Origin of the sequence: Undibacterium paludis (assembly GCF_022568815.1) — a bacterium.
Taxonomy (GTDB): domain Bacteria; phylum Pseudomonadota; class Gammaproteobacteria; order Burkholderiales; family Burkholderiaceae_D; genus Undibacterium.
The window spans coordinates 1-57,671 of record NZ_JAKZHX010000003.1; the positions used below are offsets into that span (position 1 = coordinate 1).

Sequence of the window (57,671 nt, forward strand, 5' to 3'; positions counted from 1 at the left end):
CTCAGCCTATTTTTTGCAATTTAAGCATCAGACCATCGATAAGAATTAGAAGCCAAAAAAGAAAAAAGCCCTTGAAAATCAAGGGCTTTTTCGTATTCTTTGGCGGAAGCTGTGAGATTCGAACTCACGAAGGCTTTAACACCTCGCCAGTTTTCAAGACTGGTGCATTCAACCGCTCTGCCAAGCTTCCGAGCTCATCAGTATAACCTTTATGCGAGTATTGGGCAAGGATCAATCCTTAAAAAGAAAGCCTTTATTCAACAAGACCAGCAATTGCTCAGCGCTGACCGGTCTGGAATACAGGTATCCCTGTACTTCGTCGCAGTCTGCCCTGATCAGGAAATCAAGCTGCTTCCGGGTTTCTACGCCTTCTGCGATGACCTTGTGATTCAGTTGCTTGGCCATCAAAATAATCGCGCCAGCGATGGCGCAATCATTTTTATCGGCAGGTATCCCCTGAATAAAGGAGCGGTCGATTTTCAGTGTCTTGATAGGGAAACGCTTCAGGTAGGACAGACTGGAATAGCCTGTCCCAAAGTCATCAAGCGCCAGGACCACGCCCTGGGCGGTGATTTGCTCCATGATGGCGATCACGCTCTCTGCGCTGTGCATGAGCATGCTTTCGGTAATTTCGAGCTCCAGCCATTCTGGTGATATCTGGTGGCGTTGCAGTGCTTCTTTGACGCGTACTGGCAGGTTGTTGGTGAATTCCCTGGCGCTGACATTGACAGCAATACGGAATGGCATCACGCCATTGTCCTGCCATTGCCGGGCCTGGGCACAGGCAGTATCCAGGACCCAGGCGTCGATCTGTAATATCAGACCGGTTTCTTCGGCGACCGGGATGAATTCTGCGGGTGAAATAAGGCCTTTATCAGGGCGTTGCCAGCGCACCAGCGCTTCTGCTCCTATGATCTTGCCGCTCTTGATGTCAACCTTAGGTTGATACTGCAGATAAAATTCGTGGTTCTCCAATGCCTTGCGCATGCTTGATTCGAGGTACAACCTGCCGGCCATGCTCTGGTTCATGCTGTCGCTATAGAACATGAAGCTACCCGAGGCGTTGCCTGCGCCACGCTTGGCCTTGTACATGGCTATATCGGCTTTTTGCAGCAGGGCATTGGCTTCGCTGCCATCTTGTGGAAAGACACTAATACCTATGCTGGCACCGACACGTAATTCATGCCCGGCAACCATAAAGGCGTCATTCAGGGCATGCAGCAGTTTTTGCACCACCATGCTTGCCTGGAAGTGCTGGTTGATATCAAGCAAGGCAATCGCGAATTCATCACTGCCAAGACGGGCGACAATATCGTTCTCACGCAGGGTCAACTGGAAACGTGCAGCAACCTGGCGCAGCAGTTCATTACCTATATCGTGTCCCAGGGTATCGTTGATGAGCTTGAAGCGGTTCAGGTCGATAAAGATGATGGCGGCGCTGGAACTGTTTCTTTGCGATTGCAACAGGGCATTATCAACCAGTTGCCGGAACAGGCTACGATTCGGCAGATTGGTCAGGGCGTCATAATACGCCAGGTGATTGATTTTTTGTTCTGCGTCTTTACGGGCGGTGATATCGCTCAGATAGCCAATGATGCCTATAGCCATCCCACTTGCGTCACATAATGGTGACAGATTAAGACTGGCCCAAAACACTTCACCCGATTTTTTCTTGCGGCGCACTTCCATTTCACGGCCGCCGTGTTCAAGAAAACTGTCATAGAGAAGTTCACCATCGCTATCCTGCTCTTCATAAAGGAAGAGGATATTCTTGCCTATGACTTCTTCGGCGGTATAACCAAACAATTTTTGTGCGCCACGATTCCAGCTGATGATGAAACCAGCCAAGTCCATGGTGATGACAGATTCATGTATGTGCTCAATGATCTGTGTCTGCTGCCACTGTTCCTGCGTGCTTGCCTGCTGTTCCTGATCAAGTCGTGCGCGGGTGGAAAACAATTGCGCAGTCAGGCTGGCAAGCAGGTTCAGCTTAGCAATATCGGCTTCATTGATGCGCCCTTTTTTTCCAGACAAGGCGTAATAAGTCTCCGGAGCAACCACGAAATGTACATGGTCAGCAGTACCCTGTTCTTCTGGTTTGCCCCGTCTGAATGCAACATTGGCATCACGAAAGACATCCCTGACGATGCGGTTCAGGGCAGCATCAAGTTCTGCTCCCTTCAGGCATAGGACGGCTTCTCCCAGACTAGCACCGACTTCGAGATACTCAATCGCTGGCGGCATGCTCATGCTTACATGTCCTGGCAGATTTGATTTACCCAGGCGTAGGCAGTGATCATACAGTCGTAGTAATCGTCAGTTGATAATCCAAGTCTGGATATCAGTTCGGCGTGGTGGAGTGTATATGCCCTGTCTGCCCTTTCTGCCAGATCAAGAGACTTGCCGAGCGGGCCAGTCTTGTTTAACAGTGCATCCAGAACTTCTACATTCAGGTTCAGGGGCTGCAAGACTTCGATCAAGGGATTGCCGAATAATTTATCAAGCAGGGAAAACATGCCAACCATGAAGGCACAATCAAGCTGGTCTTTATTGCCGCCCTGCTTCTGGCAGATTGTCTCCATCAAGCTGGCACGGAAAGCGGCGCGCGGCATCAATGGATTCAAACTGCCGGCATGCTCCTGCTGACGCGCATACAACAATAATTGCAGCCATCTTTGCAATTGCCTGCGTCCCAGCAAATTGATTGCCTGACCAAAGCTTGACACACGCACTGTCTGTGCAAAAGCAGCGGAACTGACGAGCTTGAACAACATGAAAGAGAGCGTAGCGTCCTGCTTAAACAATTCTTCGAGCTCTCGCGATTCGGCATCGCGCGCCACCAGCCCTAATAGTTTCAACAAGCGTGTTCTGGCACTGGCATCTGCTGACTTGCCATTGACTGGTGGATTGAAAGCATAGTCACCAGAAAACCATTTGAATCCGGCTTCATTCGCCTGTTCCTGAGCATGTGCTGTCGACAGGTTTTGTGCAAGACTGTTACCGCCATGCAGACGTGAGAGCCAGGGTTTGATTGAGGCAGGAATGCCTTTGCCGCAATCGACAGCAATTTTCTTGACACCATCCCAGGTTGAATTGCCACCATGAAATTCGTCAATCATGAAATGCACGCCCAGCGAACTGAAATGCTTGAGACGGAGTTGCGATTCCTGGTCTTGTGTCTTTGCTTCTGGCACGCACAGAACCAAGCGTGTAAGCGGCAACCGGGTATCAATATCAGCAGGAATTAATGCAATGTCAGAAACCCGGACCAATAATGTCAGGCCAGACAACCTGGAGAAAACTTCTTTTTCGTTCAGAAACTGTAGTATAGCAATGACCTCACTGACTGGCTGATCGCCAAAATCAGCTTGCAGGGCAAGCACTTGCTGTTTGCTGTTCATCACTGGCAAAAACGTGCCAATTCCTCTGGTCTGAGTCATAGGGTGCAGACATCAATTGTTACAAAAAAATGCTACAAATATTAATTTGAGATTTGACCAATTGCAACAACATTTAATGCAACACTTTAGATTCTGTAATATTTCGCTCTAAAAACGAACCGATACCATGTAAATATATGAAACAGCTATAAAAATTCAATTCGTTTTTTGAAGAACGCTGACAAACCAGAATCGAGGGCAAAGTAATTTCCCCTTGTTGCGCGCCAGACCAAAGCAACTAAGGAGTCTACAAAACTGATCTATTCAGCCTTTAAAAAAATCTGTTGCAAATCGTTCAAAAACCGCTTGCCTAAAGAAGTAGGTGTGATTAGTTCATGATCACGGTACAGCAGACCTTTTTGCTCTGCTTCGCGCAATTCTTTTTCTATTGTATTGAGCAACAAGCCGGTGCGCTCCTGGAAGAGAGCGACCTTGAATCCCTGTTGCAAGCGTAGCGAATTCAACATGAATTCAAAGCCCATGTCTGCGGCTTCTATTTCATAAGATTCCTGTACAGCGTTGCCTTGTGCAACAGCTTCCATATACGTCTGCGGTTGCTTGTAACGCGCCTGGCGGATAACCCGGTGAGGAAAGGAAATTTTCGAATGTGCACCCGCACCTATGCCAAGGTAATCGCCAAAATTCCAGTAATTGAGATTGTGACGCGATTCACGCTTTACCTGCGCATAAGCTGACACTTCATAGTTGCCATAACCTGCTGCCGCCATCTTTCCATGGATGAGGTCTTGCATTTCTGCACTGAGGTCATCATCAGGTATGACAGGCGGGTATTTGGCAAAGTAAGTGTTCGGCTCCAGTGTGAGGTGATACAGCGACAGATGTGGTGGCGCCAGCGCAATTGCTGTTTCCACGTCTTGCCTGACTTCATCCAGAGTTTGCCCTGGCAAGGCAAACATCAGGTCCAGATTGAAATTATCAAAATTTGTCTGCGCAATTTCTACCGCGCGCCTGGCTTCGTCGCCATCATGGATACGACCCAAAGCGGATAAATGCCGGGAATTGAAACTTTGTATTCCCACAGACAAACGGTTGATACCGCTTTGACGGTATGAACGAAACTTTTCTGCCTCAAAGGTACCGGGATTGGCCTCCATGGTAATTTCGGCAGCACCATCAAGTGGCAGCAAGGTACGTACGTCCGACAACAGGCGATCAAGACCGGCAGCCGACATCAAACTGGGCGTGCCACCACCGATAAAAATGGTGTAAATCTTGCGCCCCCAGATCAGGGGTAAGGCTGCTTCCAGATCTGCGCGCAAGGCATTCAGGTAGCCTGTCTCATCGAAGCTGCCACGCACCTCATGCGAATTGAAATCACAGTAGGGGCATTTCCTGACACACCATGGGAAGTGTACATACAGTGACAAAGGCGGCAACTGCGTTAAATTCAGACTACCCGCTGCCAGATATTGACTGGTTACATCCTGCGGGACATCAGACAAGTCCCGCTTTACAGGTGCAGTTGCTTTGATTGCCGTAACCGGCTTGATCGGTATCATCTGAGCTTTTCGACCAGGGCACGCAAAGCCTGCCCACGATGCGACAATAGATTTTTCTCTGCAGCAGACAGTTCTGCCACGGTTTTATTCAGTGCTGGCAAGTAAAAATGCGGGTCGTACCCGAAACCATTTTCGCCTCGTGGTTCGACAATCAACTCCCCTGACCAGACACCGTCTGCAATGACGGGCTGCGGATCAGTTTCTGACCGCACATAGACCAGCACACAGTAATAATAGGCTGACTTGTCTGAACTGCCAGCCAAATCTGCAATCAATTTCTGGTTGTTGCGCAGATCAGACTTGGGCTCACCTGCATAGCGGGCCGAATAGACGCCTGGCGCGCCCTGCAAGGCATTGACGCAGATGCCGGAATCATCTGCCAGTGCAGGCAGTCCGGTCAGGCGTGCAGCGTGACGTGCCTTGGTCAGCGCATTTTCTATGAAGCTGGGATAAGGCTCTTCAGCTTCAGACACCTGGAATTCAGACTGCGCCCTCAGGTCTATGCCCAAAGGCGACAATATCTGATAAAACTCTTTGAGCTTACCCTGGTTATTGGAAGCCAGAACGATCTTGCGATTCAAGGTATTGCCTTCCATCAATTCACCTGCAAACCCAGTACTTCTTTCTGCAGGGCAATCAGATCAGTAATACCTTCTTGCGCCAGATCAAGCATGGCGTTCATGGTGCTACGATCAAATGCTTCTCCTTCTGCCGTGCCCTGCACTTCAACAAATTCACCGTTTTCCGTCATGACGACATTCATGTCGGTATCGCATTGAGAATCTTCAAGATAATCGAGGTCGAGCACAGGATGGGTCTGGTATACACCAACGGAGATCGCCGCAACAAAGTGTTTGACCGGGACAGAAGCAATGACACCGCGTTCAACCAAAGCTGAAAATGCATCATAGGCGGCCACCATGGCGCCGGTGATAGAAGCAGTACGTGTACCGCCATCGGCCTGAATCACATCACAATCAATGTGCAGGGTGCGCTCGCCAAAAGCGTCCAGATCAAAAGCTGAACGCAGGGAGCGGCCGATAAGCCGCTGGATTTCCTGTGTGCGACCAGACTGTTTGCCTTTGGCGGCTTCCCTATCCATACGGCTATGCGTAGAACGTGGCAGCATCCCATATTCCGCTGTCATCCAGCCCTGCCCCTTACCCTTTAAAAAACCCGGCACTTTGTCTTCTATACTGGCAGTGCAGATCACTTTGGTATCACCAAACTCTATCATGACCGAGCCTTCTGCATGCTTGGTAAAATGACGACTGATGACAACCGGACGCAATGCGTCCGGCGCACGCCCGCTAGGGCGGAATGTGTTTGACATGATGTTTAGTTCTTGGAAGTAATGCGAGATGATTTATGTATTGCATTGCGTATTTCCGCAATAGCTTTTTCAATTTCGGCGTCGTTAAAAACATCGCCATCCGTGGTTTCCATCTCGGCGTCTACGGGGGCCTGAATGGTTGTCGTCACAGAGCCTATGGGCAAAGTGTTGGTGGAGATGATGGTGGAATTGTCCATACGGTCATCGCCTTCCCACATCATGGCCAGCGCTGTGACATTGTCACTTTGCTTGCCAGCGATATCAACAGCTGAACGTATCAGTTCAGGCACAGCGCGTACAATGGTGTGGTCATGCAGACGCTGAGCCAGCATATGGTCAGGCAGGACTGACCACAAACCATCAGAGCACAGCAAAATCAAATCACCAGGTTGCAATACTGCTCGCCTGGACAATTCGACGATAGGTGCATTAGGCGCACCAAGGCAATTGAACAACTTGTTGCGGTCAGGGTGGCTATGCCTTTCTGCCGGATCAACTTTACCCTGGGCAATCAATGTTTCCAGACGGGAATGGTCCTTGGTGCGCAATAAAATCTGCCCCTGACGTATCCAGTACAAGCGGGAATCGCCACAATGTGCCCAGTAGGCATAGCCGTTCTGTATCAGGCAGGCCACAATGGTCGTACGCGGTGTTTCATGCAGATTATTGATCGCACGGTAACGATGAATTTCTTGATGGGCAGCCAGAAAGCTGTCTTCCATAAAACGCTCGGGCCGCCCTATCATGGGATGGGCCTGCTGCTGGAAGAGGTTGCCTATGGTTTGCATGGCAATGGCTGCTGCCATTTCGCCCATGATATGACCACCCATGCCATCCGCCAGCAAAAGCAATATCGAATCGCGGGTAAAGCTGTACCCCATTCGATCCTGGTTGACCTTGCGGCCACCAATATGACTTTCTTGATAAACGGAAAAACGCATGAGATATGATTAAAACCAAATAATTCTGTTAATAGGAGCTGACCAGGGGCAAGCCTTTACCTGCCCAGCCAACCTCAAAAGTTTGCATTCAATGCAAGGTGCTTTCCTGTATGGTTGTATGGTCGCTTTCCACTTTCTTTCTTTTTCTGCCAAACAGGGTTGTGATCTTCAGGTTCAGTTTTTCCATGAAGGTCAACTCCCTCTGTGGCTGAGCCTGGATTGCCAGTGCTTTCTGCAAGGCGAATACGCTTTGCGGACGTTCCAGCGGGTCCAACTGCAAACACCAGCGCACGACTTCGATCAATTCAGATGAGTACAAACCTTCCAGTTTGCGATAATGCCCCTCCATCTTATCACCAGTCTTGCGTTGGTCCGACGGTTGTGGAGGCGCACCGACCATACAGGCAAAAATGGAAGCGCCAATACTGTATATATCAGTCCAGGGGCCAAGATTACCATTTTTCTGGTACAGCTCAGGCGCCGCGAATCCGGGTGTATACATAGGATAGAGCTTGGGGATATCCGTTTTCAAGGTCTGACGGGCAGCACCAAAATCCAGCAAAATCGGCGTACCATCCAGGCGCAGGTAGATATTGGCTGGCTTTAAATCAAGGTGCAGCAGCTTGTTCGTATGCACTTCACGCAAGCCATTCATGACCTGATTGAACATACGGCGAATAAAACGCTCGGACACCAGCGGCTTTTCCCCTTTGTCACGACGACGCAGGATGTGTTCCTGCAGTGAACGCCCCGATTCATAAGCCATGACCATGTATACGGTCTCATTGGCGCGGAAAAAATTGATAACGCTCACCACGTTCGGATGGGAAATACGTGCCAGCGCCCGGCCCTCTTCAAAGAAGCATTTCAATCCTATGCGATAAATCGGCAAATTTTCATTGGAAATCGCTGGTACCAGCTCGCCCTGCTGTCGTAAAGCCAGAGAGCTGGGCAGATATTCTTTAATTGCAACAGCGTTGCCATCTTCATCAGAAGCCAGGTACACAATACTGAAGCCACCGGACGCAATTTTCTTTACAATGCGGTATCCGGCAATTTCAAGTCCATCTGGCAGAGGTGCGTTATTTTGTGCGGCCATCAATCATCCAATTCACTATACAAAACGGATTGTGTTGATTATTGCGGTATTTGTAAAGAATATCCTAGTGTCTATTGCGCAATTTTGCCAAACTAACCAACAGTTCACTCCTTTTTGAGGAAATACCTTGAGCATTTTTAGCATGACTGGTTATGCGACCAGCACCAACGAAACCGATGCCGGCACCATCACAATCGAAATTAAAAGCGTCAATTCACGCTTCCTGGACCTGCAATTTCGCATCAATGATGAATTTCGTGCGGTTGAATCACAGTTTCGTGAGGCGCTGACGCGCAGGCTTGCACGCGGCAAAGTTGAATGCCGCTTCAGTTTTGGCAAAAAACTGACAGAGAGCCACAATAAAAGCCTTAATACCAGCATTCTTGAGCAGCTGGCCGGCTTTCAATCGAGCCTGAAACAGCAATTCCCTGAGGCTGTACCTTTTAGTGTCAATGAAATCCTGCGTTGGCCAGGCGTCATAGAAGAAAGCGAAATCAATGCAGAATCACTGCAAAACGCTATCAATGACACAATCAACCGCACCCTTGATGCTTTTGTCGTCAGCCGTGAACGTGAAGGCGCGGCACTGGAGCAGGTATTATTGAGCCGCATTGCGGCCATGGAAGAAATTGTCACCAGGATCACGCCGCTGATGCCGATGGTTGTTCAACAGTTCCAGCAAAAAGCGACAACCAGATTGGAAGAAGCACTGGGCCTGGCGCTGCAATCGAGCGGCAGCAATGCCGGCCAGACTATCACCAGAGAAGAGGCGCTTGATCGCATCCGTCAGGAAGTCACCGTCTATGGCATACGTGTGGATGTAGCAGAAGAACTGGCGCGCCTGTCCGCCCACCTCAGCGAAACCCGGCATATCCTGAAAAAAGGCGGCCAGGTCGGCAAGCGCCTCGATTTCATGATGCAGGAACTGAATCGTGAAGCCAATACCCTGGGTTCCAAAGCTGCTTCGAAAGAACTGTCAGATGCATCAATGGAATTGAAGCTGCTGATAGAACAAATGCGCGAGCAGGTACAAAATCTGGAATAAACCAGATAAAGCAACAAGGCTTGCCATGCTGAAGCTACTGCATTGCAAGCCTGGTATGCGCGTCCAAATCGCACACGTTCAACTCACTCTCAGATCCATTTCATCTTTCAAGAAGTATTAGCGACTTGCTGCAGCCAGAATGACGTCGGCGACTTGTTTGGGTTGCGACAACATGGGCACATGGCTGCTTGGCAATGTCGTCGTCGTGGCGTTGATTTTTTTGGCAAAATCACGTTGCAGCCCCGGATCTATCATGCGATCCTTGCTGGCAACGATATAGTAGTTAGGTTTGTTTTTCCACGCTGCATAACTGACTGCCTCACCAAAGACCTTGGCTGGCAGAGCCCCTTGAGTTGCCGACATGATTTTGGTCGTTTTTGCCGGCAAGTCCTGAGCAAAGTTAATTGCCAGTGACTCTTCAGACAAGCTGAGATAACCTGCCGCATCCGGCTTCAATGATGCAATGCCAGGCGGAACCGGATAATCCATGCCCAAACCACCCAAAGACTCTCCTTCGGAAGGTGCAAAAGCAGCCACATAGACCAGAGCCTTGATCTTGTCACTGCTGCCCGCCTGGGTAATCACTGCTCCACCCCATGAGTGCCCGACCAGCACAACCTTGCCCGTTTGCGCATCAATAACGCGCTGTGCAGCGGCGACATCATCAGCCAGTGAGGACAAGGGGTTTTGTACAGCGACAACTTTCAAGCCCTTGGCTTGCAGCAGCGGGACAACTTTCTCCCAACTGGAACCATCGGCAAAAGCCCCATGGACCAATACTACTGTGGTGTCACTGACTGCTGTTGTTTCTGCCAGGGCCGGCAAGGCGGGCAAACTTAAGGCTGTAGAAATCAGAAGAACTTGCTTGAATGAATTTTTCATATTACACCCGGTAAATTAAATTTCAATAAGTAATAATTAAGTAATATTTAGCACACCAATTAAATACCTGGCATTTCGTTATCAGGATATTTGACAGCCGGCGAAATATAGCACGCAAATTTATTTTACACAAATAATTAATACACTAATTATCTAGCTACTCAAACTACCCATATATCAAAACAATCACTCACCCAAGTTCTTATTCAACAAATCAAGCCCTATACTCAATTGTTCCGCATCCGCCAGGCTAATGCCGCAAGCCAGGGCAATGCATTGACTGATACGAACACCATCAGCGCGCAAATCCTTCCCTGCCTGGGTCAAACTCAGGACGCGATTTCGCTCATCGGCGGGATCACGCGCCCGGATCACATAGCCCCCCGCCTCGAGACGTTTGACAAGTGGAGTAATGGAACCCGGATCCTGCTGCAGACGTTCTGCCACATCCTTGATGCCTAGCCCCTCCTCTTCCCACAGCACAACCATCACAAGATATTGCGGATAAGTCAGTTTCAACTCAGTCAGCAAAGGCTTATACAACTGCGTCATCTTCAGCGAAGTCGAGTACAGTTTGAAGCACAGGTGTTGTGCCAGCAAGGGTGGATGTAAATCAGTCGTCATGTGCAATACGGTGGATACGAATCCTGGCAGCTTAGCGCAGAAGACTATACAAGTGCAAATCTATGCCCCTCCCTCTTAAAGACATGCGAGAATCCCGGTCACTTGGTAGAATAGGTCATGCATGGAAGCTTCAGGCATCAGAGGTAAACGTACGGCAATTTCATGCAATAGCCAAAAAGCTTGCGCAAAATTTCCATGATCCTTGAATTAGCAGACGCATTTGCTTATACTCCCGCCACTATTTTCTCAGGGAAATGATTTAAAGTGATAACGGCGCGCATGAATATAGCCTGCACAAACCCAATCAGGAGTTTGGCTGCGCGACTTGCACTCTTTTATTGACAACCCTGATCAACCGCAACGGAGGACAGACCCATGCAAGCCAAAAATTCGACTGCCGGCAGTCTCTTCGTCGTCGCAGCCCCCTCTGGTGCAGGTAAATCGACACTGGTGAATGCCTTGCTGTCCCAGGAACCTGCGATCAAGCTGTCAATTTCGTACACAACGCGCCCTCCCCGCCCCGGCGAGCAGGATGGCCGTGAATATCATTTTACGACTACAGAAGATTTTCTCAAGCGCAAGGCGCAGGGGGAGTTTCTTGAGTCGGCTGAAGTACATGGCAACTACTACGGCACATCGCGTCTTGTCATTGAAGATCAGATGCGTTCAGGCACAGACGTCTTGCTGGAAATTGACTGGCAGGGTGCACAACAGGTCAGAAAACAATTCCCGGGGGCCGTTGGCATTTTCATCCTGCCACCTTCGATCCCGGCACTGGAAGAGCGCCTGAAAAAACGGGGCCAGGATGAACCGCATGTCATCACCAAGCGTATTTTGGCTGCCGGCGGTGAAATGGCGCACTCCCCGGAGTTCGAATATGTTATTATTAATCAAGACTTTGCAACAGCCTTGTCAGAATTGAATGCAATCGTGAAAGCCACGCGCTGCCGATTTGCACAACAGGCAACACGCCACTACGAGCTGTTTGCCCAACTTGGCATCCATGCCAATCTGAGTTGATTCGCAAACCCATCGAGTAAGACATTAAGCACAATTAAGTAATTTAGGAAAAAATATGGCACGTATTACCATTGAAGACGCATTGAAACAAATCCCTAACCGCTTCCAGTTGACACTGTGCGCAACTTATCGTGCACGTCAGTTGCTGCAAGGCCATACACCCAAGGTTGATTCCAAAGACAAACCTACCGTGATCGCCCTGCGTGAAATCGCTGAAGGCAAAGTCGGCATAGAAATGTTGAAAAAGGTTCCGGTTTAAACAACTGCGCGCCTGCACTTCAGCCGCTCCACCTTTAAAAGCCAGTTTATCCGGCCGGGACATCACAGAATGAACCTCAATGACAGTCATTCATCTCTGGACAACCAACCGGCCGAGGCAGCCGCAGTTGTGGCTGCGCTTGCAACCAAGCGCAGCACCAATGGCAGGCACACATCCCCACTTGACGACATTGATGCCGTGCGCGCTTCATCGACCAACACTGGCGTTGCCTCAATCACCGCATTAACCAACCGCATCAGCGAATACATGTCCGCCAGCGAATTGAAGCTGGTCAAGGAAGCCTATCGTTTTTCTGATGAGATGCACCTGGGCCAGGTACGCAAGTCTGGCGAGCCCTATATCTCCCACCCCATCGCTGTCGCAGAAATCTGCGCAGAATGGAAGCTTGATGTACAAGCCATCATGGCAGCACTCCTGCATGACGTCATGGAAGACCAGGACGTCAAAAAAGATGAGTTAATTGAACGCTTTGGCGCACCTGTGGCGACACTGGTCGATGGTCTTTCCAAACTGGAAAAGATCGAATTCCAGAGTCAGATAGAAGCCCAGGCCGAAAACTTCCGCAAAATGCTGCTGGCCATGGCGCGCGATGTGCGTGTGATCCTGGTCAAACTGGCAGATCGTCTGCACAATATGCGTACCCTCGGTGTCATGTCTGCTGAAAAGAAGCGTCGTATTTCGCGCGAGACCATGGATGTGTACGTACCCATAGCCCACAGGCTGGGGCTCAATAATATCTATCGCGAACTACAGGACCTGGCTTTTTCACATCTTTACCCCATGCGCTACCGCACCTTGTCCAAGGCGGTCAAGGCTGCGCGCGGCAACCGCCGTGAAGTGGTTAACAAAATCATGGAAGCAGTCAAGACTGCCTTGATCGAAGCCGGCCTGAAAGCAGAAGTCTATGGCCGTGAAAAGACCTTGTACGGTATTTATCGCAAGATGCATGACAAGCACCTGAGTTTTTCGCAGGTGCTGGACGTGTATGGCTTCCGCATTGTTGTCAGTGATTTGCGTGACAGTTATTATGCTCTTGGCAGCCTGCATGGCCTGTACAAGCCTATGCCAGGCAAGTTCAAGGACTATATTGCCATTCCCAAGACCAATGGCTACCAGTCTTTGCACACCACCCTGATTGGCCCCTATGGCACACCCGTTGAATTCCAGATACGTACACGTGACATGCACCACGTTGCAGAATCCGGTGTTGCCGCCCACTGGCTATACAAGAATGAAGAAGGCAGCCTGACCGATTTGCAGCAACGCACCCACGCCTGGCTGCAATCCCTGCTGGATATTCAAAAGCAGACTGGTGACTCGGCTGAATTCCTTGAGCATGTCAAAATCGACCTGTTCCCTGATTCTGTCTATGTCTTCACCCCAAAATCCAAAATTATTGCCCTGCCACGCGGAGCAACAGCTTTGGACTTTGCCTACACCATTCATACAGATATCGGTGACCAGGCGATTGCCACCCGCATCAATCATGAACCGGTGCCACTGCGCTCTGAACTGAAGAATGGCGATATCGTTGAAATCATCACCTCACCCAATTCACGCCCGACCCCGAATTGGCTGACCTATGTACGCACAGGCAAGGCAAGATCAGCGATCCGCCATTATCTGCGCACGATCAACCTCAACGAATCGACAGAACTGGGCAAGCAATTGCTGGCGCAGGCGCTAGTCGCCGTCAACCTCAATCCGGATTTGCCAGAAAGTCTGATCGATAAACTGCTCAATGAATCCAGCGCCAAGTCCATGGAAGAAATCCATACCGACATAGGCATAGGCAAGCGCATGGCTGCTTTGGTGGCAAGACACATACTCGACCTGGTCGAAGATGATTCGCCTTCCATCCCGTTCCAGCAGTATGGTGACAAGGTTTCGACCAAACGCGACCCTGTCATCATCTATGGTAGTGAAGGTCTGTCCGTGCAATTGGCACCATGTTGCCTGCCCATACCAGGTGATGGCATCGTCGGACAGCTTAAACGTGACCAGGGTCTGGTCGTCCATACCGATGATTGCGAGCATGCAAAACGCCTGCACATCAAAGAACCAGACCGCTGGATAGATGTTAACTGGGGCGAGGACCTGAACCGTCGCTTTGATTGCCGCATTGCGGTAACTGTCACCAATGAACGTGGTGCCCTCGCCCGTATCGCTGCCGAAATTGGCGAGTCAGATGCCAATATCAGCCATGTCAACATGGAGGACGGCGACGCCAATGACATGACCAATATTCATTTTACGATACAGATTGAAGATCGTACCCACCTGGCCAGGATCATGCGCAACATCAAGCACCTGGCCGGCGTGTCACGCATCATCAGGGAACATGGCTGAACGCCACGCGCATTCATCCTCAATGCATCTGCTTGTGCAGCTTGCGCAATCCCCACCAAACCACACCGGCAATTACCGGCAACAACAAACCGGCAGCCATGTCCGGATTGATGGGCAAGCCCAGCGATTTCAATCCTTTTGCGCCGTAATAGACCAGGCCCGTCATGTAATAACTAATGGCAACTACTGACAAGCCTTCGACTGCCTGCTGCAAACGCAGTTGTTGTGCTGCACGTGCATTCATGCTTTGTAATATTTTGCGGTTCTGCTGCTCTTGCACGATGCCTACGCGTGTACGCAACAAATCATTGGTATTGGCAATACGTTCGGCCAAAGTCTCCTGGCGGCGAACAATAGCTTCGCAGGTATTCATGGCTGGCGCCAAGCGCCTGTCCATGAATTCCTGCACCGTTGGCACCCCTTCTATGCGGAATTCACGTAACTCACCTATACGTGACTGCACGAGTTTGTAGTACGCTTTCGATGCGGCAAAACGGTAACTATTTTCCAGCGTCAGCTTTTCCGTGCGGACGGCCAGGTCAATAATATGGCGCAAGAGATTTTGCTCAGCCTCGGTGGAACTCATCTCACCACTGACACTGCTGGCCATGGTCAGGGCAGAAGTCAGGGTAACCAGCTCATTTTCAATGGCGCTCAGTATCGGAGATGCCTTTTGCGCATATGGCAAACCCAGCAATGCCATCATTCTGTAGGTCTCAATTTCGAGCAGGCGCTGCACGGTACGGCCAGCTTGTTGATCAATAAAGCCATTATCACTGACGATGAAACGACTGAAACCATCCGCCTGTATCAGAAAATCGGTCCAGACCGTCCCCCTGCTCAAAACTTCACTACCGACCACAACACCACCCTCAAAGATTTGCCTGACTGGAACAGAAGGCTTGAGCACCTGATCGGCAGGCAGTAAGGCAACATGGGTCGCCACCATGACCTTATCTTGCAATTCAAACAACCATTGCTGAGGTAAATGGCGAATGGGGGCTGACGCAAAAATCTGCGCTAGTTCCAATTCCTGCCCGCCCCCGCCTTCATGTTCAGGGGCATTCTCGACAAAGGTATAAGTAGCGAATTCAGTGTGACATTCCCATTTCATGCGAAAACGACCAAAATCATGGAAAAAATACTTGGCGTCTCCGGCTGGTGCTGCCACCGCAAAGTGACGGCAAAAGTCTCCCAGTATCACTTGCTGAGTCAATAAATTGTCACCACCAAGGTGCGCATCGTTCCTGGCGAAGATGGCAAAATGAGTCAATGTTTCTGGTGCATGCAAACGTAATGATGGTCGCGAATGCACTTCTGCCGCCAGTGGCACGCGTAAGGGATGGTTGAGTTTGGAATAAGCAATAGACATATTTCTACAGGTAATTAAAAATCTTATTCAGGATAATTAACCTCGAGTATGGTCAACTCCTCTATTCCGCCAGGGGTGCGCAGGGTCACAGTATCATCCACCCTGGCCTTGATGAGCGCCCGCGCAACAGGCGATATCCAGCTGATCTTGCCTTGCAAGGGGTCGAATTCGTCTACACCAACTATGGTGACAGTCACTTCTTCACCATGCTGGTTTTCATAGGTGACAGTAGCGCCAAAAAAAACCTGGTCTGATCCATGGTGAATACGCGGGTCAAACACTTCGGCAATATCAAGACGTTTCGTCAGGAAGCGTATGCGCCTGTCGATCTCCCTCAGACGGCGCTTGCCATAGATATAGTCGCCATTTTCAGAGCGGTCACCATTCGATGCCGCCCAATGCACAATATTGACGACTTCGGGCCTTTCCACATCCATCAGATGGAGAAACTCGGTCTTCATACGATGATGCCCCTCAGGCGTCATATAATTTTTGACGCCGGCAGGTATGGGTGGCGCACCGAATCCTTCGTCGTCATCCGCATCTGATTCTTTGATAAATGCTTTGCTCATCTGGACATTGTAACGGACTTGGCTAAATTAATTTTCTTTGTGGCACCGAAAGCCTACACATCCCTTATAAAATAGGCAGATATTTTGTCCGCCACAAGCCCGGGTAATGGATTTATTTCCATCAGCAAGCGGGGCGGTGGCTTGAACTGGAAATGGATTTTGCATGACAGAAAAAGCAGCAATCAATGTACTTGTCGTCGATGATCACGCTGTGGTCAGAGAAGGAGTCAAGAGCATTATCTCAAACACAACGGATATTGCCGTCATTGCCGAAGCAGAAACCGGGCTGGAAGCGATACGCCTCAGCCGCCAATTCGATTTTGAGGTCATGCTGCTTGATATTGCCCTGCCAGATAAAAATGGCATAGACGTATTGAAACAGATCAAATCAGAAAAACCAGGCATCGCCGTCCTCATGTTTTCCATCCACAGGGAAGACCAGTATGCAATACGGGCATTGAAAGCCGGCGCCTCTGGATTTCTAAACAAGCAATGCCACAGCAGCAAAATCCTCGAAGCGATACGACAGGTCGCACGCGGCATGAAATACATCAGTACAGAACTGGCGCAAGAGCTGGCCAACAATCTCAATCAGGACAATGAAGACGCACCACATAAGTCATTGTCCGACCGCGAATTTCAGACCATGACCCTGATCGCATCAGGAAAATCCGTCAGTGATATTGCGAAAGAATTGTCACTTTCTGTAAAAACGATTAGCGAATATCGCTCGCGAATTCTTTTGAAGATGAAATTGCGGCACAATGCTGAATTAACGCACTATGCCATCAAAAATCAACTCGTAGACTAAATAGCAATATCCGAAGCATACCCGTTTTATCAGCTGCATTCTTGTTCGTAAAGCCATTGGCAAAGCAATATGTCAAAAACTCCAAATAATCCGCAATTCAAAAGCCCCACGGATATTGCGCGCGAGACGTTCAGACAATTGGCGATACAAAGAATTGCGCCAACACCGGATGCATATCGCAAGCTTTACAATGACATCTCCGGTGTCATAGAGCCGCCAGTTGAAGCAGTACCAGAAAAACTGCCAGAAATTTCTGAGGCAGAAAGTCTGTTGGCCAGCTTTGCGATCGGCCTGCAAACCAGTACGGGTGAATATGCGAGCTTTGGCCAGCGCTTCAGTCGCGCCGTCAAAACCGGTAACTGGCAGGATTACAGCAAAGGCCTGACACAACTGACCGAGCGCATTCTGGCTGCACCTGCTACGCCAGCCAACAATATCAGCCTGGTTGATCCTGCCCCTCCGCCAGCTCCGGTTAAAAACATTTCACTGGTCGACGATGGCCCAGTAGAAGATCCACGCTTGCGCATATTGAAGGACTTGCTGTACAGGACCTTGTCACTGGCGCTGACTTCACTGTTAAAACCAAGCCCCAACCTGGCCAATGAATCGGAAGAACTTGGCAATGCAGTAAAAACTGCCGGGAATGAGGCAGAACTCAATCAAATTGCGAGCCGGCTCAAACAATTATGCTTCCAGATTGAATTGCAAAGCGGAGACAGTGCAGAACAACATGAGTTGCTGTTACGCCTGTTCGATTTATTGCTGACCAATATCCATGACCTGCTCGATAACGACAACTGGTTGCGCGGTCAGATTGAGGTCGTACAGAACCTGATAGCTGGCCCCATAGATCATCGCGCACTGCAGGAGGCGACTCGCAGCCTGAAAGATGTGATCTACAAGCAGGGTGTACTAAAAAACAGCATTGCCGAGTCAAAAACTTCTGTCAAGAACATGATGACAGCGTTTATTGACAGGCTCAATGCAATGGCTGACAGTACCGGCGCCTATCAACATAAAATGGGAACTTACTCCAGGCAGTTGAGTTCGGCCAAGAACGTTGCAGAAGTCAGTGACCTGATAGCCACCATACTCAGTGAGACCAAAGAAGTGCAGTCTGAAACCCTGCGCTCACGCGACATGATTGTGGCGGCACAAAAAGAAGTCAGCGAAGCAGAAGCGCGCATCAAGGAACTTGAGAACAAACTTGCTCACATGAGCGAACTGGTCAGGGAAGATCAACTGACAGGCAGCCTGAACCGGCGCGGCATGGATGACGTCTTTGACCGCGAGGCAGACCGTGCAGACCGGCGCAAGACCCCGCTCTGCGTCGCCCTGCTTGATCTCGACAATTTCAAGAAACTCAACGATACCCATGGCCACGCCGCCGGTGACGAAGCGCTGGTACATCTGGTGCGCATAGTCAAGCAAACTCTCAGATCCATTGACGTGGTAGCGCGTTATGGCGGGGAAGAATTCGTCATCATCATGCCAGAAACCCAGCTGGAAGAAGCAGCGCAGGCAATGATGCGCGTACAGCGGGAGCTAACCAAACATTTTTTCACGGCAAATGACCAGCGACTTTTCATCACGTTCAGTGCAGGCGTCGCCCTGCGCAATCCGGGTGAACCGCAAGAGGCCACCTTGAAACGCGCTGACCGAGCCATGTATGAAGCCAAACAGTCTGGCAAAAACCGGGTGATCAAGGCCAGCTGAGTTCCTGCACCGGCACTGTCATTGTCGACATTTCAGCATGATGAAAAAACAGGCCATGAACTGCAAACAAAAGCAGCCATGACCTGTAATAATTTCTGGCAACCTGCAGAACAGGCAAGAGTACCTATCACTCTTTTGGAACACCTACTGAAGTGAAGATTTGCTGTTCTCAGGAAATACGCTTGAGGAAGCCATCAGGCGCAACGGTAATCTGCAGTTTGTTATCCATACTCTTGTCGATGACAAATTCAGGATGGGTCTTCAGATATTCATGTACGGCAGTTTTTGGGCTATTACCAGGCTGCCATGGGCGATTGTCAAACACATCTGCGGGTACATCCTCGACAAATGTATCGAATACCACACAATAACTGCCCTGTGTGACCAGAGGTGCATATGCCTGCAATTCAGCCAGCACATGTTCATGTGTATGATTTGAATCCAGGAAAACCAGGACTTTCTGTTTGCCAGCAGCAATCGCTTTTACCTGATCCACGATATCGCTTGCGACACTGGAACCTTCCAGCATCTGGATACGCCTGGACATGGGATGCTGCAAAATAGCGTCTTTATTGTGCTGTCTGATATCAATATCAATACCGACAACCTTTGCATTAGGATTGCCACCGCAGGCCGCGTTCAACTCCAGCAAGGACGCTGAATAAATGATGGAGCCGCCATGAGCAATGCCGGTTTCTATGATCAGGTCAGGTTGCACGGTCCAGATCAACTCCTGCATTGCCACCATATCAATCGGGTTTTGTATGATGGGACGACCCAGCCAGGAGAAATTGTAAACATACTGCTTACGCATACTCTGCTCAAGCCAGTCGCGGGACTGCTTCTGAAAGTCGAGGTCCTGCCCCAATTGCTCTATGCGTGCATCGCGCTCAATTTCAAATTGTTTAATCGGGTTCATGGTGTTTTTTATAATGGTTAAAAAGAGCCTGCAATTCGTTCGTCAGTTCAAATTCAGCCGGGCCAAACTGTGCTTCAAGTTTATTTGTACGTATAGGTGGAAAACTCAGGTTCGGCGCGCCGTTTTCAAATTCGCAGCGAACACCCATTTGTTCCAGTTGCAGTGCAAGACTGGCATGCGTAGTATTGCTGCCACGGGCTAAATTGTATATGCCAATCTCGCCCTTGGTGGCAATCAAGGGTAAAAATCGTACGACATCAGCAATCGATACATAGTCCTTTTGTGACTCCGGGGCACTTCGGAATACAACTTGCCCGCATTTTGCAGCATCACTGAGCACTTCAGACAAAAAATTCTGTTCGGGCATGTCCATACCAAAGACATTTGAAAGCCTGACGACGCGCGTGTTACGACCACCATGCAAACAAAGGCTTTCGCCCATGAGCTTGGAAAGATTATACAAATCCCCTGCTGCATGGGCCTGAACAGATAAGACCGCAGCCTCATCCGTATCGCTGGCACCGGCATAAACACGTGTGCTCGATAAATAGGTCAGCGTATCAAATTGACCATGCTGCAATATCTTTGCCAGCAGGCTGACATGGGCATCCACAGTCGCATATGGTCGCTGGCGAAAATCAGCGGTCAGCCCGGCACAGTAAAACACATGCCCAAGATGCTCTGTCGTCAGCCGAACATCATCTTTTTCAGGCACATGACTGGTCCAGCCAGCAGATTGCAGATAGGTATGCAAATGACGGCCAATAAACCCTTTGCCACCGATAAGGGTTGCATGACAATGCTGGCTCATTGCCGCATCCCAATCTGTTTGATGGGGTTGCCAACATTGATGGAGTAAGCCGCGATTTCACTGCGAACAATAGAGCCTGCACCGATCACACAACCGCGACGCAAGATGGCGCCATCAAGTATGATGCAATTGGCGCCTATCCAGACATCGTCTTCAATAATGATGCCACCTTTGCCAGGCAAAAACCCTTGCTGATTGATACGCTTGTTTTTATCCTGATAGGCATGATTGACCGGGGCAAAAGTGCAATTCGCAGCAATTGCCACGTCGTTTCCGATCACGATGCCATTGCCTGTATATAAGACGCATCCTGAATTGATCACGGTACGCTCACCAATAACAAGATCCGCTACGCCGCCCGCAGGTTTGACTTTGACGAAGCTGTCTATACTGGAAAAAGCGCCGATGATGATACGGGTTCCCCTGACCGAATCTTCGATGTCTGCCAGTTTGGAAATCCGTGCATCGGGATGAATTTCTATCATCGCTACTCCCGCTCCAGCACGCTCAATTGAGGGATGGCAACAACAAAGCGCCCTCCCCATGTTTTGACAGTATCCAGGTCCTGCATGATTTCAGCCTGCAAATTCCATGGCAAGATAAGTATGTAGTCCGGTTTGTCTTCAAGCAGATGACTCAAGCTCACAATAGGTATGCGGCTACCCGGCATAAATTTGCCTTGCTTGTGGGGATTGATGTCAACGACATAAGGCAGAAGATCAGGCCGCACACCGGAAAAATTCAGCAAGGTGTTCCCTTTTGCTGCAGCGCCGTAAGCGGCAACACGCTTGTTATTGCGCTTTGCTTCCAGCAAAAACTCCAATAAAGCAAACTTCGCCTGCTCAGCCCTGATCTGTGCCTCGCTATAAAAATCGAGGGTCTTGATACCGGCAGCCAGCTCCCTTTGCAGCAATTCGGCAACACGACTATTTTCCTCCCGGTACTGTACATCGCTTCTTTGCGCCAGTACACGCAAGCTGCCGCCATGTGTAGGCCATTCCTGTACGTCGAAAACGTGCAGTCCATTTTTGGCAAACACGGCTTTCACTGCGTGCAGGGACAGATAAGAATAATGTTCATGGTAGGCAGTATCAAACTGGTTCAACTGCACCATGTTCAACAAATGCGGAAATTCAAAACTCGCCACGCCTTGCTCCGTCAGCAACAGGCTGAATCCAGCAACAAAGTCATTGATATCTGGGACATGCGCCAACACATTGTTGGCCACAGACATATCTATACGCTTACCTTGAGCCAGCAATTCCCTGGCCAGCTCGGTGCCGAAGAAGCGTTCGACGATCTCTATGCCTTTTTCCCTGGCTGCGGTCGCAGTACTGGTTGTCGGCTCGACACCAAAACAAGGGATGCCGGCTTGCTGAACATACTGCAGCAAATAACCGTCATTGGCGGCAACTTCCATTACCAGATTTTGTGGCCCCAGGTTAAGTTGCTCCTGCATCGTCTCAACAAAATTTTTGGCATGCAGGAGCCAGCTTGATGAACATGAGCTGAAATAAGCATACTCAGCATCAAACAAATTCTCCCGCCCGGTGAAATCCAGGGTCTGCACCAGCCAGCATGCATCGCATACCATCAATTTCAGTGGCAGCCAGACTTCTGCCTGACTCAAAGCCTCAGGCTTCAAATAGGCGTTCGATGGTGGCGCCGAAGCCAGATCGAGAAAGGTGTGCTTCAATTCCTGCCCGCAATGCCGACACTTCATACAATAATTCCTTGAAATTCTGGACTTAACATAGTCCGGTTCCTATCTTTATCTGATATTTCCGTCACCGTCAGCGGCCATTTGATGGATAAACGGGCATCAAATGGGTTAAGCCCCAACTCGCTGGCCGGTGCATATGACTTGTTATGACAATATAGCATTTCCACATTGTCTGTCATGGTTTGAAAACCATGGGCGAAACCTGGGGGAATGAGAAAGGAACGCTGATTTTCTTGCGATAACAGCACTGCATGCCAGGTCAAAAAAGTGGGTGAAGCTGCCCGCAAGTCCACTGCAACGTCCCACACCTCTCCTTTCAGGCAACTGATCAGCTTCATTTCTGCATTCGGCGACAACTGCAGATGCATGCCGCGAACCGTCCCTTTCGTTGCGGTAAAGGTGTGATTAATCTGTGCAATCGCATCTTGCCACCCTATTTCCGCCAGATCTGCGGCACAAAACATGCGCTGAAAATAGCCGCGGTTATCACCAACAGGCTTCCTTTGCAATAAATGCAAATCAGGAATTGGCGTTTCTATCAACTCAAAACGCCCGGACTTGGAGGCAGTCATCAGGCTGCCTCATTTAAAAAAGCGGCAATATCGCCGTCACAAAGAGCAGCAGCTCCGGCTCCTCCCTGATAGTCGCGATACCAGTGCATGCTGTGCGCAATTGCTGTCTGCAAGTCCCAGCGAGGCCTGATGTTCAGGGCTTGCCTCAATTTGCTTGCATCCAGTGCCAATAACCCGGCTTCGTGCGGACCTGACACTTCCGTGGCGAATTCTGTGTTACCACTGCCATAGGCCGCCTGCGCCAACTGCACCACCTGTCTGACCGTGGCCGTATCGTCAGGGCCAATATTCCAGGCAAGGCTGGTTTGTGGCTGCTCCCATGCATATTGAGCCAGGCACAGATAAGCGGACAGCGGTTCGAGTACATGTTGCCATGGGCGCACCGACTCAGGCCTGCGTATCTGCAATACCTGCTGATGTTGCCAGGCGCGTATTGCATCCGGTAACAGGCGGTCTTCTGACCAGTCACCGCCACCGATGACATTACCTGCCCTGGCGGCCAGTACTGCCGTACCCTGCGCTTCCAGAAAGGCAGCACGATAACTAGAAATGACGAGTTCTGCCGCCGCCTTGCTGGCGCTGTAGGGGTCGTGTCCACCCAGCTCTGCGGTTTCCGGATACGGGGTTGTCTGTTCAAGATTGCGATAAACCTTGTCCGTGGTCACAATCAATGCGACCTTCACTGTCTCTTGTCCGCGCAAGGCTTCCAGCAGGTTGGCCGTACCCATAATATTGCTGGCAAAAGTAGTCAGGGGTTCACGATAGCTGGCACGTACCAGCGCCTGCGCCGCCAGGTGGAAAACCACCTCAGGCCGACAGGTATCAACAACACCCCTGAGTGTCGGATAATCACGTATATCGCCAATGCGACTATCAATTCTCCTGCCAATATCAAGCGCTTCAAATAAACTGGGCCGAGTTGACGGCTCCAGGGACAGGCCATGCACTTGAGCCCCCATATTGCTGAGCCAATGTGCCAGCCAGGCACCTTTGAAACCGGTATGCCCGGTCAGCAAAACACGTCGCCCGCGCCAGAAGTCGGCGTCGACCACATGCGGCCCAGATGCCTTGCTCACCAAACCCGCCACGGCGCACTCCCGGATTGCCACAAATCTTCCAGCAAATTCTTTTCACGCAAGGTGTCCATGGGTTGCCAGAAACCTGAATGTTCAAATGCCATCAATTCATTGCTTGCGGCGATTTCTGCCAGAGGCGCTGCCTCCCAGCTTGTACTGTCACCTTCAATATAATCAATTACCTTGGGGGACAATACAAAATAACCACCATTGATCCAGCCGCCATCGCCACGCGGTTTTTCGATAAATCCCGACACTTGGTTACCATTGCGTTCCAGCGCGCCATAGCGACCAGGTGGCAAGACTGCCGTCACTGTCGCCAATTTTCCATGTTGCTTGTGAAATGCGATGGAAGCAGCGATATCAAGATCGGCTACTCCGTCACCATAGGTGAAGCAGAATGCCTCTTCCCCCTGCAAGTAACGGGCAACGCGCTTCAGACGCCCGCCTGTCATGGTGTCTTCCCCCGTATCAACCAAAGTCACCTTCCAGGGTTCTGCATGATGCTCGTGCACTTCCATGCTGTTATTTTTCATATCAAAAGTCACATCCGACATGTGCAGAAAATAATTGGCAAAATATTCCTTGATCAAGTATCCCTTATAGCCGCAGCAAATCACAAATTCGTTGACGCCATGTGCGGAATACGACTTCATGATATGCCAGAGTATGGGATGCCCACCTATCTCTATCATAGGTTTGGGTTTCAGATGGGTTTCCTCAGAAATTCGGGTTCCCAGGCCACCCGCTAAGATAACTGCCTTCACTCTTCTGGCCTTTCACAATAAATTTGCCACATTTGGCGATATGCTTTTTCCACTGAACGGGCAAATGCCGGTTCATTCATCAGTAATGATTGCTCCATCTCCTGACGCAAGCCGGTACGCAAGCTGCGCAGTTGATCAAGGTCGTGCGCCAGGATAATGGCCTTTTCAGCATACTCCTGTTCGGTATAAGCCTGCCACTCTTCATGTCCTATGGCATGCAAGATGCTGGCGCCGATTCGTCCCACTGAAGGCCGGTCTGCCAATGAGATAAACGGAATACCCATATATAAAGATTCAAGCAAGGTCGTACCCGAATTATGCGGGAAGCAATCAAGACCGATGTCTATATGCTTGAGCACTTCCCAGGAAGGGGAACTGAACCCTATATGCAGGCGTGACCTGTCTATGCCATAACGCATGAAACGCGAGGCCATTTCTTCCTGCACTTGCGGATCTTTAAAGTCCCCGCTATTAATAATCAATTGCGAATTCGGCATGGCATCAAGTATGGTGGCCCACACACGCACCACTCTATGATTAATCCTGGTCGACCGTGACAAGCTGCCAAAAGTAATCACACCAGTCTGCTCAAAAGGCGGCGGCGTCAATTCTGCCCTGCGCGTATCAGGTCGATATACATAAGCCGGGCCATCAAGACACCAGACCGTCTCGGAAAACAAATGCGCGCAATCATCGGTGATGGTTGGCTTATCAGTCAAGTAATAATCTATCGCACTCAGGCCCGTCGTATAGCCATATTCCAGCCAATGCAGAGAAACAGGTGCAGGTTTGCGCGCGAATACTGGCAGGCGATTACCATTGGTGTGCCCGGCCACATCAACGAGGATATCAATGCCATCGGCACGTATTCTGTCGGCCAGCATATCATCAGTCATGTCCCTGGTCGGCACCCAGTGATCTATCTGCTTTTTATAATAGTGGGTAATTTCATCTTCAAAAGGCGGATTTGCATAGGCATACACTTCAACCTGCTGTTTATCATGCCCTTCTATCAGGGGCAGGAGAAAATATTTGCATACATGGTTATAAAAAGCCTGGGTAACATAGCCCACTTTCAGGCGCTTGCCTGGCAAACGTTCATTGTCAAATTTTTTCCAGCTTGCCTTCAAAGGTTGGGCAAAACGCACATCAAATTCATGGTAAGCGTTATAGATCACCTCTGGCGTCAAGTCCGGATGATAATTCAGGCAAAACAACAGATTCGTATAAATCTTGCGGTTGAATGAAGACTGTCCGTCCGTCTTGAACGAAAGCGCCTTGATGTAGGCCTCAATTGCTGCATCGAGATGATTGGCTTCGCGCAAGGTATCGCCGTATGCACCCCAGATTTCCGGGATATTCTCGGTCAGGCTCAGGGCATGCTGTCCGCACTCAATGGACTCCTGCACCTGACCATTCTGGCGCAAAGCATCAATCAGGTTGGGATAAACCTGGACCAGATCCGGCTGCAAACGCAAGGCATGGCGATATTGCTCTATGGCGAGAGCGTACATGCTGCTCTCACGATAAGCCAGACCGAGGTTATTATACAAATATGGCAAGTCTGGATTGATGCTGACTGCCTTGGAAATCTTTTCTATGGCCTCTTCAGTCCGGCCGATGTACCGCAAGGCATTACCAAGATTGTTCAGGGCAACCACCATGTCGGGCTGGATAGCCAGCGCCTTTTCCAGATAGACGACTGCTTCTGCACAACGCTCCAGTGAAATCAGGACATTTCCCATATTGGTCAGAATATGCGGATTATTTGGCAATAGTTCCAGCGCTCTGGTTAATACCAAATGTGCTTCGGGGAATTTACCCTGTTCTATTCGTGCAACCCCAATGTAGTCCCACACCACCCCGTCACGCGGCAGGTATTTTGACAACCAGAGAGCGGACTCTTCCAGTTGCAAATACTGCCTGGCCTGCAAGTATTTATTAAAAATACCGAACGCAATCTTGCGATTGTCAGGGAAGTGCGGCATGACTTGAAACGCCAGCTTCAGGTAAGCGATTGCTTCATCATATTCATTGAGATCACCAGAGATTCTGGCAAGCGCATAGAGCGCGTCCGGATGACGGGGAAAATGTCTGATGATATTGAGGCAGACCTGTTTTGCCTGCGGCAGGGCCCTATCGTCGAAGTATTTATTAACTTCACGCATTGCTTTTCGAGCATCAAAACCAGATTTTGTCATAACCAGCACCTTGGAAAAGTTTAGCGTTTGTATTTTATGCAATTATTATTTTTACCTGATTTGACAGGCAAACCAGCCAAAGTGAGTAAAACAGCATGCTCAAACCGAAAAATACCAGAAAGATTCAGGCTTCGCCTTATTTTATAGCTAAGGATTTTGTTTCCATGTGTTAAATAAAGAGTGAAAACTAAATCAAATTAGACCCTAAAGTATTTTAAAAAAGCGTCGACAAGCGGAAACACTTTAAAAACTTGAGCAAAAAAAAGAACATTTATTTTCAGAAACACGCTAAAACTTTTTTTTTGTCGTCCGATACTCTCTTCAACGGCGGTCCACTAGTCAGCACGAAAGACCAAAGTTTCAGGCTACTACGCCAAAATTGAATAACTTAGGTAAGGAGAATCACCATGGCTGTCATTAATACCAATATTGCTTCGCTGAATGCGCAACGCAATTTGAGCACATCTCAATCCGCTCTGAATACGTCCCTCCAACGTTTGTCTTCCGGCTTGCGTATCAATAGCGCCAAAGACGATGCTGCTGGCCTGGCGATTTCCGAACGTCTGTCTTCCCAAATCGGTGGTTTGAATCAAGCTACCCGTAATGCTAACGATGGTATCTCCCTGGCGCAAACCGCTGAGGGCGCGCTGCAACAGATCGGTGCCAACTTGCAACGTATCCGCGACCTGGCCGTACAATCCGCCAACGGCTCCAACAGCGTCTCTGACCGCGCAGCTCTGAACAACGAAGCAAGCCAACTGATCTCTGAGATCAACCGCGTTGCCAGCAACACCAACTTCAACGGCGTGAACCTGCTCGACGGCAGCTTCACAGCGCAAACCTTCCAGGTTGGCGCCAACGGCACAGCAAACGACCAGATCAGCATCGCTTCCATCTCCAGCGCAAAATCGAGCGCCCTGGGTGTTGGTGCATCTTCCAGCTACGCAACTACTGTAGCCGGTGCCGGCGCAGTCACCACAACAGCCCTGGCTGCAGGCGACCTGTCCATTAACGGCTTCCAGGTTGGTGCTTCCGCCTCTGACGGTGTTTCCTTCTCCAACGCAACAGGCAGCGGCATCGCCAAAGCAGCAGCCATCAATGCAATCAGCGGCAGCACAGGCGTTACAGCAACTGTAGGCTCCACTACTATTGCAGGTACAGCCAGCACTTCTGCAACTGCGATTGCCTCTGGTGACATCACTATTAACGGTGTGAATCTGGGTGCCTTGAGCGCTTCGACTTCCGGTGCACAACGTGGCGCTCAAGTTGCTGCTGCCGTTAATGCAATCAGCACACAAACAGGTGTTACTGCTACATTCAACACCACAACTGGCGCAGTTGCACTGGCTGCAGCTGATGGCCGCAACATCACTATTACAGCCAGCACTAATGCTGCTGCTGCTGCTGCCAACACAGGTATCACCGTATCGGCAACAGGTGCAACCGATGTCAGCACATCGACACTGTCCCTGACTTCGACCAGCTCTGCAGGTATCACCTTGGCTAACGGTACTGGTACCGGTCTGACAGCAGCCAACCTGACCGGTGGTTTCACTTCTGCTACGGTAACAGTCGGCGCTGGTGTTTCTTCTCTGAACCTGGGTACTGCTGCCGGGGCCACTGCCGCGCTGACGACCATTGATGCGGCGCTGCAATCGATCAACAGTTCCCGCGCTTCTCTGGGTGCGTATCAAAACCGCTTCTCCTCCGCAATTGAAAGTTTGCAGACCAACTCTGAAAACTTGACAGCATCCCGCAGCCGTATCCGTGATGCAGACTTTGCCCAGGAAACAGCAACATTGACCCGCGGTCAGGTTCTGCAACAAGCTGGTACTGCGATTTTGGCCCAGGCTAACGCCCTGCCAAACGGTGTTCTGGCCCTGTTGCGTGGTTAATAATACTGGTAGCCCTATGTAAATAAGGTCTATACTTAAAGCGTAGAGCATGTCCCCCTGATCAAATCTTGATCAGGGGTATTTTTCTTGAAGGAAAAGATCATGGACATCCGATCGATAGGGAGCGCTTCTCAATCAGGACAACTGATCAATGATCGACTATCCGCGCCCGACGTCAGTGCGACAGTACAAAGGGCATCTGCCACCTCGACACAAACCGTTGATGCCGTTAAGGCAACACCAACTACAGCCAGTGCTCCAGAAATTGAAAAAGTGACAAAAGCTGTCAACGACATCAATAAAACTGTTCAAGCCCTGTCACAAAATCTGGAATTCAGTCTTGAAGAACACAGCAACCGTGTCGTAGTCAAAATAATTGACCAACAAACAAAAGAAGTACTGCGTCAGATACCTTCAGAAGAAGTTCTTGAAATTTCTCGTTCTCTCGATAAATTACAAGGATTGTTAATTAAACAGCAGGCATAAATTGCATTATGGCCAGTTTGGCTAAATTTTAAATTGGCAGGTAAATTCCCCTCTAAAGTCTAGTTTGCCTTAGCCGATAATTTAGTACAGTACGGTCTGACAAGGGGGAGTATCGTGGGCATACAATCAACTGGCATTGGCGCAAATCTTAATGTCAATGACATAATCACCAAATTAATGCAGGTTGAGAGCCAGCCACTGACTACGCTGGCAAAGAAGGAAGCCAGCTTTCAGGCCAAGCTGTCTGCTTATGGCACGCTCAACAGTGCACTTAGTGTGTTCCAGTCCAATGTTACCGGCTTATCCAACCTCGGTACCTTCCAGACTTTAACAGCAACTGCTGGCGACAGTTCTATTGCATCTGCGACAACAACCAGCGTGTCTACCCAGGGCAGCTACAATCTCAATATTACCAAGCTGGCCCAGGCACAGACCATATCGAGTGCCGGGCAAGTGAGTTCAACAGCAGCCATAGGCAGCGGCACCAGTACGACCATTACCTTTCAATTTGGCACGATTACTGGCGGCACACTGACCAACGGTACTTACACAGGTGCAAGCTTTAACCAGGACGCAACACAATCCACGGGGACTGTCACCATAGATGGCGCAAACAATTCCCTGCAAGGCATACGGGATGCCATTAACGCCGCCAGTATCGGCGTCAATGCCACCATAGTCGGTGACGGCAGTGCAACGCCTTATCATCTGGTGTTGACTTCGACAAAGACCGGCGCTACTTCGAGCCTGAAAATCAGTGCAAGTGGTGATGCTGCAATACAGAGCCTGATAAATTACGATCCGGCTGGCACGCAAAACCTGACAGAAACAACCACCGGACAAAATGCAGCCCTGACAATCAACGGTATTGCCGTGTCCAGTACGTCGAATGCTGTTACCGGCGCAATTCAGGGTACAACCATCAACCTGAGCAAGGTAGGCACCACCACATTGAGTCTGACCACCAATACCAGCGGGATACAATCAGCGGTCAATGGATTCGTTAAAGGCTACAATGACCTGCAGTCAACATTGAAAACCTTGACTGGATATGATGCGTCGACAAAAAAAGGCGGCATTTTGCTTGGTGATTCCACAGCGAGAACTGTACAAAGCCAGATCAGATCAACACTGACAGCCAGTGTCAACGGCTTGGGCGGCAACATCACCACCCTATCGAGCATAGGAATCAGTTTTCAGAAAGATGGCACACTTACTGTCGACTCGACCAAGCTGCAAAATGCGCTTACTAATAATTTCAGTGAAATCAGCGGCTTATTTGCATCAGTCGGCAAAGCAACAGACAGCCTGGTCAGCTACAGCAGTGCCACCTCTGCAACCCAGCAAGGGTCCTACGCGATTGATGTATCCACTATTGCCACACAAGGCGGTCTGACCGGCAATGTGGACCTGACCACCGGTAATACGACGATTGCGGCCAATACTGCCATCAATGTTACTCTTGATGGCGTTACTTCGTCCGTCAGTCTGGCCGCGGGCTCTTATAGCGCGTCGGCACTGGCCACGTTGATACAAAGTTCCATCAATGGCAACTCCACCTTCAAAACGAATGGAGCCACAGTGGTTGCAAGTATCAATGGCAGTGGTTACCTGCAATTGCAATCTACTCGCTACGGCAGCGCCTCAAATGTTACCCTCGCTGACAATACCGGCACCGGCGCAGCAGCCCTGGCAGGCACTTCCCTGGCAGGTACCGCAGGGGTCGACGTCGCGGGCAAGATCAATGGCGTGACAGCGGCTGGCACTGGTCAGTTCCTGACAGGTGCAACTGGCTCATCAACCGAAGGCCTCAAGGTCCTGATCAATGGCGGCTCAACTGGTGCACGTGGCACATTAAATTACTCGAAGGGTTACGGCACACAACTGACCTCACTTTTGTCAGGTTTCCTGGGAAGTGCAGGAACCATTTCCAGCTCAAGCGATGGCATCAACCGCAGTATCAAGGATATTGGCAAACAGCGTGACATTCTTAATAGCAGACTATTTGACACTGAAGCGCGCTACCGCGCCCAATTTACCGCATTAGACAGCATCGTCAGCAATCTCAATAATACGAGCACCTTCCTTTCACAGCAGCTCGCAGCATTGACAGCCAGTACGAAGTAAAACCGCAGGCAGAATAGAAAACAAAAGAGAGGATTTATTGCTATGTTTGGCTCATCTCAAGCGCGCGGCGCAAATGCCTATGCCAAAGTTGGCATTGAAACTGGCGTCATTGCAGCCAGCCCCCATAAATTGATTGTCATGCTATTTGAAGGGGCTATCGTTTCCATTTCCAATGCTGTTCAGCATTTACATGGTGGCGATGTTGCAGCCAAGGGCCAATCCACCTCCAAGGCAATTGCCATCATCGAGAATGGCCTGCGCGCCAGTCTGGATAAAAAAGCCGGCGGTGAGATCGCCCAGAGTCTGGACTCTTTATATGAATACATGACAGCACGCCTGTTACGTGCCAACCTGGAAAACAGTGAAGAGATGATGGTAGAAGTTCAGAATTTGTTGCGTGACTTGAAAACCTCATGGGAAGCTATTGCCCCCAATCAGGATACTGTCAGCGATATTCCCAAAGTCAGCGCCGATCCTTTGTCCCCTCGCCCTGCCAACTTTGTTGAGGCTTAAAATAAGATGAATAGTCTGGAACTAATCTCATTGTACGAAAATGTCGCCGTCATTACGGGCAACATGCTGGAAGCTGCACGCTCAGGCGATTGGGAACTGCTGGAACAGCTTGAAAATGATTGTTCAAGCCGCGTCCAGACGATACGCGAAAGCGAGATACCCTTTGATTTACCGTCAGAGATGCGCGACAAAAAAATACGCATCATCAAGAAAATTCTCGCTGATGATAAGGAAATTCGCGACATTACTGAGCCCTGGATGGAACGTCTGGCCAGTTTGATGAAAGATTCCAGCACCAACAGGAAGCTGAACAAAACTTACGGGACAGGTAGTACAGCCTGACTTTTATGGCTACTCAACTCGATAGTATCAACAGGCCGGTTGCCAATATCGAGGCGCCAAGTGCTGCAATTGCAATTGGCGAGACCAAGCAGGACATCACCCCAAAACTGGCGCAGCTAGTCACAGGCCAACTACTCAAAGGCGAGATACTGTCCAAACTGATGGATGGCAGTTACACGGTCAGGGTAGCAGGCATTACGGCCAAAATGATGCTTCCAGAGGGCACCAAGGCCGGCGATCAGGTGCCTTTGCGCCTGATTGCTACTGAGCCAAGGCCGACATTTTTGCTGGAACATGATGGTGATACGCACTTCCCTACCCCGTTACCGCAAAAATACTCACCCGGCCCCGATATACGCGCAAGCAATTCAGGCGTTTTAGGCACCTATGCAGACCAGATCGCAGAAGAAGCAGGTCCAGTACAGGCAAGACCCTCGCCTGCGGGTAAATCTGGGGATAACTTCACCGCTGACGCGGGACACACACAAAAAGCAGACACCTCTACCATCGTCAGCCTGTCTGTGAGTACTGAAGGTAAAAAAACTGATGTAATTACCGGACAGAATTCACCAACACAAGAAATTGCCAGCAGCAAAACCGCAGAAATCGCACCCAGATTACCCCTGACGAACACGAAAGCCGCAGACAGCACACCAGATCACCTGAGCAGCGCACCAACATCCTTAAGCAATACTGCCAAATTCATCAGTCAGATATTACAAGCGGCACCCAATACCGGCAACAAGGTGAATATCGCCAGCGAGACCCCTGTCGTTGCTGCTCCGGCAGAACTCAAGGACACTGCCGCAACGGCTTCCAAACTGCAAAACCAGATTAGCAAAAGTGGTTTATTCTACGAATCTCATGTTGCAGAGTGGGCGCAGGGAAAACGTCCCATTTCAGAGATCAAGGGAGAGCCTCAGTCACGTGATGATGCAAGCAAAATTTCGGATATCAGGCCTGGCACAGGATTGCCCAGCGTCAGCAAGGAAATGGGACAAATAATTCACCAGCAACTCAACGTTTTAGATCAAAATATTGTACGATGGCATGGGGAGCTTTTCCCCGGACAAAAAATCGACTGGGAAATAAAAAAAGAAGCAAAGGAAACCCGGCATCTGCAAGAACCGGACGACACAAACTGGCAATCCGTGGTTCGCTTTGAGTTGCCCAATCTGGGGCCTGTCACTGCAACCATTAATCTGCAATCAAACAATCTGGGCCTGTCCCTGCGGGCTGAACAAAGCGACACAGTATCCGCCCTCAAGGATCACGCGAGTGAATTAGCCAGCGCCATGCACACGGCAGGTTCACCGCTGATGTCTTTTGTGGTGAGTAAAAATGAGCGCAGCTAATTCATCTGACAAACCCGTCACACAAAATGCGGTGGCACTTGCCTATCAGACCGGAGATTCTGCGCCCAAAGTGGTAGCCAAGGGAAAAGGACTGATCGCCGAAGAAATCATTGCCAGGGCACGTGAACATGGCGTCCACGTACATCAGTCCAAGGAACTGGTTTCATTACTGATGAAGGTGGATCTTGATCGAGATATACCTCCAGCCCTGTATCGCGCTGTTGCAGAACTGCTCGCTTGGCTTTACCATATTGATACGGAAAAATCAGGGACGATTTCAGAGACTTCCGGGCAAGAGAGCGTTTAGCGCCCCCACTTTTTGAATGTGATTATAAAAATATGCCATCCTTACCTCCGAGCCTGGGTACAGAAAATCAAAGCCCGTACCAAGTTGATTCCCGACGGGAAATCATCGGTTTGTTGCGAGGCTTGAAGGAAAGCAAGCAATTGATCAGCATGTTGATCAATAGCGGCTCGGAAGTGTTTATCACATCCATTCTTGATGTTGATGATACCGAAAACCTCGTCATCATCGATAGTGCCCCTGGCCAACTGGCCAACCAGCGCATCGTTGAAGCAGCCAGGGTATCGTTTGAAGGCTTGCTGGATAAAATAAGCATACAGTTTTCATCATCCAACCTGGAACGCATCACATTTGAAGATCGCCCTGCATTGCAGTTTGAGATCCCTTCAACCATGATACGTTTGCAAAGGCGCGAATATTATCGTATCAACACGCCATTGACCAACCCGATACGCGCCACCATCCCGGTCAAAGTAGATGACAGGACAGAAACGCTTAAACTGGCTCTGGTTGACATCAGTTGCGGCGGGATTGCCATTCTCGATGAAAAAAAGCTGCTTGAAAGCACGATAGGTATCATCTATGAGCACTGCAAGCTGGAATTGCCATCAATAGGCATGGTTGATGTGGTGCTGCAAGTGAGGAATTCCCAGGATTTGATCCTGCTGAATGGCAAATCAAACCGCCGCCTTGGGTGCCAGTTCATCAATATGTCCAATAGCGTACTGGCGAGCATACAACGCTATATCATGAAGCTCGAACGTGAGCGTAATGCCAAGATTACAGGCATACGCTAACGACATCCTTTATACAGACATCGGACTACCAAGAGAATAACCGCCTGATCTGACCAACCTATGACTTATATCTGCATGTTCATGATGTCGTGATACGCAGACACCAGCCGGTTTCTCACCTGTACTGTCGTTTGAAATGAAATGTTGGCCTTTTGCATGGAGATCATGACATCAGACAAGCTGACCTTGTCATCACCCATGGCAAACTTCTGTCCTAACTGCTCAGAACTCACCTGCGCCTTGTTTACCGTATCCAGCGAGGCCTTAAGGGCCTCGGCAAAATCAAGTCGGCCAGGAGAGGCCGTGTTGTCTGTACGATTGGCGGCAATGCCGGCACTCGCCTCCATCTTGGCAGCGGTCGCCTTCAACTGGGCAATCATCGCCTCTATCTGGCCCGCGCCTATCCCCTCCATTTTCATTGCGACACCTCTTTTTGCAATTTCACAGTTGCTACATTAGCAGTCAAATGGCAAACAAGAGCGCGGAAAAGAACCGGGAAAATACCGTTTTTCCAGTGTTTGAATTTACAGATTAAGGGGAAAATCACTAGTAAGTAAAAAACCGAACTGAAATGACCAGCATGTCCTCTACTGATACTTTACTTCGCTCAAGGTGAACCATGGCAACCGCAGAAGATACCGCAATTGCCCCACCTGGCCCGGCCTTCCCGGTCATATTCGGACTCCCGCAAACGCCGGTCGTACGCAATATCATGCTTGCAGTCGGGGCCGCAGCCGTGGTGGCCATCATGATTGGTGTATGGCTCTGGAGCCAGGCGCCCGATTATAAAGTCCTGTTTTCCAACTTCAACGACAGGGATGGAGGAGCGATTGTTGCATCCTTGCAACAATTAAACGTTCCTTACAAATATTCAGAAACAGGCAATGCCATCCTTGTGCCAGCCAGCCAAGTGCATGACGCGCGCCTGAAACTGGCAGCGCAAGGCTTGCCCAAAGGTGGTAATGTCGGTTTTGAACTCATGGAAAACCAGAAACTGGGGATTTCCCAGTTTCTGGAACAAGTCAATTTCCAGCGTGCACTGGAAGGTGAGCTCGCACGTTCCATCCAGGCCGTTTCTGCCGTGCAAACTGCCCGTGTCCACCTTGCAATACCCAAATCGTCAGTCTTTGTCCGTGACCAGCAAAAACCGACCGCCTCAGTGTTGCTGAATCTTTATCCCAGCCGCATTCTTGACCAGCAGCAAGTCAGCGCCATTCTGCATCTGGTAGCCAGCAGCGTACCCGAGCTTTCCGCCAAAAACGTCACCATCGTCGACCAGAATGGCAATTTGTTATCCGATCCGAACAAGCAGGCAGCCAATAATAATCTTGACCCATCACAACTGAAATACGTACAGGAATACCAGCAAAATATCGTCAAACGGATTGAATCCATTATTTCACCCATCGTAGGCAGCAATAATGTCAGGGCTGAGGCAACTGCAGATATCGATTTTTCCCGTACGGAACAGGCAGCAGAAAGCTACAGGCCGAATTCACCGCCAGAAGCCTCTGCCATACGCAGCCAACAGACCAGCGAGTCTTACAACAAGGCTGGCAACGCTTCTGGCATACCTGGTGCACTCAGTAATCAACCTCCTGTACCGGCAACGGCCCCGATTGTTGCCAGCGGTGCCGCCGCAACCCAGAGCACGGCAGCATCAAATGCAGGTTTGATGCAAAAGGATTCAACCACCAATTTTGAAGTCGACAAAACCATCAAATATACCCAGCAAGGAATGGGGGGCGTGAAACGCCTGTCAGTCGCTATCGTTGTCAATTACAAGACTGAAACAGACAAGAATGGCAAGACCACCACCCGTCCGCTGACTGACATCGAGAAGACTCAGATTACCGATCTTGCCAGAGAAGCCATGGGTTTCAACAAGGACAGGGGCGATACGCTCAACGTCGTCAACAGCCCCTTTGCCAGCCCTGAAAAAGAGCCTATAGTGGATTTACCACTGTGGAAACAGCCTGATGTCTTGCAAATGGCGAAGGAGATCGCCAAATATGTAGGTGTAGCCATTGTTCTTGCCTATCTGTTCTTTGGTTTCCTGAAACCCATGCTGTATAAAATCATGGGTAAAGACAAGGAAACGCTGGAAGCTATCGAAGCCGAAAAACGCGCGAAGGAAAAAGAGGAGCGGGAGGAAGATGAAGCAGCCGTGGTAAGCTTGTCTCAAGAAGCCGAACAGCAACATGTGAATATGGCATCAAGCTATGAAATCAACCTGGAAATGGCCAAAACACTGGCCAAGGAAGATCCCCGTATTGTGGCTAACGTTGTAAAGGCATGGCTTAGCAATGAGTGAAGATGGAATACAAAAAGCCGCCACCCTGATGTTGGCGCTGGGTGAAGATGGCGCTGCCGAGGTCATGAAATACCTTGGGCCACGTGAAGTGCAAAAGATTGGCGCCGCCATGGCTACGATCGGCCCTATCCCGCATGAAGCAATCGCCAAGGTGCTCGATGACTTCAAGACGGCAGCTGACTTGAGTTCCTCTGTTGGCCTCGATTCAGACGAGTACATACGCAATGTGCTGACAAAAGCCCTGGGTGATGACAAGGCTGCATCCTTGCTCAACCGCATTTTAGGGGGAAAGGATGCCAGTGGTATAGAAAGTTTGAAATGGATGGATTCTCCTTCTGTCGCAGAACTGATCAAGAATGAGCATCCACAAATTATTGCCACCATCCTGGTCCACCTGGAAAGCGATCAGGCCTGCGAAATTCTCAATCAATTTACTGAGCGATTACGCAATGACATCGTACTGCGTATCGCCACACTGGACGGCATTCAACCGACCGCCCTGCGCGAACTCAATGATGTACTGACCAAACTGCTGACAGGCAATGAAAGCCTGAAGAAAAAATCTATCGGCGGCGTGCGTGCAGCAGCAGAGATCCTGAATTTCATGAGCGGCGAGAATGAAGCCTCGGTGATGGACAACCTGCGCAAGTATGACGGTGACATGGCAGAAAAAATCATGGATGAAATGTTCGTCTTCGACAATATCCTTGACATTGACGACAAAGGCATACAGTTGCTCTTGCGCGAAGTGCAATCCGACTCCCTGATTGTCGCCCTGAAAGGTGCAAACCAGGACATGCGCGAAAAAATCTTCAAGAACATGTCGCAACGCGCTGCCGAAATGATGCGTGAAGATCTTGAATCCAAAGGACCGGTGCGGTTGTCCGAAGTCGAAGCACAGCAGAAACAGATTCTGCTCATCGTACGCCGCCTGGCTGATGAAGGCCAGATCATGCTAGGTGCAAAAGGTGAGGATGCTTATGTCTAATGCCATTCGCCGTGGCGATGTATCTGCCTTCCAGCGCTGGGAAATGGCTTCTTTTGGAGACAATCGCCCAGCACAACTAGAAGAACTCAAGGCGGCAGAAGCCGCACTGGAAGCAAAATATCGGACGGAAGCAGGCATAGAAGCAGAGAAAGCACGTGAAAGCGCACGTCAGGAAGGGTTTGCCGCCGGTTATAAGGAGGCCTACGAACGCGGCCTTAAAGATGGCCAGGAAACTGCCTATGCCGAGACTATGGTCCAAGTAGAGGCCGACATATCTGCCCTGAAGCGCATGGCGCAGGAATTTACTGATCAATTGCATTCGGCGTCAGAACAAATGAGTAACGACCTGATGCTTCTTGCCGTCGACCTTGCGTCGCATATGTTAAAAGCCAGGCTGGAACTGGACCCGATGGCCATACTTCCCATCGTTGAAGACGCGATAACCCAACTTGCAACCGTTCAGCAACCGGCCAAATTAATCGTCAATCCGGCAGATGCCGAAACCATCAAAAACCATCTGGGTGAAACTTTGGCCGAAGATGGCTGGCGCGTCATCGCCGATCCGCTGGTTGAGCGCGGTGGTTGCAAGATGGAGACCCTGCATAACCGGATTGACGCCAGCTATTCCACACGCTGGAAAAAACTGCTGGATGCCATGCAGGTCTCCCCGGATTATCCGGGCTAACCGCCATGCAAGCAAGTTTCATCAGCGACTGGCAAGACAGACTCAAACTCGGTCGCGAGCAGATTTCTCATGTCCAGACCACGTCTGTGTCGGGCAGGGTAACCAGAGTGACAGGCCTGGTCATGGAAGCGGTGGGTCTGCGCCTGCCTGTAGGCAGCGCCTGCAGCATACACTTGCAAAGTGGCGCAAAGATTGATGCTGAAGTGGTCGGTTTTGACGGTGACAGACTGTTCCTGATGCCACATAGCGACCTTGATGGCGTCACTCCGGGCGCACCAGTATTTCCATCCGAGCCGGAAACCCATGAAATAGTCAACCATCCGCGCCGGCGCCCCAGCGACAGGAGCCGCCACCTGCCCGTGGGATATCAATTGCTGGGCCGCGTTCTTGATGGCAATGGCCGTCCGCTCGACACCCTTGGTCCACTGGGCACGCATGAGTCTGCACCGCTGGGGGCACGCATCTACAATCCACTGGAAAGAGCTCCCATCGTTGACACACTGGACGTTGGCGTCAGGGCCATCAACAGCATGTTAAGCGTAGGCCGCGGGCAAAGGCTGGGGCTGTTCGCCGGCTCCGGTGTCGGCAAGAGCGTGCTGCTGGGCATGATGGCGCGATATACATCCGCAGACGTTATCGTGGTCGGCCTCATCGGTGAACGGGGACGCGAAGTCAAGGAATTCATAGAGCAAATCCTTGGCGCAGAAGGATTGGCGCGCTCTGTCGTCGTGGCAGCACCGGCCGATGCGCCCCCCTTGATGCGTCTGCAAGGGGCAGCCTATGCCACGACCATTGCAGAATACTTCAGGGATCAGGGCCGTAGCGTATTGCTGATCATGGATTCACTGACCCGCTATGCCATGGCGCAACGCGAAATCGCCTTGGCCATCGGTGAGCCGCCTGCGACCAAGGGTTACCCCCCATCTGTCTTTGCCAAATTGCCGATACTGGTAGAAAGGGCTGGCAATGGCAAGTCAGGCGGCGGCTCGATTACGGCTTTTTATACCGTTCTGACTGAAGGTGACGATCAACAGGACCCGATCGCCGATGCTGCCCGCGCCATCCTCGACGGCCATATTGTCTTGAATCGCACGCTGGCAGAGAGCGGGCACTACCCTGCCATCGACATAGAGCAGTCAATCAGCCGCGCCATGCACAGTATCACCTCCCCGGAACACCAGGCTTTATCACGCAGGCTCAAGCAATTGTATTCACGCTATGAACGCAGCCGTGATCTGATCAGCGTGGGCGCCTACTCCCCAGGCTCTGATCCGCTACTTGATGAAGCAATACGCCTGCACGGCAAAATTGTTTCTTTTCTGCAACAGGACATTACTGAAAAATGCAGCATATCCGAGAGCTTGGGGGAACTTCAGGCTCTATTCAACCCTTAGAAATAAAAAAAAAGACCTATACTAATCTTCATCATGGCGTTGAAATCCCCGATTACCACACTGATAGAAATAGCAGAACGAGAAGTTGACGATGCCGCCAAACTTCTGGGTAAAACCATACGTGCACATGAAGAAACCGAAAAGAAATTAAATTTATTACAACAGTATCGTGATGATTATGCGCAAAGACTCCAGGATGGCGCAGCCAAGGGTTTGACGGTATCGCAATATACAAATTTCCTGTCATTTCTGGGCAAGCTTGATGCGGCCATTGATGGACAAAAAAAAGTAGTGATGGATGCCGAGCATCGTATTGTCATGGCAAAAACAGAGTGGCAGGCCAGTGAGAAAAAACGACTGTCCTACGATACCTTGCAAAATCGCGCAGAAACATTGCAGCTGAAAAAGGAAGCAAAAAGGGATCAGAAGCAAACCGATGAAATGGCCGCTCGCGCCCTCTTCTACAAGCGCTAATCTTTAACAGGTATTCAAATGCAAGCCAACGCCATAGTGACCGCTACGGATAGCCCAACTGGGACCGTCAAGACTGGAAAAAACAGTTCGTCTGCAAATCTCGACATCAGCTTCAACCAGATGCTGGACAAAGAGATATACAACAGCAAAAAGCCAGACCTGGATATGGCGCGCCCTGCCAGCAGGCCCGTGCCACCCGCAAAGTCCAATAACACCAGTAATAATGTCAACGCCACCAATATCAAGACAGCTGGCAATAACGGCAATGGTAACAACCTCGACACCAAGGAAAACACGACAACTCCGGTGTCATCTCAAACGGTGAGCAAATCGGACAAGCCTGAATCGGATAGCAGAAAGTTAGAACAAGATGACGGTACGACCGAAAAAGACGATGATATCGGCACACAGATTCTTGCCTTGGTCGGCAATCTGGCCGCTCCGCCAGTAACGACAGATGTCAAGGCCGCCGCCGCCCCCGCCCCGGTTGATACTGGCAAAACTGACAGCCTCCCAGCCATAGGCGTCAATACGGCCGCAAGCCTGACTGATCCGGCAGATGCAACCCTTGCCAGCTTGAATAAATCTGGCGCAGATACACTCGACAAGACTGACCTGCAGTCGGGCAATCAGCTCAAGGTAATCTCCGGGCAAGACCAGGCAACCAATGAAACCGATGTCTCACGCATAGCAGCACAAATCATGGCAAGCCAGTCGGCAGGAAAGACTTCAGAAAAAGTCGTGACAAGCAATGCCAGCCCGACTGACGCAGTAATTCTCGCAGGCAAGACCAGGTCGACCGAGGCAAATGGCGACATCTCCCTGGCTCCGGCTATTGCAGATAGCGAGGCATTGGCAACAACATCCGCCGTTCGCAAAACCACCAGCACCGCAGACAAGAGCACTGCAACAAATGCCAGTGAAGCAAAGACCAGCGACATCGACCTCGGCAATAAACTTGCTGACAAAACTGTTGACAGTCACGCCACTGCAACCAATATTGATACAGCAAAATCTTTTTCCAGGGATATAGCCCAGGCCAAAGATGTCTTGTCCGAGCATGCAGTTGAAGTCAAAGTGAATCCAGCAAACAAGGACATGCCACAAGTCGTGGCCGCCCCGCCAACCGTCCAGGTAGTGAATGCCAGTCAGTTTAATGCAGCAAACGCCCTGGCCGCAGAGCAGATTTCCGCACGAGTAGGCAGTGCCGGCTGGGACAAGGCAGTCGGCCAAAAAGTGGTGTGGATGGTCGGCGAAGGCTTGCAATCCGCAGAGCTGACACTGAATCCTCCCGATCTTGGCCCCTTGCAAGTAGTGTTAAAAGTTAGTAATGATCAGGCCAGCGCCAATTTCAGCTCTGCCCAACCTGAAGTAAGAGAAGCATTGGAAGCTGCCCTGCCGCGCCTTAAGCAGATGCTTAGTGATGCCGGCGTACAGCTGTCGGGCTTTTCCGTTAACTCCCAGTCTGCTGGTCAGGGTCAGAGTTTCGCGGATCAGCAAGCAAGGTCAACTTCTGGCAGCAATACAAGAATCAGCAACGAGACCGTCGACAGCCCGGTCAATACTGCAAGTACAACTACCGCCAAAGTAATAAGCAATAACGGTCTGGTCGACACCTTCGTCTGACCGCATCAGAGCAGCCCCCCCTTAGGCAAGCCCTATGCCTATCGACAACAATAACAGACGCACGTCCGACTGATGCGTCTGTTGCCTGCCTGACAGAAATTCTCCACCGAATCAAGTTGATTTGCATCAGCAGCAACATAGCGTTCAGCTCTATGGAAAAAAGCCTGCACAACCATGTAGAATGGATGTGAAGAAGGCTGATCCACGAAGCATGGCTGCAATAACATGCACCTGCAAACTATAGAGATAAGCTGAAATACGCCCTCTTTTTCTTGGATATTACATGCCTCGTATCAAGGATAATATTTAAAAATCTTGGCATTATGTGCCAGCAGAGAGGAAAACCATGGCGAAAGCACCAGCCAAAGCAGCAGAAACGAGCGACGCTCCAGCAGCGGGAAAATCAAAGAAAAAACTCCTTATCATTATTGCTGCAGTCGTGGTACTACTGGTTGTCGCCGGTGCAGGTGCAGCTTTTTTCCTGACGAAGAAGAGCTCTGCTAACAAAGAAAAAGAACACAAGACAGAGCCGACAAAAGCACCTGTTTTCCTGGCATTGGAACCATTTACAGTCAACCTGCAGTCTGATGGTGGAGACAAATACCTGCAAATCAGCATGACCTTGCAGGTGCAGGATGAGGAACAGGTCAATCTGATCAAGGCCAACATGCCCCAGGTACGCAGCCGCCTGTTATTGCTGCTGTCGAGCAAGGATGCCGCAGAAATCCTGTCAGGTGAAGGTAAGGAAAAACTGGTCAATGAAATCATCGAAAAGGTTTCCCAGCCATTTGCCCCGAAAGGCGAACCGCAAAAAGTGAGCGGTGTTTTCTTCACTTCTTTCGTCGTTCAATAAGCCATGTCAGATAATTTTCTCTCCCAGGAAGAAGTTGATGCCCTTTTGAAGGGTGTCACGGGAGATCAGGACGATTCGCAGTCACTGGAGGATACCTCAGGTGTACGGCCCTACAATCTTGCGACGCAAGAGCGTATCGTCCGTGGCCGCATGCCGACCCTGGAAATTATCAATGAGCGTTTTGCCCGGCTGTTGCGCATAGGCTTGTTCAATTTCTTGCGACGCAGTGCCGAAGTATCGGTTGGTACTGTCCGGGTATCGAAATATAGTGAGTTCATCCGCAACCTCGTGGTGCCGACCAATCTCAACCTGGTCCACATGAAGCCCTTGCGCGGCACTTCATTGATCGTGCTAGACCCCGGCCTGGTATTTTTGCTGGTGGACAATCTGTTTGGTGGCGATGGTCGCTTTCATACACGTGTTGAAGGTCGCGATTTTACACAGACAGAGCAACGCATCATCCATCGCATACTTGAAATCATTTTTGAAACCTATGCCAAATCCTGGGAGCCGGTCTACCCCATAGAATTTGAATACATACGTTCAGAAATGAACACGCAGTTTGCCAATATTGCGACACCCAACGAGGTGGTGGTATCCACCACCTTTACGATAGAACTGGGCCCCGTCAGTGGTGAGATGCATTTATGCATGCCTTACTCGATGATAGAGCCGATACGTGACATACTGACCAGTAGCCTGCAGGGTGAAACACTGGAAGTCGACAAGCGCTGGGTGCGGCTGATGACACAGCAGATACAGATTGCCGAAGTGGAAATCGTTGCAGATCTGGGTACCACGCGCGTCACGCTGGGCGATATACTGAATATGAAAGAAGGTGATGTGATTCCTCTATCCATACCTGAGATTATTTCAGCAAAAGTAGATGGCACGCCAGTCATGGAGTGCAAGTATGGAATTTTTAACGGACAGTATGCCTTACGCGTTGAGAAACTGATCAGTTCCAGCGTACAGGAAGTAGCACAAGGAGAAAATCATGGATGACAACGGCGATACCCCCATCAGTGAAGACGATTGGGGTGCTGCGATTGCAGAGCAAGAGAGAGCTGAGGCCGCTGCAGCCCAAAAGGCCGAGGCACCGCCAGCCAGCGCCGCCATATTCAAGGAGTTCAGCAGCAAGGGCACCGCGACAACGACAGAAACCCATAATGATATCGACTTCATTCTTGATATTCCAGTACAACTGACCGTAGAGCTGGGCCGTACCAAGATAGCAATCAAGAACCTGCTGCAGCTGGCACAAGGCTCGGTGGTGGAACTTGACGGCCTGGCTGGTGAGCCTATGGATGTGCTGGTGAATGGCTGTCTGATCGCTCAAGGCGAGGTTGTCGTCGTCAACGACAAGTTCGGGATACGTCTGACCGATATCGTGACACCTGCTGAACGCATACGCAAGCTGAACAAATGATGTTTCGATCACGCTTATTGGGATGGATGACATTTGCCATATTGAACAGCAATGCATATGCTGCTGGCCCAGATCAGGTCACACCAAGTGCAGGCTTGCTGCAAATCGCCACCGCGTTGATGCTGGTCGTAGCACTGGTCCTGGCCGCTGCCTGGGTGATGCGTCGCCTTGGTCCTTTGAATGCAGGGAATAAAATCCAGCTCAAGATCATTGGCGGCATCAGCGTTGGCAATCGTGAAAAAATAATGGTTGTAGAAGTTGCCGACCAATGGCTGATTCTTGGGGTAACCGCAAACAGTATCAATAATCTGGGCAGCTTACCCAAACAGGAGGAATTTGTGGACTCGCTGGCACTTGGGCCAAGCGATCCCTTTTCTACCTGGTTGAGACGCACGCTGGATAAACGCTCCAAAGAGCGACCTGACAACAGCTGAAATTCTGTATGAAAATTTTGCGCTCTTCCCTGCCACTGGTCTGGCTCTTGATATTCCTGTGCGGAATAGTCTTGCCGGATATGGCATTTGCCCAGAACAATGGTGGCCTGCAAGCCATCACCAGCACACCTGCGCCGGGTGGCGGACAGAATTATTCCCTCAGCATACAGACGCTGCTGTTCCTGACCGCACTGAGTTTCCTGCCAGCGGTTTTATTGATGATGACCAGCTTTACCCGCATCATCATCGTGCTGTCCCTTCTTAGGCAGGCACTAGGCACCCAATCAGCCCCCCCCAATCAGGTAATGGTGGGCCTGACCCTGTTCCTGACCCTGTTCGTCATGGGGCCGGTGTTTGACAAGATCTATGTAGAAGCTTATCAGCCGTTTACAGAAAACAAGATCACCATGCAGGCAGCAATGGAAAAAGGTGCAGGGCCATTGAAGCAGTTCATGATGAAACAGACCAGGCAGGCTGATCTTGCCCTGTACGTCAAGCTGTCAAATTCCCCCGACCTGCAAGGACCGGAAGACGTATCTTTGCGCATCCTGATCCCGGCCTTTATCACCAGTGAGTTGAAGACTGCATTCCAGATCAGTTTTGCCATTTTTATCCCCTTTCTCATTATCGACATGGTGGTCGCCAGTGTCCTGATGTCGATGGGCATGATGATGGTGTCACCTGCCATTGTGTCATTGCCATTCAAGTTGATGCTGTTTGTATTGGTGGACGGTTGGCAGTTATTGATAGGTTCACTTGCACAAAGCTTTTACTGAGGTTCACCATGACACCCGATTCCGTAATGACAATGGGCCGCCAGGCCATGGAAGTGACCTTGCTGGTGTCAGCCCCCTTGCTGCTGGTCGCACTAGGCATAGGCCTGATCGTCAGCATTTTTCAGGCGGCAACACAGATCAATGAAACAACGCTGTCCTTCATCCCCAAGCTGGTAGGCATCTTTGTCACCCTGATTATTGCCGGCCCCTGGATGTTGTCTATATTGCTCGACTACATGCGACAGATGTTTTCCAGCATTGCCACCATGGCCAGCTGAACATACGTCATCACGTTTAAATGATTTCTTTTTCCAGCAATGAGCTGATTGCACTGATCAACTCCTTTATCTGGCCCCTGACCCGTATACTGGGTCTGATTGCTGTTGCACCACCATTCGGTAATAACACGGTACCGGTACAGATAAAACTGTCGTTTGGTATCGTATTGGCGCTGATAGTCGCCCCTACCCTGCCACTCACACCTGATCTTGACCCGATTTCCCTCAATGGCGTCCTCGTACTTGCCCAGCAACTGATCATCGGTATTGGCATGGGTTTTGTCATGCGCATGGTATTTTCCAGCATAGAAATGGCGGGTGAAGTATCCGGCCTGACCATGGGCCTGGGCTTCGCCACTTTTTTTGACCCGCAGACACAGGGGCGTTCTTCGGCAATAGCACAATTCCTGGTGCTGACAGCTACCCTGCTGATGCTGACCATGAACGTTCATTTGGCCATGCTAGAAGCCCTGGTCGGCAGTTTTCAGACCATTCCCATTTCTACCACGTTTCAAATGGGCTTCAACTCCCACAAACTGGTCATCTGGGGTGAGGAGATTTTCAGCGTCGGAATGCGCCTGTCGTTGCCCATCGTTGCCGCCCTGCTGGTTACCAACGTAGCACTTGGCATATTGACCCGTGCCGCACCACAGTTAAACCTGTTCGGCATAGGCTTCCCGATTACGATAGGAGTAGGATTTTTAATGGTGGCATTGATCATGCCTTATTTACTCCTTCCTCTGCAAAACCTGTTCCAGCACGGCATAGAAGCCATGCAATCCATGGGAGCGGCAACACAGGTACCGGCATCAACACCAGGCAAACCATGACAGTCTCCGTATTCCCGCCAGAAGCCAGATTATTTGACGTAGCGACCATTCGAGAAATAGAAGCGCGTGCACTCGCCGTTCAAACCGGATTGACCCTGATGCAAAAAGCCGGGCTGGCTACTGCAGAGATCGCTATCCGTCTTTGCAACAGGCAGGATAGTCATGTGCTGGTGCTGGCCGGCCCAGGCAACAATGGCGGCGACGCCTACGAAGCCGCTTGCCTGCTTGCCGAGCGCGGCTATCATGTCTGCATCATCAATTGCGGCAAGGCTGAGCACTATTCGACCGATGCCCTGTCTGCATTGCGCAAGGCCCAGAATCTGGGGTTATCTTTTATCACGGTTGATGATTTGCTGTCTGGCCTGACACAGCAATGGGGGGTGATTATTGACGGCCTGTTCGGCATCGGTTTAAAACGCCCGCCTGAAGGAAGCATTGCCAGACTCATCGCATACATCAACCGTTTGTCAGTCAAAAGCGCTATACCTGTACTGGCAATTGATGTACCCAGTGGACTGAATGCAGATAGCGGACAACCAGTCAGCCCTGAAAAGCTGGCTATTGAAGCCAGTCACACAGTCACGTTTATCGCGGACAAACCAGGTTTGCATACGGGAGCAGGTAAGGACTTCGCGGGGCAAGTCCTGCCGGAATTGCTTGGCATTCCCCTTGATTTATACCCGCCATGCCAGATGCACCTGAATCAGCAATCATCCTTACCAGGCCATCTGCTGCGCAGGAAGCACGACAGCCATAAAGGCAGCTTTGGTGATGTCTCGGTACTTGGTGGTGCCACGGGGATGGCGGGAGCCGCAATCCTTGCTGCGCGGGCAGCACAATTGGCTGGTGTAGGCCGGATCTATTGCGGCATGCTGGCACAGGGACCCGGCTATGACAGCCTGCATCCGGAGTTAATGTTCCGCAAGGCTGATGATCTGGAGCTGGGGATTGCGGCCGTCGTCATAGGCCCTGGACTGGGGCAATCAAAGTCTGCGCATGACCTGTTGAACAAGGCAATACATAGAGCAAAAACATTGGTCATTGATGCAGACGCGTTGAACCTGCTTGCGATGGACCGGGACTTGCAAACCCGGCTAAGCGAACGAAGCGATGCCAGCGTGCTGACACCACATCCACTGGAAGCGGCCCGCCTGCTCAAACTCAGCGTATCAGATGTCCAAGGCAACAGGCTCAGTGCCACCCGGGAACTGGCAAGCCGTTTCAAGGCTACGGTGATATTGAAAGGCTCCGGCAGCGTCATCTGTGATCCGGCGGGACAGCTATTGATCAATGATAGCGGCAATCCAGCCCTGGCCAGCGGCGGTACCGGCGATGTACTGGCAGGTGTGATAGCTGCCCTGCTGGCGCAGTCCTGTAATGGCCTGGATGCCGCAAGACTGGCAACATGGGCACATGGCCATGCGGCAGATCAACTGCTTATAAAGGGCATAGGGCCGCTAGGACTGACCGCCAGTGAATTATTGCCAGAGATCAGAACCATCCTTAACCAGCTTGCCCGTCACTGACAGATAAGCTGGTTATCGCCCAGATATCGCTGGCTATAAGCACATATAGCCGGATAGTCCAACAAATCAATCGACCAGGCTATTGATTTGTTCTGGTATCAATTTCTCTGCTTCAACTGCGGCATCACAAGCTATGCCCGCATGTGACAGCGCAACACTCAATTTTTCTATCTGCGCTTGCTGCGCCACGGCGTGATCAATCAGTTTATGCAAAACCTTGGATATTGGGTCATCGCTGTTTTGTGTCACGCCATAAGCTGTAAACAACTGCGCTGCCTCTGAATCAGCAGAAGCGACTTCTCTTTTGATGACATGAGCCGGATTGCCGACTGCGGTTGCACCGGTTGGTACTGGCTTGAGAACGACAGAATTGGAGCCGATTTTCGCCCCGGCCCCGATAGTAAAACCGCCGAGCACCTTGGCGCCGGCACCGACAATGACGCCAGACTCCAGAGTTGGATGGCGCTTGGCGCCTCGCGATAAGGAAGTGCCCCCCAAAGTCACGCCCTGATAGATGGTGCAATCATCACCAACCACGGCAGTTTCACCTATCACGACGCCAAAGCCATGGTCAATGAACACTCGCCGACCTATTTGTGCGCCAGGATGTATTTCGATACCGGTCAATACCCTGGCGACATGGGATATAAAACGCCCCAGCCACTTCAGACCACGCTGCCAGCACCATTCTGCCCAGCCGTGCATGACTATGGCCTGAAAACCAGGATAACAAGTGATCACCTCCCAGGCATTGCGAGCGGCAGGATCTTTCTTGATGATGCTGGCGATATCTTCTCTCAGGCGATTAAACATGACATGAATGCAAGAATTAAACAGGGAGTAAGATAGTAGCGCATTTCAGGAAAACGCGTATCCGCTGCAAAAAAATCATCATGTCATGTCTGGTGAGGACGCCCTGGATTACAAACGCTGCCGCCGGGCCTCATACAGGCAAACACCTGAAGCAACCGAGACGTTGAGACTTTCTACAGAGCCGAACATGGGAATGCTGACCAGCATATCGCAGGTTTCACGGGTCAGGCGACGCATGCCCTCGCCTTCCGAGCCCATGACGAGGGCGGTACCTGATTTGAAATCCACATCATAAATATTTTTTTCAACATCATCGGTCGTGCCGACCAGCCAGATGTCCCGCTCTTTCAGTTCGCGCAGGGTACGCGCCAGATTGGTAACGGTAATATAGGGCACGGTTTCAGCGGCGCCACTGGCAACCTTGGCAGCTGTCGCATTCAAGCCGACAGCCCTGTCTTTGGGAGCAATCACTGCATGCGCGCCAGCGCCGTCAGCCACGCGCAGACAGGCGCCCAGATTATGCGGATCAGTAATACCGTCAAGCACCAGCAGCAATGGTGGACCATCAATCGCATCCAGCAACTCGTCAAGATTGCGCGCCAATGACAATTCGCTGGCCTTGGCGACCACTCCCTGATGGCGACGGGTACCCACAATGTTGTTGAGGCGCTGATCATCCGCAGGGATAACGCGTACACCGGCAGCCTTTGCAGCTTGCAAAAGGTCTTTCATGCGCCCGTCAACGCGGGAAGAGTCAACATAAATCTCTTCTACGGAAGAAGCTTCATGACGAATCCTGGAGGTCACCGCATGGAAACCAAAAATCATTTTACTTTTCATTTCATTCTTTTCTATTACTTGTCAACGTCTTTTATTGACGTATCTTTATTAACGTCTTTTTTTGACAGACTTACCTGCAACGGCAGTTTTCTTCTTGGGTGTTACCGCTACCTGAGTCGATTTCTGGCGACGTCCACCAGAAAAACTTTCCTCTTTGGCCTTCTTCGCTGCGCTGGTCTTGCCGCTACGGCTATAGCCGACAATCGCTTTCTCCTCATGTGCGACCGGCGTTTTTTTTGCGGCAGATACACCTTTGCGGTTTTTCTCGCTGCTGCCAGGGTTGCGTACGTCACTTGCATTTGATGAGCGAGCCGGGCCTGGCTGCACGATACTCAAATCTATCTTGCGTGCATCAAGATCGACACGGCTGACTTGCACGGTGACCTTATCTGTCAGCTGATACCGTTTGCCGGTACGTTCGCCACGCAATTCATGGCGCGCTTCATCATACTGGAAGTAATCAGCGCCCAGTTCAGTGACGTGCACCAGGCCTTCAATATAGATTTCGTCAAGCTGGACAAAGATACCAAACTGGGTAACACCGGTAATCATGCCAGTGAACTCTTCACCCAGTTTATTACGGATGAAGTAGCACTTGAGCCAGGCTTCCACGTCACGCGAGGCTTCATCTGCGCGGCGCTCATTGGCTGAACAATGCACACCCAACGCATCCCAAATGGTCTGCTCGCGCTCTTCTTTTTTCTTGCCCGCGGCCTTGTCGGCGATTTGCTGCTTGCGCGTGGCGTTCGACACCGAGGAATTGAGCACACTCAAGTCTATGCCTTTGGGCTCATACTTTTTGCCTTGCAGGATGGCCTTGATCGCCCTGTGAGTCAGCAGATCAGGGTAACGACGTATGGGGCTGGTGAAATGCGCATAGGCGTCATACGACAGGCCAAAATGCCCAATGTTGTCAGGGCTGTACACCGCCTGTTGCATCGAGCGCAGCAGCATGGTTTGCAAGAGAGTGGCGTCTGGCCGGCCTTTGACCTTCTTCATCAATTCTGCATAGTCAGCTGCCGACGGACTGTCACCGCCACCCAGAAACAGGCCGACCTGCTTCAGGAAGTTTCTGACCTGGGTCAGTTTTTCCTTGGTCGGGCCGGCATGGATACGATAGGTACCAGGATGTTTATAGGTTTCCAGCAGATTGGCAGCACAGACGTTGGCCGCCAGCATGCACTCTTCAATCAGTTTATGCGCGTCATTACGTGTGCGCGGAATAATTTTTTCTATCTTGCCGGCAGGGTTACAGACGATATAAGTTTCCGTGGTCTCAAAATCAATGGCACCGCGTACATGACGGGCCTTGAGCAAGGACTGGAATACCTCATAGAGATTCAACAGATGCGGCACCAGGGTCAGGCGTTTGGCAGCCTCCGGCCCTTTGGTATTACCCAGAATGGCAGCCACTTCGGTATAGGTAAAACGTGCAGCAGAATGAATCACAGCCGGATAGAACTGATACGCTGTCACTTCGCCGTCCTGGGTGATGACCATATCGCATACCAGCGTCAGTCTGTCGACATCAGGGTTGAGCGAGCAAAGTCCATTTGACAGCCGCTCTGGCAACATGGGGATAACCCTGCGCGGGAAATACACCGAAGTGCTACGCAACAAAGCCTCCCCGTCCAGTACATCATTCGGGGTCACATAGTGACTGACATCGGCGATCGCAACGATCAGGCGATGACCTTTACTACGGCCTATCTTGACTGGCTCGCAATACACCGCGTCATCAAAGTCGCGGGCATCTTCACCGTCTATGGTAACAAGCGGTATATCACGTAAATCGACACGATCGGTAAGATCGCTTTCCATGACTTCGGACGGCAATTTGGCTGCAGCTTTTTTCACCGCATCAGAAAACTCGTGGGGAACACCGAACTTCCGGACCGCGATCTCGATTTCCATGCCTGGATCATCAACATCACCAAGAACTTCGACGATCTTGCCAACAGGCTGGGCATAGCGGGTTGGCTGCTCAGTCAATTCCACACTGACTACCTGACCTGACTTGGCCTTGCCTGGCGCACCGGTCAGCAAGATATCCTGGCTGAAACGCTTGTCTTCAGGCGCAACTATCCAGACGCCATTTTCGTTTAACAGGCGTCCTATGACGTGGGTATTGGCTCTTTCCAATATTTCCAGTATGCCACCTTCAAGACGGCCACGACGATCAGTCCCGACTACGCGTGCCATGACGCGATCGCCATGCAATACTTTTTGCATTTCCCGTTCAGGCAGGAATAAATCTTCGCTGCCGTCATCAGGAATCAAAAAACCGTATCCTTCGCGATGACTGCTGACTTTGCCACTGATGAAATCATCATGATTCGCCATGGAATAATTTCCACTTTTGTCGGCTTTGATTTGCCCATCTCTTTCCATCGCGCTTAATCGTCGTGTCATGCCATCTAACTCCTCAGGTTTAACCGACAGCTTCTCTGCAATTGCAGCAGCTGTCATTTTTGCCTTGTTAGTACGTAGAACACCCAGTATTTCTTCACGACTGGGAATGGGGTATAAATGTTTGTTCAAATTTTGTATTTCTTCTTAAAAAGTTAATTTGCTTGATACCTAATCGCGTCAGGACATAGTTTACCGGAGCAAACCCCTTTCACCTAACGATTCTTATGTCCAAATGCATACCCGTCTTGACAAATACCTGAATTAATTTATAATGTTGGTCTTCCGTTGCCCACGTGGCGGAATTGGTAGACGCGCATGGTTCAGGTCCATGTGCCGCGAGGTGTGGGGGTTCGAGTCCCTCCGTGGGCACCACCAATTTGAGAGCCCGCTGATGAAAATCAGCGGGCTTTTTCAATTCCGGCACAGCTTGCACAAGCCCACACTCCAACGCAGACCCCCACTGCTCCATCAAAAACAATACCCCCATCCCACACTCTCTCCAAAACAATGCCCAATAAAGCTTCGACACTTTATTTTTGCAAATTATTTCCCCAAAACCAGACAAATACCCTATAATGCTGATCTTCCGTTGCCCACGTGGCGGAATTGGTAGACGCGCATGGTTCAGGTCCATGTGCCGCGAGGTGTGGGGGTTCGAGTCCCTCCGTGGGCACCACCAATTTGAAGGCCCGCTGATGAAAATCAGCGGGCTTTTTCAATTCCCCAACGCTCGAGCAAACTGCTCAGCGTAGCGCACTACAAGCCAGAGCCATCAAAAAAACGATCTTGCTGCAACAATAAACTATCGCAAGCACCTGCAAGTTCATCGCGTAAGCGCAAAGTATTCCGCTTTGCTTTCAATTACTACCGTCAGACAGCATTCTCCATTTATTTTCAATAAAAAACGGAAGCGAATTGCTTCCGTTTTTTGTTATCAGTTACTTGCGCCTTTTTTCAACCAGGCATTCAATTGATGCGGCCTGATGCTGTCATACTCTTCAAATGGCTGATGTATCCAGGGATTGGTCGCCAGATAGTCGAGATAATAGTCAGGAGCAATCGAAGAACAGGCTTTGTACCAGATGACCGCCGATTTCACTTCAGACACGGCTGGAAAGTTTTCGCGCAAATGCACGAGAACCTTTTCCAGGGTCACGCCAGAATCAACCAGATCATCGACAACCAGGACTTTGCCCTGCAAGGCGCCCTTGGTCATGGAGATATACTTGCCTATATCCAGAGAGCCCTGCACCGTCCCCGACTCTTCACGGTAAGAACTGGTCGACAAAATCGCCAGGGGGACATCAAAAATGCGGGAAAATATATCACCCGGACGCAAGCCACCACGAGCCAGGCAAAGCACTTGATCAAACTTCCAGCCAGACTCATGCACTTTCAACGCAAGCTGCTCGACGGAACGATGATAGGCTTCCCAGGAAACCCATAGGTCTTTGTCTGTAGATGCAGGCATATTCATATTTTTATTTTTCCTTCTTAGATAAACGGGTGCCTTAACACGATGGTTTCTTCTCGATCTGGCCCAGTAGAGACCATATCGACAGGAACACCAACCAGCTCCTGAATACGTTGTATGTAGTTACGCGCATTGACGGGCAGAGCATCCATGCTTTTTGCACCAACCGTGCTTTCAGACCAACCCGGCATTTCTTCGTAAATAGCTTCACAACGCGCCGCCTCTTCGGCACCGACCGGGAAAATATCGACGACCTTACCGTCAACCTTGTAACCAGTGCACAGCTTCAGGATTTCCAGGCCATCAAGCACATCGAGCTTGGTCAGACACATGCCGGAAACACCATTGATCTGGACCGAACGTTTGAGCAAGGCGGCATCGAACCAGCCACAACGACGGGCACGACCAGTCACTGTACCAAATTCGTGACCGACACTGGCCAGATGCTTGCCAACACCTGCATCAGTAGGCAACTCAGACGGGAAAGGACCAGAACCTACACGCGTCGTGTATGCCTTGGTAATACCCAGGATGTAATGCAACATATTAGGTCCGACACCAGAACCGGCAGCTGCATTACCAGCCACACAATTACTGGAAGTAACGAACGGGTAGGTACCGTGATCAACGTCGAGCAAACTACCCTGCGCGCCTTCAAACAACAGGCTACCGCCAGCTTTATGCGCAGCATACAGAGCACTTGATACGTCAGCCACCATAGGGCGAATACGCGGTACATTCGCCAAGGCATCGTCATACGTCTTCTGGAAATCAACTGCAGGTGCCTTCAGATAATTGGTCAGCACGAAGTTATGATAATCAAGATTTTCACGCAGTTTTTCTGCAAATCTTTCTTCATTAAGCAGATCTGCAACACGAATTGCACGGCGCGCAACCTTGTCCTCGTAAGCCGGGCCAATACCCTTGCCTGTGGTGCCGATTTTTGCCGCACCGCGGGCAACTTCACGCGCCGCATCAAGAGCGGTGTGATAAGGCAGGATAACCGGGCAGGCTTCAGATATCTTCAGACGCGAGACCACTTCTACGCCATTGGCCTGCAGCTTATCGATCTCTCTGAGCAGATCAGGTACGGACAACACCACGCCATTACCAATATAACAAGCCGTGCCCGCGCGCATGATACCTGACGGAATCAATTGCAATGCCGTCTTCTGACCACCGATCACCAGTGTGTGACCTGCATTATGACCGCCCTGAAAACGCACCACACCCTGGGCGTGATCTGTCAACCAGTCAACAATTTTACCCTTGCCTTCATCGCCCCATTGGGTACCGATTACAACAACGTTTTTAGCATTTTTAGTTTGTGTCATCACTTAACCTACATTTTGAAGAATCCATTGACCTGCATCGAAAATGAGTGCGCGGTTGCAATCAAATTCGTCTTGTTCGTCCTCGTGCCCAGGCAGGGTTTGAATCACCACCTCACCTTCACCACGCAAAGCCGCTATCTTTTCACGCAAGGCAGGGTCGCTGCCCCATGGCGCACGGATGGCGCCCTTTCGCTCGGCCACAGGCAGCAAGCGCGCCAACTCCCGCAAATCAAGGGAAAAACCCGTCGCCGGACGTGAGCGACCGAATGCTTCTCCAACATGGTCATAACGGCCACCACGAGCAACGGCATTTGGCAAACCAGGGACAAAGACACTGAACATCACACCACTATGATAGTGGTAGCCACGCAAATCGGCGAGGTCTATTGTGACTTGCGCAGTGCCTGTCAGATGCACCAGGTGCTCAAGCTCATCAAGCGCACTCTTTATACCAGCAAGTGCTGGCAACACGGCCCACGCTTTTTGAATAATGGAAATGTCCCCATACAAACCGGGCAAAGCCAGCAACGCAGCCCTTATCTCTGGTGAAAATCCCTGGCTGAGTTTATCTATACCCGGCAAATCTTTGGCCTCAAGCAGGGCGTACAGCGTGTTTTCTTCTGCTTTTGCCAAAGGATCAGCAGCCAACAAGGCGCGCAAAACTCCCACGTGACACAAATCAAGCCTGACATTGTCGACATGGGCCAGTGCCAGGCTGGCCAGCACCAGTTCCTGTATCTCGGCATCAGCCTCAAGACCTGCATGCCCGTAGATTTCCACACCTATCTGCAAAGGCTCGCGTGTTGCATGCAGGCCCGATGGCCTGGTATGCAAGACACTGCCGGCATAACACAGGCGGGTAACGGTACGGCGATTGAGCAAATGTGCATCAATACGTGCTACTTGCGTCGTCATATCAGCGCGCAGACCCATGGTACGACCAGATATCTGGTCCACCAGCTTAAAGGTACGCAAGTCCATGTCCTGACCGGCACCTGTCAGCAAGGACTCGATATATTCGAGCATGGGCGGCATGACCAGTTCATAGCCATACAGCCTGAAGTTATCAAGCAGTACGCGGCGCAACTCCTCTATCTTGCGCGCTTCCGAAGGCAAGATATCAGCAATATTTTCGGGTAAAAGCCAATTTGGCATGAGGGGCAATCAAAAAAACAAAAATTTGGTCCAGCCTATCCGACAAACAGCGATCTGCACAATAAATGTGCAGATCGCTGTCTTGTCACTACGAATACTTACTTGGTCTTCGCTGGAGCAGTATTGCCACCAATCAAAGACGGGCTCTTGAAATATTTAAAGAATTCCGAATTTGGATCCACAACCAATAAATCGGATTTATTCTTGAAGACTGCATTATAAGCGTCAAGGCTACGATAAAACTTATAAAATTCAGGATTTTGACCAAAAGCCTGTGCATATATCTGAGAAGCCTCTGCATCACCGGCACCGCGTATCTTTTGCGCCTCACGGAATGCCTCAGCCTTGATCACCAGCCTTTGCTTGTCAGCATCAGCTCGAATTTCTTCTGATTCAGCAGCACCGGTGGAGCGCAGACCATTTGCCTCACGGGTACGTTCAGCCTTCATGCGATCGTAAACAGAGTTGTTAATCTGCTCAACATAATCAACACGTTTGAGGCGAACATCCACAATTTCAACGCCAATATGCCTGGTTTCTTCTGATACTTTTTTCTTGATCGCATCCATCAACTTGGCGCGCTGAGTCGAAATGACTTCACCTACCTTACGCTTGGTTATTTCATCATTCAGGGCAGCCTTGATGATTTGAGACATGCGGTCCTGCGCACTACGCTCCACACCATTAAAGCTGACAAAATACAAACGTGGGTCTTTAATACGCCATTTCACGTAAGAATCCACCAGGATATTTTTCTTTTCCGATGTCACGAAACGATCTGCAGACGAATTGTCTATGGTCAGAATACGCTTATCCAGAAACAGGACATTCTGGAATGGCGGTGGCAACTTGAAATGCAGCCCTGGCTCGCTGATCACAGATTTGACCTCACCCAGCGCAAAAACGATGGCATGTGAGCGTTGGTCGACCACAAAAATAGTCGAATAAGCAATAAGAATTACTGCGCAAATTCCAACGATGAAAGTACCGAGCCTATTCATTATCGCCCCTCCCTTTCACGCGTGTCCCGATTATCTTTGGGGCGTCCATCTTTACCATAACGAATATCTACAGTTGGAATCTGGTCCGCAGCCGGAATAGTGGGTGCAGTATTGACGGGTGGGGATTTCGCCGCCCCTTGATC

General features: G+C 50.5%; 56 protein-coding genes and 3 tRNA genes (1 of these 59 running past the window's edge). 30 read left to right on the forward strand and 29 right to left on the reverse strand.

From position 1 onward, the window contains the following. Positions 1–100 precede the first annotated feature (100 nt). The 8 genes from LZ463_RS06610 to LZ463_RS06645 all read right to left on the reverse strand — a co-directional run bounded on the left by LZ463_RS06610 (position 101) and on the right by LZ463_RS06645 (position 8,333). A tRNA-Ser gene (locus LZ463_RS06610) sits at positions 101–190 on the reverse strand. A gap of 41 nt (positions 191–231) precedes the next feature. After that, complete coding sequence (locus LZ463_RS06615; protein WP_241454840.1) at positions 232–2,250, reverse strand: putative bifunctional diguanylate cyclase/phosphodiesterase; 2,019 nt, start codon at positions 2,248–2,250, stop codon at positions 232–234. 2 nt (positions 2,251–2,252) lie between these two features. Next, the gene (locus LZ463_RS06620) at positions 2,253–3,401 is read right to left on the reverse strand and encodes an EAL and HDOD domain-containing protein (RefSeq protein ID WP_241454841.1); all 1,149 of its coding nucleotides are present in this window, start codon (positions 3,399–3,401) and stop codon (positions 2,253–2,255) included. A gap of 299 nt (positions 3,402–3,700) precedes the next feature. After that, complete coding sequence (gene hemW, locus LZ463_RS06625) at positions 3,701–4,960, reverse strand: radical SAM family heme chaperone HemW (RefSeq protein ID WP_241454842.1); 1,260 nt, start codon at positions 4,958–4,960, stop codon at positions 3,701–3,703. Further along, positions 4,957–5,556: an RdgB/HAM1 family non-canonical purine NTP pyrophosphatase gene (gene rdgB / locus LZ463_RS06630; RefSeq protein WP_241454843.1), complete on the reverse strand. Its 600-nt coding sequence runs from the start codon at positions 5,554–5,556 to the stop codon at positions 4,957–4,959. Before rdgB ends, hemW begins: the two co-directional genes overlap by 4 nt. Further along, positions 5,556–6,293: a ribonuclease PH gene (gene rph / locus LZ463_RS06635; RefSeq protein ID WP_241454844.1), complete on the reverse strand. Its 738-nt coding sequence runs from the start codon at positions 6,291–6,293 to the stop codon at positions 5,556–5,558. Before rph ends, rdgB begins: the two co-directional genes overlap by 1 nt. A 5-nt stretch (positions 6,294–6,298) precedes the next feature. Further along, entirely contained in the window at positions 6,299–7,234 is a 936-nt protein-coding gene (locus LZ463_RS06640; protein ID WP_241454845.1) for a PP2C family protein-serine/threonine phosphatase, read from the reverse strand. Positions 7,235–7,322: 88 nt separating this feature from the next. Next, entirely contained in the window at positions 7,323–8,333 is a 1,011-nt protein-coding gene (locus LZ463_RS06645) for a serine/threonine protein kinase (protein WP_241454846.1), read from the reverse strand. Positions 8,334–8,475: 142 nt separating this feature from the next. Between LZ463_RS06645 and LZ463_RS06650 the strand changes: the two genes are divergently transcribed. Continuing rightward, complete coding sequence (locus LZ463_RS06650) at positions 8,476–9,378, forward strand: YicC/YloC family endoribonuclease (protein ID WP_241455148.1); 903 nt, start codon at positions 8,476–8,478, stop codon at positions 9,376–9,378. Positions 9,379–9,495: 117 nt separating this feature from the next. Here the strand turns inward: LZ463_RS06650 and LZ463_RS06655 are convergent, their stop codons facing one another. Together LZ463_RS06655 and LZ463_RS06660 are read right to left on the reverse strand one after the other, a co-directional pair. Then, positions 9,496–10,260 (reverse strand): alpha/beta fold hydrolase, encoded by a 765-nt coding sequence (locus LZ463_RS06655; RefSeq protein ID WP_241454847.1) that lies wholly within the window; start codon positions 10,258–10,260, stop codon positions 9,496–9,498. Positions 10,261–10,446: 186 nt separating this feature from the next. Continuing rightward, on the reverse strand, positions 10,447–10,884 hold the full coding sequence (locus LZ463_RS06660; RefSeq protein ID WP_241454848.1) for a MarR family winged helix-turn-helix transcriptional regulator: 438 nt from the start codon (positions 10,882–10,884) through the stop codon (positions 10,447–10,449). A 375-nt stretch (positions 10,885–11,259) separates the two neighbouring features. On the opposite strand from LZ463_RS06660, the gene gmk reads away from it, so the two are divergent. From gmk to LZ463_RS06675, 3 genes are all read left to right on the forward strand, one after another. Then, positions 11,260–11,904 (forward strand): guanylate kinase, encoded by a 645-nt coding sequence (gene gmk, locus LZ463_RS06665; RefSeq protein WP_241454849.1) that lies wholly within the window; start codon positions 11,260–11,262, stop codon positions 11,902–11,904. 55 nt (positions 11,905–11,959) lie between these two features. Next, positions 11,960–12,163: a DNA-directed RNA polymerase subunit omega gene (gene rpoZ / locus LZ463_RS06670; protein WP_110253221.1), complete on the forward strand. Its 204-nt coding sequence runs from the start codon at positions 11,960–11,962 to the stop codon at positions 12,161–12,163. Between the two features lie 69 nt (positions 12,164–12,232). Beyond that, a complete protein-coding gene (locus LZ463_RS06675; RefSeq protein WP_489686087.1) occupies positions 12,233–14,533 on the forward strand; it encodes a RelA/SpoT family protein in 2,301 nt (766 codons plus the stop codon). A 19-nt stretch (positions 14,534–14,552) separates the two neighbouring features. Here LZ463_RS06675 and LZ463_RS06680 read toward each other — a convergent pair whose 3' ends face one another. Then, on the reverse strand, positions 14,553–15,905 hold the full coding sequence (locus tag LZ463_RS06680; protein ID WP_241454850.1) for a DUF3422 family protein: 1,353 nt from the start codon (positions 15,903–15,905) through the stop codon (positions 14,553–14,555). 23 nt (positions 15,906–15,928) lie between these two features. Continuing rightward, positions 15,929–16,477, reverse strand: a complete 549-nt coding sequence (greB, locus tag LZ463_RS06685; RefSeq protein WP_241454851.1) for a transcription elongation factor GreB — start codon at positions 16,475–16,477, stop codon at positions 15,929–15,931. A 163-nt stretch (positions 16,478–16,640) separates the two neighbouring features. Between greB and LZ463_RS06690 the strand changes: the two genes are divergently transcribed. Both LZ463_RS06690 and LZ463_RS06695 read left to right on the forward strand, forming a co-directional pair. Continuing rightward, a complete protein-coding gene (locus tag LZ463_RS06690; protein ID WP_241454852.1) occupies positions 16,641–17,288 on the forward strand; it encodes a response regulator in 648 nt (215 codons plus the stop codon). A gap of 69 nt (positions 17,289–17,357) precedes the next feature. After that, positions 17,358–19,004 (forward strand): GGDEF domain-containing protein, encoded by a 1,647-nt coding sequence (locus LZ463_RS06695; RefSeq protein WP_241454853.1) that lies wholly within the window; start codon positions 17,358–17,360, stop codon positions 19,002–19,004. A 169-nt stretch (positions 19,005–19,173) separates the two neighbouring features. On the opposite strand, the gene LZ463_RS06700 is transcribed toward LZ463_RS06695, so the two are convergent. From LZ463_RS06700 to LZ463_RS06735, 8 genes are read right to left on the reverse strand one after another with little or no spacing between them, the layout of a single operon-like run. Beyond that, on the reverse strand, positions 19,174–19,923 hold the full coding sequence (locus LZ463_RS06700; RefSeq protein WP_241454854.1) for a cephalosporin hydroxylase family protein: 750 nt from the start codon (positions 19,921–19,923) through the stop codon (positions 19,174–19,176). Then, positions 19,910–20,734, reverse strand: a complete 825-nt coding sequence (locus LZ463_RS06705) for an NAD-dependent epimerase/dehydratase family protein (protein ID WP_241454855.1) — start codon at positions 20,732–20,734, stop codon at positions 19,910–19,912. Before LZ463_RS06705 ends, LZ463_RS06700 begins: the two co-directional genes overlap by 14 nt. Beyond that, complete coding sequence (locus tag LZ463_RS06710; protein WP_241454856.1) at positions 20,731–21,219, reverse strand: acyltransferase; 489 nt, start codon at positions 21,217–21,219, stop codon at positions 20,731–20,733. Before LZ463_RS06710 ends, LZ463_RS06705 begins: the two co-directional genes overlap by 4 nt. A 2-nt stretch (positions 21,220–21,221) precedes the next feature. Continuing rightward, positions 21,222–22,457 (reverse strand): class I SAM-dependent methyltransferase, encoded by a 1,236-nt coding sequence (locus tag LZ463_RS06715; protein WP_241454857.1) that lies wholly within the window; start codon positions 22,455–22,457, stop codon positions 21,222–21,224. After that, positions 22,454–23,029 (reverse strand): dTDP-4-dehydrorhamnose 3,5-epimerase family protein, encoded by a 576-nt coding sequence (locus LZ463_RS06720; RefSeq protein WP_241454858.1) that lies wholly within the window; start codon positions 23,027–23,029, stop codon positions 22,454–22,456. The genes LZ463_RS06715 and LZ463_RS06720 overlap by 4 nt, the downstream gene beginning before the upstream one ends. Further along, positions 23,029–24,105, reverse strand: a complete 1,077-nt coding sequence (gene rfbG / locus LZ463_RS06725) for a CDP-glucose 4,6-dehydratase (protein ID WP_241454859.1) — start codon at positions 24,103–24,105, stop codon at positions 23,029–23,031. Before rfbG ends, LZ463_RS06720 begins: the two co-directional genes overlap by 1 nt. Beyond that, the gene (gene rfbF, locus LZ463_RS06730) at positions 24,102–24,872 is read right to left on the reverse strand and encodes a glucose-1-phosphate cytidylyltransferase (protein WP_241454860.1); all 771 of its coding nucleotides are present in this window, start codon (positions 24,870–24,872) and stop codon (positions 24,102–24,104) included. The genes rfbG and rfbF overlap by 4 nt, the downstream gene beginning before the upstream one ends. Beyond that, positions 24,869–27,040: a tetratricopeptide repeat protein gene (locus LZ463_RS06735; protein WP_241454861.1), complete on the reverse strand. Its 2,172-nt coding sequence runs from the start codon at positions 27,038–27,040 to the stop codon at positions 24,869–24,871. Before LZ463_RS06735 ends, rfbF begins: the two co-directional genes overlap by 4 nt. Before the next feature lie 440 nt (positions 27,041–27,480). On the opposite strand from LZ463_RS06735, the gene LZ463_RS06740 reads away from it, so the two are divergent. From LZ463_RS06740 to LZ463_RS06775, 8 genes are all read left to right on the forward strand, one after another. Further along, positions 27,481–28,968 (forward strand): flagellin N-terminal helical domain-containing protein, encoded by a 1,488-nt coding sequence (locus LZ463_RS06740; RefSeq protein WP_241454862.1) that lies wholly within the window; start codon positions 27,481–27,483, stop codon positions 28,966–28,968. Between the two features lie 102 nt (positions 28,969–29,070). After that, positions 29,071–29,454 (forward strand): flagellar protein FlaG, encoded by a 384-nt coding sequence (locus LZ463_RS06745; RefSeq protein ID WP_241454863.1) that lies wholly within the window; start codon positions 29,071–29,073, stop codon positions 29,452–29,454. 114 nt (positions 29,455–29,568) lie between these two features. Then, a complete protein-coding gene (fliD, locus tag LZ463_RS06750; RefSeq protein ID WP_241454864.1) occupies positions 29,569–31,581 on the forward strand; it encodes a flagellar filament capping protein FliD in 2,013 nt (670 codons plus the stop codon). A gap of 42 nt (positions 31,582–31,623) precedes the next feature. Continuing rightward, positions 31,624–32,094, forward strand: a complete 471-nt coding sequence (fliS, locus tag LZ463_RS06755) for a flagellar export chaperone FliS (protein ID WP_241454865.1) — start codon at positions 31,624–31,626, stop codon at positions 32,092–32,094. Positions 32,095–32,100: 6 nt separating this feature from the next. Further along, complete coding sequence (locus tag LZ463_RS06760; RefSeq protein WP_241454866.1) at positions 32,101–32,436, forward strand: flagellar protein FliT; 336 nt, start codon at positions 32,101–32,103, stop codon at positions 32,434–32,436. A gap of 5 nt (positions 32,437–32,441) precedes the next feature. Next, the gene (gene fliK / locus LZ463_RS06765) at positions 32,442–33,791 is read left to right on the forward strand and encodes a flagellar hook-length control protein FliK (RefSeq protein ID WP_241454867.1); all 1,350 of its coding nucleotides are present in this window, start codon (positions 32,442–32,444) and stop codon (positions 33,789–33,791) included. Next, a complete protein-coding gene (locus LZ463_RS06770) occupies positions 33,778–34,098 on the forward strand; it encodes an EscU/YscU/HrcU family type III secretion system export apparatus switch protein (protein WP_241454868.1) in 321 nt (106 codons plus the stop codon). The genes fliK and LZ463_RS06770 overlap by 14 nt, the downstream gene beginning before the upstream one ends. 32 nt (positions 34,099–34,130) lie before the next feature. Further along, a complete protein-coding gene (locus tag LZ463_RS06775) occupies positions 34,131–34,892 on the forward strand; it encodes a flagellar brake protein (RefSeq protein WP_241454869.1) in 762 nt (253 codons plus the stop codon). Positions 34,893–34,957: 65 nt separating this feature from the next. Here LZ463_RS06775 and fliE read toward each other — a convergent pair whose 3' ends face one another. Continuing rightward, complete coding sequence (gene fliE, locus LZ463_RS06780) at positions 34,958–35,311, reverse strand: flagellar hook-basal body complex protein FliE (RefSeq protein WP_241454870.1); 354 nt, start codon at positions 35,309–35,311, stop codon at positions 34,958–34,960. Between the two features lie 200 nt (positions 35,312–35,511). On the opposite strand from fliE, the gene fliF reads away from it, so the two are divergent. The 14 genes from fliF (at position 35,512) to LZ463_RS06850 (ending at position 48,499) form a co-directional block, all read left to right on the forward strand. Beyond that, entirely contained in the window at positions 35,512–37,206 is a 1,695-nt protein-coding gene (fliF, locus tag LZ463_RS06785; RefSeq protein WP_489686088.1) for a flagellar basal-body MS-ring/collar protein FliF, read from the forward strand. Next, complete coding sequence (gene fliG, locus LZ463_RS06790) at positions 37,199–38,194, forward strand: flagellar motor switch protein FliG (protein WP_241454871.1); 996 nt, start codon at positions 37,199–37,201, stop codon at positions 38,192–38,194. Before fliF ends, fliG begins: the two co-directional genes overlap by 8 nt. Then, positions 38,187–38,879: a flagellar assembly protein FliH gene (locus tag LZ463_RS06795; protein ID WP_241454872.1), complete on the forward strand. Its 693-nt coding sequence runs from the start codon at positions 38,187–38,189 to the stop codon at positions 38,877–38,879. The genes fliG and LZ463_RS06795 overlap by 8 nt, the downstream gene beginning before the upstream one ends. Positions 38,880–38,884: 5 nt before the next feature. After that, complete coding sequence (gene fliI, locus LZ463_RS06800) at positions 38,885–40,273, forward strand: flagellar protein export ATPase FliI (RefSeq protein WP_277623971.1); 1,389 nt, start codon at positions 38,885–38,887, stop codon at positions 40,271–40,273. A 33-nt stretch (positions 40,274–40,306) separates the two neighbouring features. Beyond that, positions 40,307–40,747 (forward strand): flagellar export protein FliJ, encoded by a 441-nt coding sequence (gene fliJ, locus LZ463_RS06805; protein WP_241454873.1) that lies wholly within the window; start codon positions 40,307–40,309, stop codon positions 40,745–40,747. 18 nt (positions 40,748–40,765) lie between these two features. Then, positions 40,766–42,373, forward strand: coding sequence for a flagellar hook-length control protein FliK (locus LZ463_RS06810; protein WP_241454874.1), 1,608 nt, complete (start codon positions 40,766–40,768; stop codon positions 42,371–42,373). Between the two features lie 346 nt (positions 42,374–42,719). Next, the gene (fliL, locus tag LZ463_RS06815) at positions 42,720–43,226 is read left to right on the forward strand and encodes a flagellar basal body-associated protein FliL (RefSeq protein ID WP_241454875.1); all 507 of its coding nucleotides are present in this window, start codon (positions 42,720–42,722) and stop codon (positions 43,224–43,226) included. Between the two features lie 3 nt (positions 43,227–43,229). After that, complete coding sequence (fliM, locus tag LZ463_RS06820; RefSeq protein WP_241454876.1) at positions 43,230–44,231, forward strand: flagellar motor switch protein FliM; 1,002 nt, start codon at positions 43,230–43,232, stop codon at positions 44,229–44,231. Beyond that, positions 44,224–44,655 (forward strand): flagellar motor switch protein FliN, encoded by a 432-nt coding sequence (gene fliN / locus LZ463_RS06825; RefSeq protein ID WP_241454877.1) that lies wholly within the window; start codon positions 44,224–44,226, stop codon positions 44,653–44,655. Before fliM ends, fliN begins: the two co-directional genes overlap by 8 nt. Further along, positions 44,652–45,089, forward strand: a complete 438-nt coding sequence (gene fliO / locus LZ463_RS06830) for a flagellar biosynthetic protein FliO (protein WP_241454878.1) — start codon at positions 44,652–44,654, stop codon at positions 45,087–45,089. The genes fliN and fliO overlap by 4 nt, the downstream gene beginning before the upstream one ends. A gap of 8 nt (positions 45,090–45,097) precedes the next feature. Beyond that, a complete protein-coding gene (fliP, locus tag LZ463_RS06835) occupies positions 45,098–45,865 on the forward strand; it encodes a flagellar type III secretion system pore protein FliP (protein ID WP_489686089.1) in 768 nt (255 codons plus the stop codon). A gap of 8 nt (positions 45,866–45,873) precedes the next feature. After that, complete coding sequence (gene fliQ, locus LZ463_RS06840) at positions 45,874–46,143, forward strand: flagellar biosynthesis protein FliQ (RefSeq protein ID WP_241454879.1); 270 nt, start codon at positions 45,874–45,876, stop codon at positions 46,141–46,143. Between the two features lie 20 nt (positions 46,144–46,163). Next, on the forward strand, positions 46,164–46,973 hold the full coding sequence (gene fliR / locus LZ463_RS06845) for a flagellar biosynthetic protein FliR (protein WP_241454880.1): 810 nt from the start codon (positions 46,164–46,166) through the stop codon (positions 46,971–46,973). Then, positions 46,970–48,499 carry an NAD(P)H-hydrate dehydratase gene (locus LZ463_RS06850; protein WP_241454881.1) on the forward strand — a complete coding sequence of 510 codons (1,530 nt, stop codon included), beginning with the start codon at positions 46,970–46,972 and terminating at the stop codon, positions 48,497–48,499. The genes fliR and LZ463_RS06850 overlap by 4 nt, the downstream gene beginning before the upstream one ends. Positions 48,500–48,565: 66 nt before the next feature. On the opposite strand, the gene cysE is transcribed toward LZ463_RS06850, so the two are convergent. From cysE to rnr, 3 genes are all read right to left on the reverse strand, one after another. Continuing rightward, positions 48,566–49,312, reverse strand: a complete 747-nt coding sequence (gene cysE, locus LZ463_RS06855) for a serine O-acetyltransferase (RefSeq protein WP_241454882.1) — start codon at positions 49,310–49,312, stop codon at positions 48,566–48,568. A gap of 108 nt (positions 49,313–49,420) precedes the next feature. Then, complete coding sequence (gene rlmB, locus LZ463_RS06860) at positions 49,421–50,152, reverse strand: 23S rRNA (guanosine(2251)-2'-O)-methyltransferase RlmB (protein ID WP_241454883.1); 732 nt, start codon at positions 50,150–50,152, stop codon at positions 49,421–49,423. 48 nt (positions 50,153–50,200) lie between these two features. Then, the gene (rnr, locus tag LZ463_RS06865; RefSeq protein WP_241454884.1) at positions 50,201–52,693 is read right to left on the reverse strand and encodes a ribonuclease R; all 2,493 of its coding nucleotides are present in this window, start codon (positions 52,691–52,693) and stop codon (positions 50,201–50,203) included. 158 nt (positions 52,694–52,851) lie between these two features. On the opposite strand from rnr, the gene LZ463_RS06870 reads away from it, so the two are divergent. Continuing rightward, positions 52,852–52,936 (forward strand) — tRNA-Leu (locus tag LZ463_RS06870). 219 nt (positions 52,937–53,155) lie between these two features. Then, positions 53,156–53,240, forward strand: a tRNA-Leu gene (locus tag LZ463_RS06875). Between the two features lie 258 nt (positions 53,241–53,498). On the opposite strand, the gene LZ463_RS06880 is transcribed toward LZ463_RS06875, so the two are convergent. The 5 genes from LZ463_RS06880 to hflK form a co-directional block, all read right to left on the reverse strand. Further along, positions 53,499–54,035: a phosphoribosyltransferase gene (locus LZ463_RS06880; protein ID WP_241455153.1), complete on the reverse strand. Its 537-nt coding sequence runs from the start codon at positions 54,033–54,035 to the stop codon at positions 53,499–53,501. A gap of 23 nt (positions 54,036–54,058) precedes the next feature. After that, the gene (locus LZ463_RS06885) at positions 54,059–55,372 is read right to left on the reverse strand and encodes an adenylosuccinate synthase (RefSeq protein ID WP_241454885.1); all 1,314 of its coding nucleotides are present in this window, start codon (positions 55,370–55,372) and stop codon (positions 54,059–54,061) included. Positions 55,373–55,375: 3 nt separating this feature from the next. Next, positions 55,376–56,527: an ATP phosphoribosyltransferase regulatory subunit gene (locus LZ463_RS06890; RefSeq protein WP_241454886.1), complete on the reverse strand. Its 1,152-nt coding sequence runs from the start codon at positions 56,525–56,527 to the stop codon at positions 55,376–55,378. A 98-nt stretch (positions 56,528–56,625) separates the two neighbouring features. Continuing rightward, positions 56,626–57,528: a protease modulator HflC gene (gene hflC, locus LZ463_RS06895; protein WP_241454887.1), complete on the reverse strand. Its 903-nt coding sequence runs from the start codon at positions 57,526–57,528 to the stop codon at positions 56,626–56,628. Further along, on the reverse strand, positions 57,528–57,671 hold the 3' portion of the coding sequence (gene hflK / locus LZ463_RS06900; RefSeq protein WP_241454888.1) for an FtsH protease activity modulator HflK. Its footprint extends 1,125 nt past the window's final position; 144 of the gene's 1,269 nt are visible here — the last part of the coding sequence; the start codon falls outside the window, past its right edge — the gene reads right to left on this strand; it ends in the stop codon at positions 57,528–57,530. Before hflK ends, hflC begins: the two co-directional genes overlap by 1 nt.

What these genes read in the sequence shown, in the direction of transcription:
- LZ463_RS06615 (WP_241454840.1), bottom strand. Translation starts at nt 2,250, where the DNA reads ATGAGCATGCCGCCAGCGATTGAGTATCTCGAAGTCGGTGCTAGTCTG.
- LZ463_RS06620 (WP_241454841.1), bottom strand. Translation starts at nt 3,401, where the DNA reads ATGAACAGCAAACAGCAAGTGCTTGCCCTGCAAGCTGATTTTGGCGAT.
- hemW (WP_241454842.1), bottom strand. Translation starts at nt 4,960, where the DNA reads ATGATACCGATCAAGCCGGTTACGGCAATCAAAGCAACTGCACCTGTA.
- rdgB (WP_241454843.1), bottom strand. Translation starts at nt 5,556, where the DNA reads ATGGAAGGCAATACCTTGAATCGCAAGATCGTTCTGGCTTCCAATAAC.
- rph (WP_241454844.1), bottom strand. Translation starts at nt 6,293, where the DNA reads ATGTCAAACACATTCCGCCCTAGCGGGCGTGCGCCGGACGCATTGCGT.
- LZ463_RS06640 (WP_241454845.1), bottom strand. Translation starts at nt 7,234, where the DNA reads ATGCGTTTTTCCGTTTATCAAGAAAGTCATATTGGTGGCCGCAAGGTC.
- LZ463_RS06645 (WP_241454846.1), bottom strand. Translation starts at nt 8,333, where the DNA reads ATGGCCGCACAAAATAACGCACCTCTGCCAGATGGACTTGAAATTGCC.
- LZ463_RS06650 (WP_241455148.1), top strand. Translation starts at nt 8,476, where the DNA reads ATGACTGGTTATGCGACCAGCACCAACGAAACCGATGCCGGCACCATC.
- LZ463_RS06655 (WP_241454847.1), bottom strand. Translation starts at nt 10,260, where the DNA reads ATGAAAAATTCATTCAAGCAAGTTCTTCTGATTTCTACAGCCTTAAGT.
- LZ463_RS06660 (WP_241454848.1), bottom strand. Translation starts at nt 10,884, where the DNA reads ATGACGACTGATTTACATCCACCCTTGCTGGCACAACACCTGTGCTTC.
- gmk (WP_241454849.1), top strand. Translation starts at nt 11,260, where the DNA reads ATGCAAGCCAAAAATTCGACTGCCGGCAGTCTCTTCGTCGTCGCAGCC.
- rpoZ (WP_110253221.1), top strand. Translation starts at nt 11,960, where the DNA reads ATGGCACGTATTACCATTGAAGACGCATTGAAACAAATCCCTAACCGC.
- LZ463_RS06675 (WP_489686087.1), top strand. Translation starts at nt 12,233, where the DNA reads ATGAACCTCAATGACAGTCATTCATCTCTGGACAACCAACCGGCCGAG.
- LZ463_RS06680 (WP_241454850.1), bottom strand. Translation starts at nt 15,905, where the DNA reads ATGTCTATTGCTTATTCCAAACTCAACCATCCCTTACGCGTGCCACTG.
- greB (WP_241454851.1), bottom strand. Translation starts at nt 16,477, where the DNA reads ATGAGCAAAGCATTTATCAAAGAATCAGATGCGGATGACGACGAAGGA.
- LZ463_RS06690 (WP_241454852.1), top strand. Translation starts at nt 16,641, where the DNA reads ATGACAGAAAAAGCAGCAATCAATGTACTTGTCGTCGATGATCACGCT.
- LZ463_RS06695 (WP_241454853.1), top strand. Translation starts at nt 17,358, where the DNA reads ATGTCAAAAACTCCAAATAATCCGCAATTCAAAAGCCCCACGGATATT.
- LZ463_RS06700 (WP_241454854.1), bottom strand. Translation starts at nt 19,923, where the DNA reads ATGAACCCGATTAAACAATTTGAAATTGAGCGCGATGCACGCATAGAG.
- LZ463_RS06705 (WP_241454855.1), bottom strand. Translation starts at nt 20,734, where the DNA reads ATGAGCCAGCATTGTCATGCAACCCTTATCGGTGGCAAAGGGTTTATT.
- LZ463_RS06710 (WP_241454856.1), bottom strand. Translation starts at nt 21,219, where the DNA reads ATGATAGAAATTCATCCCGATGCACGGATTTCCAAACTGGCAGACATC.
- LZ463_RS06715 (WP_241454857.1), bottom strand. Translation starts at nt 22,457, where the DNA reads ATGAAGTGTCGGCATTGCGGGCAGGAATTGAAGCACACCTTTCTCGAT.
- LZ463_RS06720 (WP_241454858.1), bottom strand. Translation starts at nt 23,029, where the DNA reads ATGACTGCCTCCAAGTCCGGGCGTTTTGAGTTGATAGAAACGCCAATT.
- LZ463_RS06735 (WP_241454861.1), bottom strand. Translation starts at nt 27,040, where the DNA reads ATGCGTGAAGTTAATAAATACTTCGACGATAGGGCCCTGCCGCAGGCA.
- LZ463_RS06740 (WP_241454862.1), top strand. Translation starts at nt 27,481, where the DNA reads ATGGCTGTCATTAATACCAATATTGCTTCGCTGAATGCGCAACGCAAT.
- LZ463_RS06745 (WP_241454863.1), top strand. Translation starts at nt 29,071, where the DNA reads ATGGACATCCGATCGATAGGGAGCGCTTCTCAATCAGGACAACTGATC.
- fliS (WP_241454865.1), top strand. Translation starts at nt 31,624, where the DNA reads ATGTTTGGCTCATCTCAAGCGCGCGGCGCAAATGCCTATGCCAAAGTT.
- LZ463_RS06760 (WP_241454866.1), top strand. Translation starts at nt 32,101, where the DNA reads ATGAATAGTCTGGAACTAATCTCATTGTACGAAAATGTCGCCGTCATT.
- fliK (WP_241454867.1), top strand. Translation starts at nt 32,442, where the DNA reads ATGGCTACTCAACTCGATAGTATCAACAGGCCGGTTGCCAATATCGAG.
- LZ463_RS06770 (WP_241454868.1), top strand. Translation starts at nt 33,778, where the DNA reads ATGAGCGCAGCTAATTCATCTGACAAACCCGTCACACAAAATGCGGTG.
- LZ463_RS06775 (WP_241454869.1), top strand. Translation starts at nt 34,131, where the DNA reads ATGCCATCCTTACCTCCGAGCCTGGGTACAGAAAATCAAAGCCCGTAC.
- fliE (WP_241454870.1), bottom strand. Translation starts at nt 35,311, where the DNA reads ATGAAAATGGAGGGGATAGGCGCGGGCCAGATAGAGGCGATGATTGCC.
- fliF (WP_489686088.1), top strand. Translation starts at nt 35,512, where the DNA reads ATGGCAACCGCAGAAGATACCGCAATTGCCCCACCTGGCCCGGCCTTC.
- fliG (WP_241454871.1), top strand. Translation starts at nt 37,199, where the DNA reads ATGAGTGAAGATGGAATACAAAAAGCCGCCACCCTGATGTTGGCGCTG.
- LZ463_RS06795 (WP_241454872.1), top strand. Translation starts at nt 38,187, where the DNA reads ATGTCTAATGCCATTCGCCGTGGCGATGTATCTGCCTTCCAGCGCTGG.
- fliI (WP_277623971.1), top strand. Translation starts at nt 38,885, where the DNA reads ATGCAAGCAAGTTTCATCAGCGACTGGCAAGACAGACTCAAACTCGGT.
- fliJ (WP_241454873.1), top strand. Translation starts at nt 40,307, where the DNA reads ATGGCGTTGAAATCCCCGATTACCACACTGATAGAAATAGCAGAACGA.
- LZ463_RS06810 (WP_241454874.1), top strand. Translation starts at nt 40,766, where the DNA reads ATGCAAGCCAACGCCATAGTGACCGCTACGGATAGCCCAACTGGGACC.
- fliL (WP_241454875.1), top strand. Translation starts at nt 42,720, where the DNA reads ATGGCGAAAGCACCAGCCAAAGCAGCAGAAACGAGCGACGCTCCAGCA.
- fliM (WP_241454876.1), top strand. Translation starts at nt 43,230, where the DNA reads ATGTCAGATAATTTTCTCTCCCAGGAAGAAGTTGATGCCCTTTTGAAG.
- fliN (WP_241454877.1), top strand. Translation starts at nt 44,224, where the DNA reads ATGGATGACAACGGCGATACCCCCATCAGTGAAGACGATTGGGGTGCT.
- fliO (WP_241454878.1), top strand. Translation starts at nt 44,652, where the DNA reads ATGATGTTTCGATCACGCTTATTGGGATGGATGACATTTGCCATATTG.
- fliP (WP_489686089.1), top strand. Translation starts at nt 45,098, where the DNA reads ATGAAAATTTTGCGCTCTTCCCTGCCACTGGTCTGGCTCTTGATATTC.
- fliQ (WP_241454879.1), top strand. Translation starts at nt 45,874, where the DNA reads ATGACACCCGATTCCGTAATGACAATGGGCCGCCAGGCCATGGAAGTG.
- fliR (WP_241454880.1), top strand. Translation starts at nt 46,164, where the DNA reads ATGATTTCTTTTTCCAGCAATGAGCTGATTGCACTGATCAACTCCTTT.
- LZ463_RS06850 (WP_241454881.1), top strand. Translation starts at nt 46,970, where the DNA reads ATGACAGTCTCCGTATTCCCGCCAGAAGCCAGATTATTTGACGTAGCG.
- cysE (WP_241454882.1), bottom strand. Translation starts at nt 49,312, where the DNA reads ATGTTTAATCGCCTGAGAGAAGATATCGCCAGCATCATCAAGAAAGAT.
- rlmB (WP_241454883.1), bottom strand. Translation starts at nt 50,152, where the DNA reads ATGAAAAGTAAAATGATTTTTGGTTTCCATGCGGTGACCTCCAGGATT.
- LZ463_RS06880 (WP_241455153.1), bottom strand. Translation starts at nt 54,035, where the DNA reads ATGCCTGCATCTACAGACAAAGACCTATGGGTTTCCTGGGAAGCCTAT.
- LZ463_RS06885 (WP_241454885.1), bottom strand. Translation starts at nt 55,372, where the DNA reads ATGACACAAACTAAAAATGCTAAAAACGTTGTTGTAATCGGTACCCAA.
- LZ463_RS06890 (WP_241454886.1), bottom strand. Translation starts at nt 56,527, where the DNA reads ATGCCAAATTGGCTTTTACCCGAAAATATTGCTGATATCTTGCCTTCG.
- hflC (WP_241454887.1), bottom strand. Translation starts at nt 57,528, where the DNA reads ATGAATAGGCTCGGTACTTTCATCGTTGGAATTTGCGCAGTAATTCTT.